This is a genomic window from Photobacterium sp. GB-50 (genome assembly GCF_003026755.1).
Taxonomy (GTDB): domain Bacteria; phylum Pseudomonadota; class Gammaproteobacteria; order Enterobacterales; family Vibrionaceae; genus Photobacterium.
Window position 1 is genome coordinate 1 of the sequence record NZ_PYNX01000010.1, and the last position, 57,671, is coordinate 57,671.

Sequence of the window (57,671 nt, forward strand, 5' to 3'; positions counted from 1 at the left end):
GGAATCGATAACCGCTGAAAGCATCTAAGCGGGAAGCGAGCCTCAAGATGAGTCATCCCTAGACCTTTAAGGTCTCTAAAGGGTTGTTGAAGACTACAACGTTGATAGGTCGGGTGTGTAAGTGCTGCGAGGCATTGAGCTAACCGATACTAATTGCCCGTGAGGCTTAACCATACAACACCCAAGGGGTTTTACTTCTCATCAGAGAAGCATCGGACTCTACAAATACTTGAATGAGTATTGAGAACAACTAGTTAACTTTTCCCAGATTGCTATTTATTGTCGATGACAATAAATAAACCAAATTTGCTTGGCGACCATAGCGTTATGGACCCACCTGATCCCATGCCGAACTCAGTAGTGAAACGTAATAGCGCCGATGGTAGTGTGGGGTCTCCCCATGTGAGAGTAGGACATCGCCAGGCTTCCAATTCGTTTTCACTTTTACAAAAAGTGAAGACAAAAAGTTAAGATATTCGTTTTGAACTACGGATATCGCATGCGGTGTTATCGCTCTTAGCCATCCATGGCTTCGCGATATTAGAACATCCATGTTCGTCGGAGCGGTAGTTCAGTTGGTTAGAATACCGGCCTGTCACGCCGGGGGTCGCGGGTTCGAGTCCCGTCCGCTCCGCCACTTATATTAAGCCCTAGTCGAAAGACTGGGGCTTTTTTACATTTGGAATAAATGAGTTAAATGTATTTGAGTGAGTTGGCAGTTCAGTTGGTTAGCCTCTTTATTGGAGAGCTTAGCGGCCTGTCACGTTGGGGGAACGCGGGTTCGAGTCCCGCTTGAGCGCAAGCCCGTCCGCTCCGCCACTTATATTAAGCCCTAGTCGAAAGACTAGGGCTTTTTTACATTTGGAATAAATGAGTTAAATGTATTTGAGTGAGTTGGTAGTTCAGTTGGTTAGGCTCTTTATTGGAGGGCTTAGCGGCCTGTCACGCCGGGGGGCGCGGGTTCGAGTCCCGTCCGCTCCGCCACTTATACTAAGCCCTAGTCGAAAGACTAGGGCTTTTTTACATTTGGAATAAATGAGTTAAATGTATTTGAGTGAGTTGGTAGTTCAGTTGGTTAGCCTCTTTATTGGAGAGCTTAGCGGCCTGTCACGCCGGGGGGCGCGGGTTCGAGTCCCGTCCGCCCCGCCACTTATATTAAGCCCTAGTCGAAAGACTAGGGCTTTTTTACATTTGGAATAAATGAGTTAAATGTATTTGAGTGAGTTGGCAGTTCAGTTGGTTAGCCTCTTTATTGGAGAGCTTAGCGGCCTGTCACGCCGGGGCGCGCGGGTTCGAGTCCCGCTTGAGCGCAAGCCCGAACTAGGCGTCCCCACCGTTCCGCCACTTATTAAGAAGCCTCGCTAGTAATAGCGAGGCTTTTTTTCATCTGTAGAAAGTGGAAATGATAGTGTGTAGTTAAGCTTTTATTGCGAAGCTTAGGCAAGTCTTGCACTCTCGGCCACTTATTTAAGATCTCAGTAGAGCTTTTTTGTATGGCTGATTATTGATAAGCATCATATAGTTACCAGCTTAGACTTGTGTTTTATGCTGTATTGGAAACGAAGGTAAAGCGTTAATGCAAGAATAAAAGTGCTTAATTCTGCGATAGGTAAAGCAAAAAGAAACGGGATGCTTGGAATAAAATTGGTGAAGAGTAGAAGCAGTGATACAGGTAAAACTAACCCTCTTGATAAAGCGATAATAGATGATTGAAGAGGACAATGCATCGCTGTGAAATAACAAGATAGTAAGACATTTATTCCGCTAAAGATAAAACAGGGCCATATAACGCCAATGTAACTTAATGCCAATTGATAGGCGTCAGACTCTGTATTATCAATGAAAAGCTTCGTTATTGAATCTGATCCTGACAGTACGCTTACTATTAATAGTGTACTAATACTTATCACGGTAACGGTAGCTAAAATCATGAATTGGTTGATGCGTGTGAAATTTTTTGCTCCATAGTTTTGGCTTACCAGTATATGAAGAGCATCGATAATGCCGTAAAACAGCATCATGCTAATAAATAACATATAGTTTGCGACAGCGAAGCCTGAGATAGCAGTATTGCCCTGCTCTTTCATCAATAGCCAATGAATAGTGAAAATAACAATACCTACAGAAATTTCATTGATATATTCTGAAATCCCATTAAGTAGCCCTCTGAAGTAAGGTTTCACGCTTGAATAACAGAGCTTAAATTTAATTAATCTTTGTTTCTTAGTGAAAAAAGTACAGAGCACTAATAACTGTATTATCTGTGCTATACCTGTTGCCCAAGCGGCCGATTGAATTCCCCACTGAAAATAGCCAAGAAAAAGGACATCAAGCATGATGTTAACGACAGAGCCCAAGACTAAAGCTGATGTTGCTAGCGTTGGAAAGCCATCTGCGCGTACAAAATAATATAAAACCATCGTGGTTAGTTGAATGATGAGTACGACTGATATTACTTGGAAGTAAGCTTGAGTAAGGGGGGTTAATTGTTCATCAACACCAAGAAATAAAAATAAAGTCTCATTGAAAAATAAACTAATAATCGCCATCAAGGTAGCGAATAAAAAAATAGAGATTAACGATAAGGTAAAAATACCATTAGCCTCTTTATAGTTTCCTTCTCCGATAAATTTTCCTGCAGTTACTGTCCCACCAATAGCCACCATTAGACCCAATGCAAACATGAATGTGATGTAAGGAATAAGAATATTGATAGCTGCTAAAGCTTCATAACCTAGATATTTTCCTACAAAGATCCCATCGACCAAACTTGCAGTGGTGATAGCAAGTAATGCAATGAGTGCAGGAAAAGCAAACAGGAAAAAAGTACTAATGATAGGGCCCTGAGTGACCTTGTTATACGTCATGAATTTATGTTTTATGAATGAGCTTAATGTCCATTTTGAAGCGTTTCAATCATAAGTACGAGCGTTGAAGTGCCAGGTTTTGCTGCTGCATACATTTTTGTGTAACAAATGTAATCATTATTGAAATGAGAATTAATATCATTAAGAATCTTTAATTAATTTCTTATTTATCAATAAATAGTCGGTTCAACATGATGTTAACAGCAAAAAAAATAGCTGAAGTCGCTTCATTTCAGGCCCTCTTTAATTGTTACTTAAAAGAATGTAAGCAAGATTCATGGTACCGAGTTGATGCGTGGATGGAGAAAAATGAATTATGTTGTTCACCATCGTGTCAGTGGATTATTGAAATAAACTTACCTATAGAACATGTAGTTATAGCCGTTGAAGTGACTTATAAAACCATTGTTGGTCGCCATACTTTTGGTGATATCTGGTTAAAAAATAATGATGAAAATTGGTATACCATCTCTGAAAAAGAAGCTGCAATTACGCTTTTAGATTCATTTTTTGAGCAAAAGACAATGTCACTGAAAAAACAGGAACTATTGATTCGCCTGTTAGAAAGTATGTCGCTCATGGAGTATTTTTTGGCGGAAAATATGACAAAAAATGCACCGCCTTCTCGCTGTTTTATTGATGCTGAACAGAGTTTAGTTTTTGGACATTGGCAACATCCGACGCCTAAAAGTCGTCAAGGGATGCTTGATTTTCATCATCAATATTATGCGCCTGAATTAAAAGGGGAGTTTGCACTTCACTACTTTAATGTTGCCCGCTCTTTGATTTGCCAGCGCTCAGCATTATCAATTTCAGCTGAAGAGATCATTGCTTCTTCTCTCGAAACCGCAGACTTACAAATTTCAGATGAGTTTATAGTCTTGCCTATGCATCCGCTGCAAGCGCAAAAATTATTACATGATCCTGCTATTCTGGATTTAATGACTCAGGGGCTAATTATTGATAGCGGACAGCATGGTTGTAAGTTCACCGCAACGTCCTCTGTGAGATCGCTATACAGTGCGCATTTATCTTGGATGTATAAGTTTTCGATACCTGTAAAAATTACGAATTCTCTTAGAGTAAATAAACGTCATGAACTTGATGCTGGCGTAGTTATGGCTGGGTTATATCGTAAGACGGGATTTAGTGGTGATTATCCTAGCTTTAATGTTGTGACAGATCCTGCATACGTCACCGTATTATTACCAGAGCGAGAAGAAAGTGGTTTTGAAACGATTATTCGAGAAAATCCATTTCAGGCGGATCAAGATCAGGATGTTCTTACTATTGCTGCATTGACACAAGATCCGCTGCCAAATCAAGCATCGTTATTAGCCTCTATTATTGTTGAGTTGGCAACGAAAGAGCATTGCTCTGAATCTCATGTAGCGATGCGATGGTTTGCCCGCTATTGGGATTGTGCGATAGATCCTATGATCCGTTTGTATGATGAGCATGGCATTGCGTTAGAAGCACACCAACAAAATAGCGTTATTCAATTAGAGACTGGTTATCCATCGAATTATTATTTCCGAGATAACCAAGGTTTCTATTTATCAAAAAGCTACCGCAGTTATTTAGAAGGTATGGAGCCTGAATCTAGCCGTGTTCATGACTTGTATTTTGATGATGAAATGATCTGTGAGCGATTCACTTATTATTTAATGATCAACCATCTCTTTTCGATTATTGGTCGACTAGGCGCTGATCATATTATTGATGAAGCTTTATTACTGAATTTTGTTAAGCAACGGCTCACCGCATTACATAAATCATTACTGGGTGGCGGTAAATTATTTGTCGAGCAATTACTGACAAATAAGCAATGGGCAATGAAAGCGAATTTACTGACACGTGTCCACGATGTCGATGAATTAATGGTTGAGAACGAACAGGCGATTTATTGCTACATCGATAATCCATTTATAACAGCTGATACCACAAATCAGAAAAAGGAGGTATCAGATGCCATTGCCTAATTGTCTTACGCTAGAACCTGAACAGAGAATCATTAAGCAACTTTTTGAAGCCATCATGTTTGAACAATTGGTTGAAATTGATGTTGGCTCTGAGAATGGTCACAACACGTTTACTTGGAGCATGGCGGAAAAGCATTATCACGTTCGTGGTCATATTGGCGCTTTTGGGCGTTATCGTTTAGATATTTCAACCTTAACGATTGATGGTCAGCCTCAGCTTATCTCGCAATCTTGGGAAGATATTGTTCGAGACTTGCCCGCCCTTGAGCAAGTTAAGTTATCTATTATCGAAGAGTTTAAACAAACCTCAAATTTGTGTCGCTGGAATCAAGATAATATTCCAGCTCGTGATTCACGTCGGCAGGCAAGTTTTATTGAGTTGGAAGCACAGCTTGATGAAGGGCATCCTTATCACCCCTCTTTTAAAGCGCGAACAGGGTTTAACTTTCTTGATCATCAATGTTATGGACCTGAAGCTGGGGAATCATTTTGTTTGCACTGGATCGCGATAAAAAGAACACATTTTCGTTCACATTTACCTGATGAGCATGATCGTTTTTGGTCTAGTGAATTAGATCAAGATCACTGGCAAACATTGAGTTTTATTTTATCTCAGCAGCAAGGTAACTGGCAGGAGTATGCTTTATTGCCTGTTCATCCTTGGCAGTGGCGTCAATTACACAAAGAAGATTTTCCATCTTTACTTGAGCAGAAAATTATTATCGATTTGGGAGAGTTAGGAGACCAATATGTTGCTTCGCAATCGGTCAGAACTTTACTCAATGTGACGAATAAAGCAAAAGCCAATATCAAATTGCCATTGAATATGGTGAACACCTCTTCTAAGCGGACCTTAGCTGGTTATTCCGTTTGCTTGGCACCAGAGATATCAACATGGCTTGAAACCATTGTTAGTCAAGATCCTGAGTTGTCAGGATTAGACATCTTAGCCGAATACGCGGGCGGGATTTATGTACCGCTTGGGAAAACGGTGGAGTGTGATCCTTTAAGTGACCAACTGGCGGTTATTTTTAGAGAAAGCTTAGAGAACAAATTATCACCTGAGCAAACGGCGGTACCATTTAATGCGTTGATGATGGTCGAGCAAGATGGTCAGCCATTCATTGATCATTGGATTGATAAATATGGCTTAGTACCGTGGCTCTCGCAACTTATCGAGGTGGCAGTGATCCCAATTTGGCACTTATTGGTCAAGTATGGGGTGGGAACGGAGCCGCACGGACAAAACATGGTATTGGTTCACCGCAATGGTTGGCCTGAAAAGATTATTATTCGTGATTTTCATGAAAGTGTTGAATACCACTCTGCGTTCCTTAGTACTGATTTTCCAGCACCTGATTTAGCATTATTAGAACCAACCTTAGCCAAGGCACCTCTAGATATATTTTATGCCATGAGTTCGGTAGAGCTGCTGCGCGAATTAGTGATGGATACCTTATTCATTTATAACCTTGCAGAGGTTTCTCACCTTATTGAATGGCATTACGGTGGAACGGAAAGGCAGTTCTGGCAACTGGTTGAGAATAAGCTCGAACAATACAGTGCAGCGCATCCAGAGCTTGCTGATCGGATAGCTCAACTCGATTACCAATCTACTTCAATTGCAACAGAATCATTATTAGCTCGAAAATTTCAGGCTAAGAAACAAGAGTGTCACCATATCGTGTCGAATGCGCTTTCGTGCGCTTTTAAATAATAGGGATATTATGATTTACGTTAACGATGATTATATCGATAGTGCTTTTTTCTCACAGTGCTTCCAAATATTTTCAGCGCACCCTCAGTTAAAAGACTGTGCAGGAAAACGCGTTGCCGTGTGCCTACAAAATCCTGCTCAGTTGCTAGCACTTTGTTTATATTTAAAAAGAAATGGCGGGTCATTTTATCCTATTTTAGCCACGACTCCGCGTTTAGCGGCAAAGCGTTTAGCAGACAAAGCAAACTGTCATATCGTTATCTTTGATATTGAGCAGATGGGACTGACGCTAAAAAGAGAAGATAAAGATCAACAAGCGGTTTTAGTACAAACTAGCTCTGGGACAACAGGTGAGCCGAAAGTGATCACTCGCTCTTGGTCGTCTATTGATGAAGAAATTGAGAGTTATGTGACAACCTTTACTGCACCTCAGTCCATGACCCCTTTAATTGCATGTCCAATTACCCACTCTTATGGATTAATTTGTGGCGTACTTGTCGCGCTTAAGCGTGATTTAGTGCCTGTGATCATTACCAATATTAACCCTAAATACCTATTAAGAAAATGCTTGGAGAATAGTGAGCACTTACTGTATTCATCGCCAAGTTTACTGCATTCTCTTGTACAACTATATCCAAAACAAGAACAGCTGCATGCTGTAATGACGTCAGGAACGGTGCTACCGCAAGCTTGGTTTGAAGCGATAAAGGTACGAAGTCAGTATTTATTCCAGCAATACGGCTGTTCTGAAGCAGGTTGTATTGCCGTCTGTGAAAATCCTGATTATGCCAATCAAATGGGCTTTCCACTTCCACATTTAAGAGTATCAGCAGGGAGTGATGTAACTTCCCCGCAAGAGATCATCGTATCCAAAAATAAGCTTGATATTAATACTAAAGATCTTGGTTTTTTTGATGTGCAAGGGCAGTTATGTTTCGTTTCCCGTAGCGATGACATGATCAATGTTTCTGGGCTGAATGTGTATCCACAAGATGTGGAAAACGTTGTGATGGAATTGGCTGCAATTACAGATGCGGTGGTGTTTAAGCGTGCCGATGAGTTATCTGGTGAGCGTGTATGTTTGCAGTTTGTGGCAGACACAATGATTGAACCAAGCCGTATTCGTCAATGGTGTGGAACGCGTTTAGCGAATCACCAGTTACCCGTTGATATAGAGCAGCGCGAGATTATCGAAAAAGCGGCAAACGGAAAAATAAATCGAAAAGCGCTTTCACAAAGTAGTGTTTCAATTGCAGCGATTGGTTAAGGAAGAAAAATGCAGCGCGAAGAAATGATCCAAGCTATCAAAAAAGTGCTTGAAGAAAATATGCAAAATAGCCATATGGCGCTTTTTAGTCCATCAGCAAAGTTGAATGAAGAGTTGTATTTAGATTCAGTGTTAATACTCCAGCTCATTTTACATTTAGAGCTTGATTTAGGATTGACCGTACCAGAGCAACATATTACAGCTGCAGATTATGCGACAGTTGCGAGCTTAGCCGACTTTCTATGCCAAGTTAACAATGAGTCAGAGCTCGCACCGAAAGAGCCTGAGGTTGAATTTGAAGATGTAAAAGTACATTGCTTTGTTAGTTGTGTGTGTGAAGCGTTAAAGAGTAAAGGCATTGATCATCGACCATTTTATTTTGCGGTATGGGATGCGACGTTTGATGTAAGTGAGCGCTACCAACTGCAATACCATAGTGACGACATTAATCACCAATTATTTATTGATTGGTACCAACGTTTGTTTGGTGGCGAGCTTATCGCTTGGTATGACAGTGAGAAAACCAAGCTCGCGAATTTAGCCACCATGAGAGCGTTACTTGGTAATAAATCGAACTCAGAGCACTTGATGGTGATGCTCGATCTTTATCACCTTCCTGAGCGTGAAAATAAATTTAATCAGAACCCATTTCCCCATTACGTTATGTTGACGGAAACAGAGACGCCAGAGCACTGGATGATGTGGGATCCTGACTTTCGTTGGCAAGGTGAAATTTCACAAGATCGCATTGAAAATGCGATCTCTCAGCCGACCGTTGAGGGAGGGTATATTTTTAATGAAAATGCTCTGCACGATGCGCCGTTACATGTGGTGCAAGATTATTTCAAGCTTTGCTTTATTGAAGATAAAAACCCGCTAACAAATGCCGTTCGTGAAATTATCCAAGCTCACCTTGATGAAACGCAGGGGATTAGTTTGTCAGATCTCCCACTTGCTTTACGTGAATTAAAAGTTATCGCGGTGCGTAAATATGCTTACGAACATGGCTTTGCTTATTTTGGCAGAGCGTTAGGTCAAAGTGATGATGATTTTGAATATTGGTGTGATGTGATTGAAGAATTAATCCAGACCTATACCAGTATTCAGTATCAAGTAATGAAAATGGCAGAAACCAAAGATCTTAATTTATATACAGGTATTCAATACTTGTTGGATAAGCAAGACAGAACAGAAAAACGTATTAAGAAAGGGTTATTTGATATGTATTCCGATTGGTGTGAGTTAAACGACTTACCGTGTGATTCTGTTATGGAGGTTTGCTGATATGCAATTATCTATTTGTACTATTTCGTTTCGTCATCAATTAATGTCATTAGAACACTTAGCGCAATGGGCAAGAAGCCATGACTTTCAAGGTATCGAGCTTTGGGGGGTACATGCCATAAGTCTGGAGTCACAACCTCAATATGATGCGCAATGGTTAAAGGAAATGGGACTCTCGATTTCGATGCTAAGTGATTACTTACCCTTAGTGGGGGATCTAACCGTTACTCAACAAAAGTGTGCGCATATTTGTAAGTTAGCGAACTATTGGAACACAAATAAAATACGTACTTTTGCGGGGCATCAAGCCAGCGATAAGGTTAATAAAAATGACCGAGAAAAGCTGGTTACAAGACTACGTCATATTTGTGAATACGCGCATCACCAAGGGTTAAATGTACTTGTTGAAACCCATCCCAATACTTTAGCGGATACGACAGAATCGATTCTGCAGCTTTTAGATGAGGTTTACCATCCGGCTTTAAAAATTAATTTTGACAGCTTACATGTTTGGGAATCTGGTGCTGACATTAATTATTTTCACAATCAAATTAGTGATTATGTCGATCATTACCACTTAAAAAATATCGCTTCCCGAGAATATTTAAACGTGTTTTCACCTGATAACGTTTATTCGCCAGCAGGTAGCCGTGAAGGAATGACACCTTTATTTGAGGGGGTATTAGATTATCAACATTTTATTGATGGATTATCTCGAAATAAAAATACAACCGCATCACTTGAGTGGTTCGGTAATAATGTAAAGCAAATCTTAATAAATGACAAAAAAGCATTGGATAGGTTTGGTGAGAATATAAAACAGGCTGAATTACTGTTTTAGTTTTAATTTTTATTTAACTGATTTCGATAAATAGGCATTGATTATAAAAAAACGCTCGTATACTATCAGTCACCTAACTGATAGTGATAACTATTATCAATAAAGTGACAGATACTTAGCTAGGGATTGGCATGAATATAGATAAGGTCCATCATTCAAGAACAATCTTAATTGTGGAACCTGAGCATAATTATGGTCAGCAGTTAATTGAACTGTTTTGGCGTGAAGGTTTTGTGATCAAACGTTGCCAATCTGCACTTGAAGCTGAAAACGTTTATAAAAATGCGACAGTAGATCTTATGCTGGTCTCTAATCAATTACCTGAAATGAAAGGGTTTACGTTTTTAAAACAGTGCCGGCAAGTTTCTCACATTCCTATTGTCTTATTAGCGGATAACTATAGCGATACTGAATGCGTAAACAGTTTTTTCCATGGTGTAGATGATTACATTCCACGTAAACAGCCGATTAAGGAAGTCTTGTGTCGTGTTATTGCGATTTTAAGGCGTATTCAGCAGCGGCAATTACCGTCAAATAAAACCAAGTTATTAATTGTTGATGATTTGAAAATGGATAAGCAAAGTTTAGCGGTAAGTTATAAAGAAACCACATTATCAATGACACCAATTCAATTTAATTTACTTTGGACATTAGCTTTTCAACAAAATCAAGTATTGAGTAAAGACTATTTATACCGACAGGTATTGTCACGTGAGTTTAGCTTATATGACCGCAGTTTAGATATGCACTTAAGCCGAGTTCGACGAAAATTAGTATCGGCAGGTATGCCAGTTGAGCGGCTGAAAACGGCTCATGGCGTTGGTTACAGTTTTAGTTAATAAGGAAAAAGCTCTTATCGAAAGGTAAGGGCTTTTTTCATAGTAATTAATTAGTTGTGTGGTTGTAACAATTGTAAAAAGCATTTACATCTTAGTGCGTAGAAGCAAAATAATGATAATTATTATCATTAACAATGGAAAATTAAGATGTTGAAAGGATGCAAATTCAAGCTGCTACCGACAACGGTTGCTGTCTCAAGTGCGTTGTTTACACAAATTGCGGTTGCCGACTCAGAAGGTGAACATGAAAAAATGGTTGTAATGGGTAACCCATTACAAGCGACAGAAGTGTTTATTGATTCTGAGCAGCTTGAACGACAACAAGCCAACGATATCAATGATATTTTCCGCACAGATCCCGAAGTCAGCATCGGTGGCGGTACTGGTGTTGCTCAAAAGATTTATGTTCGTGGTTTAGAAGATAGCCAGCTAAACGTGACTATTGATGGTGCTGTTCAATCAGGCAATATTTTTCACCACCAAGGGCGTTTATCAATAGAACCAGAATTATTGAAACAAGTTGAAGTTGCGGCGGGTGCTGGACGTGCGACAGATGGTGCGGGGGCACTGGGTGGTGCGATTCGTTTTAAAACCAAAGATGCTGAAGATATGTTGCAAGGTGACGAACGTTTTGGTGGCTTAGTGAAGGCGGGCTACTATGATAATACGAAAGGATATAAAACGAGCGTCAGCGGCTATGGTTACCTTACTGACAACGTAAGCGTTGTTGCTACTATGGTGTATAGCGATTTAGGTAACTACACAGATGGCGATGGTAACGAGCAGCCGTTTACTGAAGCACGAAACAAAGTTGGCTTTATTAAACTTGTTGGTGATATTACTGACGCGCAGAAAATCACTTTAAGTTATGATCACCGCGGTGATGAAGCGTATCGTAACTTCCGACCTCACTGGGCTGAAAGTAGAAAGAATTTCCCGCTTGACCAAGAGATGAACCGAGATACTTTCACGCTGAATTACGGTTTAAATCCTGCTGATAACCCATACCTTGATCTTGATGTTACCGCATATAACACCGAAACTGAGCTAAAGCATAAGAGTCGTCCAGACGTACCTCGTGAAACAAATAATATCGCGAAAACACACAGCTATGGTGGTGATATTCGCAACACGAGTAGCTTTAACTTGTTTGCTGTTACGTATGGTGTTGATTACCGTAAAGATATAACAGATGGCACATTCTTAGCTTATAGCCCAGATACTTATGAGTTTAAAGGCACTGTTGCAGGCGTCTATGTACAGAGTGATTTCCGTATTGTTGAGCCGCTACTATTAAGTGTTGGTGGTCGTTACGATACATATAAATTAAAAGATTCTTACGGTACAGAAGTCGATCATTCAGGCTTTAGCCCTAATGTTAGCCTGAACTACAGCGTTATACCGGGTTTGAATGTTTATGCCGGTTACGCAGAAGCTTTCCGTGGCGCCCAGATCCCAGATTCATTCATGACTGATATTGAGTTAGATCCAAACCGTAAAGCAGAGCGAGCACATAATACCGAAGTGGGGGCTAGCTGGGTAAACGGCGGTCTAAATCTATCAGCAACGGCGTACATTAATAAAATTGACGATGTGGTCGGTAAAAGTGCGAAAAATCAAGGCGACTTAGAAACCAAAGGTTTCACTGCGCGTGCTGGCTACACCTTCAATGATTTAAGTATGTCATTAAGCTTCAATCACTCTCTCTCGGATCTTGATGGTCAACGTTTAATTGATGAGAACTTTGGTATTGGTACCTCGACAGGTGATACATGGGTTGCGGATATTAATTACTATGTATTTGATAACTTGTTAATTGGTTATACAGGTCGCTATGTTGCTCGTCTTGATGATGCAGTAGAAGTGGTTGAAATCTATAAAGGTGAAGAGTACGTCACTAACTACAGTGAAAAGCCAGGTTATGCCGTTCATGATATTTACAGCCAGTGGCAACCATTATCGGGTGAAGAGTTAACACTCTCTCTGGCAGTTAAAAATCTCTTTGATAAAGATTATCGTGATCATGCTAGCTACGGTGATGTAAACGCTATTGCGAGTGCACCACGCGAGCCGGGTCGTGATATCCGCTTTAATGTTGCGTATGCCTTTTAAATAAATGAACAAGGAGGGACGTCTGTCTCTCCTTTTTTCGTTTAAGGCTAGGTGAATGTGATCAAAGGGAAAGTTATGCCGCAATTTCTATCAATAAAAAATCGTCTTATTGCTCTGCTCAGTGTTTGCTTGGTGTTATGTAGTACTCACAGTGTAGCGAAAAGCATTACTGTAACGGATTTAGCTGGGCGAGAAGTCGTAATATCCCAACCAGCGGAAAGATTACTGTTAAGTGAAAGTCGCTATATTCCCGCGTTAGCGATTTTAGAAGGCGATCAAGTGTTATCTCGTATTGTCGGTATGATGGGAGACATGAAGTTAGTCGATCCTGATTCTTATCAACAATATCAAACCGCATTTCCTGACATCGATAATATCCCTCTGTTTGGTAAAGGCGCAACGGAGAGTTTTAGTTTAGAAACCGCATTAGCGCTTAAAGCGGATGTGGCTTTTTTAGGTGTCGAAGGTCATGGGCCTAATGCGCGAAATAGCGAAATTATTGAAATTTTAGAGCGTGCGGGCGTAACGGTCGTCTTTATCGATTTTCGCAAAGATCCGGTGAAAAATACCTTACGTAGTTTAGAGGTCATGGGCAAAGTACTGGGTCGAGAAGCGCAAGCGAAAAGCTATATTCAATTTTATAACCAAGAATTAGATAAGGTGAAGCAAGGTCTTGCAACGGTAAAACCTGAAGATGTTCCGACAGTCTTTCTTCATAGTCGTGTAGGTGTTAACGGTGAATGTTGTGAGACCATGGCTCGGGGTATGGTTGCTCAAATGCTTGACTTTATTGGGGTGAAGAATATGGCACAGCCACTACTTCCGGGATCTGTGGGCGTATTAAATCAAGAGTATTTATTAACGCATCAGCCTGACATTTATATTGGTACTGCTGTTGGCTCAACCCAGACTCAAAAAGAAGCACCGCAATATATTGTTCTTGGTACCAGTATTAGTGCCAAAGTAGCACACCAGTCTTTGGCTGCCATTACTCAACGACCGCCACTTAATCAATTAACCGCAGTGAAAAATAAACGGGCTTATTCTATCTGGCACCATTTTTATAATACGCCACTCAATATTGTTGCTATTCAGACGTTTGCTAAATGGGCCTACCCCAAAACGTTTGCTGAGCTATCACCACAAAAAACATTAGAAACACTATATCGTGATTATCAGCCAGTGCCTCTTAATGGTACCTATTGGATGGCGTTATAAATTAAATATTAGTGTTGTTTTAATTAATTCAATGAGCCGGATGACGTCACTGTTATCCGGTTTTTGGCTTTGTAAGATAAAGGAAATATCATGAAATCAGCCACATTAAGTGTTGATGAAAACCATCAAACAGCCAGTTTGTCACAGCGTTATCGGCGCTTTGTGATTAAACGAATTCTCTTGTTAAGTATGATGGCGATAGCACTTGTCATTGCATGGGTTATTGATACTGCAACCGGGCCGTCTCAAATTGGCTTAAACCATATTTTTTCTGCGCTCTTTCAGCCAGAAGTACTCGATCCCGTCCAACAAGTGATTATTTTTGATGTCAGGATCCCTTACGCTTTAATGGCCATTGTTGTTGGTGCGGCATTAGGGTTAGCGGGGGCTGAAATGCAAACCTCTTTAAATAATCCGTTAGCGAGTCCGTTTACCTTAGGCATTGGTGCGGCTGCAACATTAGGCGCGGCGGTTGCTATCTTATTTGATTGGTCGTGGTTACCGTTTCGCTTTGACTACATTCTGCCTTTGTTTGCTTTTGCTTTTGCGCTTTTAGCATCACTTTTGGTGGTGGTGTTATCACGAAGCCAAGGCGCATCGGTTAATACCGTGATCTTGTTTGGTATTTCACTCTTTTTTGCCCTTAACGCCTTAGTCAGTTTATTAATGTTTGTCGCAGACAGTAATGCTTTACAACAGATAGTGTTTTGGACCATGGGCAGTTTGGTGCGAGCAAATAACGAAAAAGTGTTGATTGTCGCACTTGTCTTTGCGGTGTGTTTCCCACTTTCTATGCGTCAAGCATGGGCGATGACAGCGATTCGCTCGGGAGAAGATCAAGCAAGAAGTATCGGTATTCGCGTAGAGCGCATGCGCTTAATGGTGTTGTTGAGAGTGAGCTTATTAACGGCTGTCGCTGTGGCGTTTGTGGGGGAAATTGGCTTTGTTGGGTTAGTCGGTCCTCATATAACAAGAATGTTATTAGGCGAAGATCATCGCTTTTTTCTTCCGGGGAGTGCCATTGCCGGTGCATTGTTGTTATCGCTGGCTTCCATCGCGAGTAAAAGCTTGATCCCTGGAGTGATTTTACCAATTGGAATCGTAACATCATTAATTGGTATCCCATTCTTCATGAGCCTTATTTTATCGAGTAAAGGGAAGTTGTAATGTCATTAAATATTAATAGCCTCACAACGGGGTATGGTCAGCAAAAGATCATTGAGCAACTTTCTGTTGAGCCGATCCAAAATGGTGAGTTGGTGGCGGTACTCGGCCCTAATGGAGTAGGTAAATCGACATTGCTCAAAGCGATAGCGCGATTACAAAAATATCAAGGTGATGTGTCTCTTGATGGCGAAATATTAAGTCAGTTAGCCCTTAGCGAAAGTGCCAGAAGAATCGGTTACTTGCCACAAACACTGCCTCAGGCAACTAGCCTTGTTGCTTATGAAATTGTATTTAGTGCTTGTCGCGCGGTAAAACCCGAACTGAGTAAAAGTTATATTGAGCAAATCATTGAAAAAACATTTTCCCAATTAGGAATAACCCATTTAGCACTTAAACAGCTAGCACAAATGTCAGGTGGGCAGCGACAGATGATCGGATTAGCGCAAGTGCTGATTCGAGAGCCTCGATTATTATTACTTGATGAGCCAACCAGTGCGTTAGATCTGCATTGGCAAATTAGTGTGCTTCAGGCTGTAAAACAAAATTTGGCGCACACTGGTGGCATGGGTCTTGTCGCGATCCATGACATAAATTTAGCCTTACGTTTTTGCGATAAAGTGTTGGTCCTCAGTCCTGATGGGGTAGTCGTTATGGGCAAAGGAGAGCAAGTGTTAACAGCAGAGGTATTACGTAACGCTTATGGTGTCAAAGGGCGAGTAGAGCAGTGTTCGCAAGGTTATCCGATAGTACTGGTGGATGAAGCGATGAGTGCGTAATGAATTGTGTGCAGCCTTTTTAGCTTTTGGTACATTTAAGGTAAAAAGCTGTACGTGATATTAAGTGTTTATATATCAGCCTGTTATATGTGGCGTTGGGAGTTGGCCTATAGGTGGTAAAAAACACGTTCACTTTTGTGCTGTTTTTATGAGTGAAAGCTGTACACGTCTAAATGTGAGAGTTTAGTCAGTATTGCTTTGTTCTGCTCAGTGATAGAATAAACCGATAATATAAATAAATCGGTTATCCACACAAAGGGCACAAAAATGAGCATAAGCAGTACTGACAGTAACCATGTAGACAGTGATTTACTTACCGAGATCGCTATTGCTTATTATCAGGATGGTGCTACTCAAGAAGAGATCTCTCAGCGCTTTGGTATGTCTCGCGCTAAAGTCGGTCGTTTACTTCGTCGCGCGCGTGATGAAGGGGTAGTGGAAATTACCGTTAAATATCACCCTGTTTTTAGTGAAAAGTTAGAACAGCAATTGATTGAGCGTTTTAATTTAAAACGCGCATTGGTTGCACTCGATCAGCCTGATGACGAAACCCAACGTCAGCAAGTGGCAAGTCTGGTTTCGAGCTACCTAACGACGACATTAACTGATGATATGGTGGTTGCGGTTGGGCAAGGGCGTAATATCGCGTCTATTGCAAATCATGTTGGTGTTGTGCCGCACCGTAAATGTCGATTTGTTTCTGGTATTGGTGGTACGCACCGTTCAGGCAATGCGATTAATGCTGATCACATTTGTCGCCAATTGGCGAAAAAATATGATGGTATTAGTGAAACCTTGTATGCCCCCGCTTATGTTGACGACATCATAGTGAAAGAAGCATTTATGAAAAATGGCACGGTAAAAGAAACCTTAGATCGTGCTCGTCGTGCTGATTTAGCGTTGGTTGGCGTAGGCGATATGAATGAAAATAGCCATATGGTGAAGTTAGGTTGGTTCACACCACAAGAAATTGTTGAAGCGCGAATTCGTAAAGGTGTGGTCGGTGATATTGCGGGCTATGACTTTTTTGATAGCCATGGAAAACAAGCCGATACCATGATGAGCGATCGTGTTATTGGTTTAACCATGGAAGAATTACGAAATATTCCAACTGTTGTGGTAACGGCAGCAGAGAATAGTAAAGCCTTAGCACTCTTAGGCGCACTGCGTTCTGGGGTTGTTGATGTATTAGCAACCAGTGTAAGTAACGCGCTCACTATTTTAAATTTAGATCAGCAAATGAAGTAGCTTGATATTTAATCAGTTGTTCTTAAAAAACAACTGCTATCCCTGAAATATGGTGATAGCAGTTGATAACTATACCTTTAATGCATAAAATACATCACACAAATGAGGAAGAACGGCGTATCCGGTGATGCGTCCGGATTTCAAATCCGGGTAGGGCTGCCAGCAGTCCTGGGTAGGTTCGACTCCTATGTTCTTCCGCCACTTCATTTGTTTATCCTTTTAGTAAACCTTCATCTCGCAGTTCGCGATAGTTAAATTTCCTTTTTGTAAAACCAATCTTATCGAAATACTCCAAGATCTGAATGGCGACTTTTCGTCCTAGTAGACTAATCGTTCTAAACTCTGCTGTTTCCAGTTTTTGATGGTGTTCAATATGTTCACGGACACGATTAGCAATCGAGATCAAATAGTCGTGGCTTACATAGCGATCTTTAACAATCGCAGAGATATAGCCCAGTTGTGCCAATTTATAGCTCAGAGCACGCAATTCGTCTTCATCAAGATCACATTCATTGGCGAGATCGCGCACCCACCAAGGGGTTGAACTTTGCTGCATGATTTGGGCAATGCGCTGCCAGCTTTTTTGTTCAAGCTCTGTGAGTTGTAGCTGGTGGTTGGCAAGGTGTAACCAACCACGAGTATTGATAATGGTTTGCTGGGCTAATAGCTGAGCCAACAGCTCATTAAAAATAGCAGCAGGTTGGTTGAGTGCTGCAATGCGATAAAGACGATCTTTACCTAAGCCGATGTGGTCATTTTCTTGTTGATGGTATAACGCGAGTTTTTCAATGATGTTGTGTTGTAGTTGTACTTGATAGGCAGAAGTACAAAGGAAATCACCGTACAGGGTAATATCATTTTCAACATGACTACCTGCGACTTGTTCTATGTGCTGACTTTGATGCTGCCACGTTAACTCACTGATAGATTGTGGTTTATTGGCAAGTTTAAAGGCAATAATATCTTTAAGGGAATCAAGTTCTGCACGTTGGGTTAAATAAGCTAAACGCTCTGGCTTTCGCTTGCCACGATTAGGTGGTAGCAAATCAATGACGACGCCACTACCAAGGTTCGTTTTTAAAGCGGGATCGCGCAGTAATAGGCGATCTTGCTCTGCTAAACATAATGGACTATCGAAGGTAATCTCAGCCAGTACATGCTCGCCTGCCTTCGCCTTATCTGTTTCAAGTAGCGCAATACGACCCGTGGTATGGGCTGCGGCATGGAAAACTTGTACTGCTTGCCAGTGTTTAATATCGGTATTGGTAGCCAGTGTAATCGTTACGCGATTGCTCACGGCATCGGGCACAATATTGACTAACCAGTCGCCACGGCTAAGCTCGTTCTTATCAATGTCACCAACGATATTCATCGCTACACGCTGGTTTGCTGTTGCCGTTTGCGCTGTATTTCCTTGGGCGTGTAAACCTTTTATACGGACAGTTTTTGCCTGTGTTTGACCTTGCTTAAGTTTGTTATGGCTAACAAAATGCAGGCTATCACCGACCTTTATGCTGCCACTTAATGCCGTCCCAGTAACAACCAATCCTGCCCCTTTTACGTGAAAAGCACGATCAATGGCAAGACGAAAGCCTAAATCATTTTGTTGCTGTTTTTCATTGTCAGTTAAAGCGATTAAGTGAGCTTTAAGTACATCAATACCATCACCAGTAAACGCGGAGCAATGAAATATTGTTGGCTCGGTAAAACCTTGCTGAAATAAGAGTTGAGTGAGTTGTGCTTCTAACTGCTGTTGTTGCTCTAAGGTAGTGAGATCTGATTTGGTGATCACCACTGTTAGGCTATCCATCGCCAATAAACGCAAAATGGCTAAATGCTCATAGCTTTGCGCCATCATGCCTTCATCACCTGCGACAATCAGCATCGCATGATGGGCTGTACCGACACCGGCGAGCATGTTGGAAAGAAACTTCTCGTGACCCGGTACATCAATAAATCCGAGGGTTTCTTGTTGTTGCGTTTGCTGTGAGTGATAGGGCATAAACGCATACCCTAAATCAATGGTTAGCCCACGTTTTTGCTCTTCTGGTAAGCGATCAGCATTGGTGCCTGTTAGGGCTTGAAGTAAATGGGTTTTACCATGATCAACATGGCCAGCGGTGGCAATTATCATAAAGTGGCGTTATTAGTTCTTTGTTATTCGTGATTAGCATTAGAAAGTGAAAGTTGAGCAAGCTGAGTCATGAAATCTTGTTCATGGCTGATCCCACGTAAACATAACCACAGTTTGTCATGGTGAATACGACCGATAATTGGGATCTCACCGCTTGCTAAAAGATCGGCAAGATCATTAAGCGTGTAGGATGTTTGATTATTGTTAACACTGAAACATAACGCGACAGATTCAAGTTGTTCGGTGGGTAGCGCACCACTGCCTATTTGCCCCATTGAAGGCATCACCGTTACTGTAAAGTACTGACCAACCAATTGCTGACAGTAAGGCACTAGACGTTCCCCCAAATCTGTCAGCGTATCAAGGCTGCGAGTTAGCATCGACAGCGTAGGGAGATCGCAAGGTAAACGCTCTGGATGACGGTATAAATTCAATGTTGCTTCAAGGGCAGCTAAGGTCATCTTGTCACAGCGAAGTGCACGTTTAAGTGGGTGATGTTGCAGCTGTTCAATGAGTTCAGATTTCCCAGCAATGATCCCAGCTTGTGGTCCACCGAGTAATTTATCGCCAGAAAAGCTCACTAAATCAATGCCATCTTGCAGCATCTTTTGTGGCATCGGCTCGCTTGGTAGTCCGTATTGGGCTAAATCGATTAATGACCCACTGCCTAAATCGCTGATCACTGGTACTTGCATTGCGCGTCCCAACGCACAGAGTTCAGCTTCAGATACCGCGCTGGTAAAGCCTTGGATCATGTAGTTACTGGTGTGTACTTTCATCAGTAACGCGGTATTTTCATTAATCGCTTGTTGATAGTCTTTCAAGTGAGTGCGATTCGTGGCACCGACTTCAACGAGCTGACACCCTGCTTGTCGCATGACATCTGGAATGCGAAATGAGCCACCAATTTCAACTAACTCACCACGCGATACAATGACTTCTTTTCCACTGGCAAGGCTGGCTAGCATTAACAGTACCGCAGCGGCATTGTTATTTACTAAGCACGCATCTTCACAACCAATGAGCTGTTGCAGTTGTTCACTGATGGCTTGATCGCGGTGGCCTCGTTTACCTTGCTGGAGAGAATACTCTAAAGTCGAAGGGAAACGCATCACCTCTGTCACCGCTTTTATTGCAGCTTCTGCTTGCAGCGAACGACCTAAATTGGTGTGTAAGATAGTACCGGTTAAGTTAAAAACACGACGTTGCCCTTGATGTTGTAAAGGCAGGGTCGATTGCGCGAGATGATGAGAAAACAGATTTATACGTGCAAGTTTCTGTTGCGATAGTGCCAGCCCGTCGCACTCATTAAGTGTCAGCCACTGAGGTAATTGTTGTTGATCTCGAATTGTCTCGCGGGCTTGATCTAATAATTGACGAACAAGCGTAGTGATGTGCTCTTTACCAAATTGATGGATCAAAGGCTGTTGTAATTCGTGATTTAAAATCAGATCAACACTGGGTAAGTGGGCATAGAGTGCTTGGGCTGTCATATCGCTCTCAGTATTACTGTATTAGTGGTAAAAAGAATGGGTTAAATCCATTACGGTATAATTCGTTTTGGTTTAGCTTATGATCTAACACTAATGTCGCAAGATCGTCTGCGATAGGATCAAGGTTTGGTTGCTTTTCTAAAAATAAAATCTTGAGGTAGCTATTACAGTGACCGCAAGTTTCAGCACGTACTGCATCTTCTAGGGTTTCACTTTGTAGATGGATATTTTCACCATCCGCACATTGGGTACATTCAGCACGAAGACGATGCCACTCTGTTTCACATTGGCTGCAATGTAGGTAACGGTGACCACTGCCTTTAATCAAACTTGCCACTGGCGCACCACCACAAAGAGGGCAGAAATGCTGTTTTACATTTGGCTCGGGTTGCCACTCTAGTGCCGTGGTTTTTACAAGTAGGCTGGTGAATGTATTAATACAAGCCCATAGCAAAATAGCGAGATCAGCAGGTACACGTTCAGGCTGGTTATGCTGAAGTGCTGTGAAGTAATGGTGTAGGGTGTCGCTATCAAGATCTTGAAGTGAATCGATCACTTTTACAATGTCGCCAGATGCAACTAAACGTAATGAGGTGGTTAATTGCGCTAGCATGGCTTCTAAGATTGGAAACCAAGCTTGATCTAAAGATAGCGGCCAAGTTAAAGCATTTTCTGATGCAAAGTTAGCAACAGGTTGGGCAAAGTCTTCGGCCAATAGCGCTTGCTGTTGAACAATTTGTCCGGCTAATAGTAGGTAATCAGCCATGAAAGAGTCTTTAGCCAGTGCACGTAAACGCTCGGCACGAGCTGAAAAAATGGTTGCAGGATCACCAATAATTAACGGAGTAAAGCCATCACTTTTTTGTTTTATAATGGTATTTTTATCTAGAATTTTAACGCTCATGCTGTTTTCCAATGACAAGAATACCAACCAAAGTAAACCTTGGTTGGTATAAAAAGGTAAAGCGGTAAGTGCAGGCTTACCGCTTTTAATCATGTTGTTAGTGTTGGTTTTTGCCGCTAGTTAGCGAACGTAGCCAACGAGGGTGGTGTTTTTTCGCCCAAGCAGGAGAAACCTTCCCTTCTAACATGCCATCGATAGAGCCTTCTACCCAGTACGCCATGTAAGCATGGATAATCAGGCTAAGAGCAAAAACAATGGCTGTGATTGAGTGAACAATCAGTGCAATGCGAACGACATCAATGCTGAAGTACGCCGCAAAGTAGGCACGCCATGCAATCAAACCGGTAACAAGAAGGATCAGACCACAAGCAATAAATTGACGTAGGATCATTTTTTGACCTGCGTTGTATTGTCCAGCTTCTGGTACGTTTTCTTCGTTCTCGGTTAAGACGTCTTTAACTTTTAGCATCCACTGGAGATCACCTTTTTCAAAGTGGTTATGGCTCCAGTAGCGTGCAACTAAAAACGCAAGTCCGATTGTCATCACAATTGCGCCGAATGGGTGCAAAATACGTGCAAGTTGCGGTGAACCGTAGACATAGCTAAGGAAGTGCAATGGTGCGAACATAAAAGATAAACCAGACAATAGAGTCCAGATACCCGTTAGTGCTACCGTCCAGTGCACAACGCGATCTAAAGGCTTATGACGTAAAATTGTTTTATTCAAACTCATTTTTCATCTCCTTCTTCTTCCGCAACACGGCTGCGACCAACAGTCACACGGTGAATCGCTGCCAACGCAAGCGTACCCACTAAACCTGCTGCTGCAAGTGGCTTCACATCGTCTTTCCACAATTTCACTGTTTCGCTGATCTTTGGATCTTTTGGCAGATCGTAACGTTCAGGATCAGTAATATCGTGCAACACATAAATCACGTGTGTGCCGCCCACACCAGCTGGGTTGTAAATACCCGCGTTCTTGTGACCTTTGGCTTGCAGTGCAGCCACTCGTTGGTTAGCGTATTCAAGAATTTCTTCTCGCTCACCAAAACGTAGTGCACCTGTAGGACAGGTTTTTGCACATGAAGGCACTTGACCTGCCTGTAGGCGATCAAGACACAAAGTACACTTGTAAACACGGTTATCGACTGGGTTCATACGTGGAATATCAAACGGACAACCAGCAATACAGTAGCCACAACCAACACATTTTTCAGAGTTAAAATCGACAACACCGTTTTCGTATTGCACGATAGCATCAGGCTCTGGACAGGCTTTTAAACAGCCAGGATCTGAACAGTGCATACAGCTGTGTTTGCTGAATAACCATTTGAACTTGTTATCTTCTTCAATTTCTTTGAAGTGGATAGTGGTCCATGTTTCAGCGGTTGTATTTGGCGGATTTTGGTAGGTACCTTCAAAGGTACCGACTTTGCCGCGCAAGTTGTTCCATTCGCTACACGCATCCATACAGCCTTTACAGCCAGTACAGCACGTTACATCGATAAGCTTTGTTACCTGAATTTGGCGTTTACGCGCATCAGGTGAAGGCGTTAGCGATGATGTCGCAGAACTACGAATAATATTCTGTGATTCCATACCCATGGCTTACTTCACCTTTTCCACGTTAACCAAGAATGCCTTGTACTCTGGCGTTTGTGAGTTAGCATCACCCACACATGGCGATAGCGCATTTGCTAAGTAGCCAGGTTTGGTGTCGCCTTCATAACCCCAGTGAATAGGTATACCCACAGTGTGAACGGCTTGGCCATTAACATGCAGTGGTGTAATACGCTTAGACACATACGCTTTTGCTTCAATGAAGCCACGCTTAGAGGTTACGCGAACCATGTCAGCATTCTTAATGCCACGCTCTTTTGCCAAGCCTTCGCCAATCTCAACAAATTGTTCTGGTTGTAGAACAGCGTTGAAGTGAGAGTGACTTGTCCACGTATGGAAGTGCTCCGTTAAGCGGTAAGTCGTACCCACAAATGGGAACTGCTCTTTTTGACCAAGCTGTGCAAGATCGTCTTTGAAAATACGTGCCGCTGGGTTTGATACCACATTCTTATGTAATGGGTTGGTACCAATGGGTGTTTCAAACGGTTCGTAGTGTTCAGGGAACGGACCTTCAGCCATTTTATCTAACGCAAATAGACGACCAACGCCTTCTGGTTGCATGATAAATGGACCCGCATTGCTTGATGGTGGAAGCTTAGCGTTAAAGTCAGGCACATCAGGGCCAACCCATTTGCTACCATTCCATTCAACTAAAGTACGTGACTTATCCCAAGGTGTGCCGTCAGGACGTGTTGATGCACGGTTGTAAAGAACACGACGGTTAGCCGGCCAAGACCATGCCCAGTTTGGTGCTAAACCTAAACCAGATGGATCGCTGTTATCACGACGTGCAGTTTGGTTACCCGCAGGAGTCCAACTACCGGTGTACAGCCAACAACCTGCTGTAGTAGAACCATCAGCTTTTAGTTGAGCAAAGCTAGATAGCTGGTTGCCGTTAGCATCTTTACCGTTAAGTTCTTGTGCTAATTCTTTAGTGTTTGGCGCATCAGGAATGGCGTAGTTCCAATCTAGAGAAAGGATTGGATCTGGGTATGTACCACCATGTTGTTGGTACATATTACGCATCTTCATGAAGATACCCGCTAAGATCTCAGCATCACCTTTCGCTTCTCCCGGCATATCTGCTGCTTTCCAGTGCCACTGTAACCAGCGCGCTGAACTTACGATGGTGCCATCTTCTTCAGCAAAACATGCACAAGGTAAACGGAATACTTCAGTTTGGATATTCTTGGTATCCACTTCGTTTACGTTTGGTTTGTTCTGCCAGAATGTTGATGTTTCTGTCGCTAGTGGATCGATAACCACTAAGTATTTCAACTTAGATAGCGCATCTAATGTTTTTTGCTTGTTGGACATAGAGCCAACAGGGTTAAAACCTTGACAGATGTAACCGTTCATTTCGCCTTTCTTCATCATGTCGAAGACGCGAAGCATGTCGTAACCCTGATCCCACTTCGGCATCATGTCGTAACCAAAGTTATTTTCTGCGGTTGCATTTTTACCGTAGAACGACTTCAGTAATGATACGAAGAAAGACGGGTAGTGTTGCCAGTAGTTAGTTTGATCTGCTTCAAGTGCCACTGGTGTGTGGTGCTTAAGGTGAGTGGCAAGATCGACATCTTTATCAGATGGCAGTTTCAAGTAACCCGGCAGATTTTGTGCTAACAAACCAAGGTCAGTAATACCTTGGATATTTGAGTGACCACGTAGGGCGTTAACACCGCCGCCAGCCATACCCATGTTACCTAGAAGTAACTGGATCATTGCCATACAACGGATGTTTTCAGCGCCTTTTGAGTGCTGAGTCCAACCAGTTGCGTACAAAATAGTGGCAACACGGTTATCGGCAGCAGTGCTACCTAGCGCCTTACATACGTGTTCAAACATATCAACAGGCGTACCTGTAATGTTTGAAACTACATCAGGTGTGTAGCGAGATACGTGCTCTTTCAGTAAGTTCCATACACAGCGAGGATGTTGTAGGGATTCATCCTTCATTGCGTAGCCGTTATCGTCTAGCTTGTAGAACCAGCTACTACGATCGTACTGACGTTTCTCTGCGTCATAACCTGAGAACAGACCATCATGGAATGCGTAATCATCACGTACGATAAAGCTAGCGTTAGTGTAGGCTTTTACATATTCGTGATTTACTTGGCTGCTTGCGATCAGGTAACGAATAGCACCTAATAGGAAGGCAATATCAGCACCAGAACGGATTGGTGCATAGTGATCAGCCACTGCTGCAGTACGCGTGAAACGTGGATCAACCACAATGATTTCAGCGTTATTGGTTTTTTGAGCTTCAATTGCCCAGCGGAAGCCTACAGGGTGTGCTTCTGCTGCGTTGCCGCCCATTACAAGGATTACGTTGGCATTTTTAATGTCAACCCAGTTGTTGGTCATCGCACCGCGGCCAAATGTTGGAGCAAGACTTGCTACCGTTGGGCCGTGTCAAATACGCGCTTGAGTGTCAACTGGAACCATGCCCAAACCACGGGCAAATTTTTGTGTTAACCAACCATTTTCGTTGCTTTCTGCCGAAGCACATAGCATACCTGTGGTTAGCCAGCGGTTAACTGTGGTGCCTTGCTCATTTGTTTTAACAAGGTTTTCATCACGGTCTTGCTTCATTAACTTGGCAATACGAGTGAATGCTTCATCCCATGAAATACGTTGCCATTTGTCTGAACCAGGTGCGCGATATTCGGGGAATTTCAAACGTTGTTCGCTGTTAACAAAACCAGCTAGACCCGCACCTTTTGGACATAATGCACCACGACTTACTGGATGATCGGGATCACCTTCAACGTGGAATACCTTTTGTTTGATATTACCGTTTGCTGCACCAGTACTGTAAAGTAAAGTTCCGCAACCAACAGAACAGTAAGAACACGTATTACGCGTTTCTTTTGCTGCTGTTAATTTAAATTCTCGAGCTTGCGCCCAAGCTTTTTGCGGTATTGTGGCAAGGGAGGCAATAGATGTCGTAGCGACAGCTCCCGCGCACAATTTAAATAATTGACGTCTACTTATATTCAAAGTCAACTCACCTAATTATTATAAAAAGAATTGTATTACATAAGAGGTCGGATATTATAGGCGCGAATATAATATCGTCAAATCTTTGTGTGAAATAATAAATGTCTAGTTGTTTAATTACTGATGAATATATAGAGCATCAGGAATATTCTGTTTATGAAATAATTAAATATAAGAACGGGATAAAAATAGAATGTGAAGACTTTATTGCAGAAGAAGTTCCCATTGCGCTTATTTATAATGGAATATCTCATGCAGTAATGATGGCAACCCCATCAAATCTAGAAAACTTCGCAATTGGTTTTTCATTATCTGAAAGAATTATTAACAATATTAAAGAAATAAAAAACATTGATATAAAAAGTAGTAAAGAGGGGATAGAAGTTTATATAGAATTACAAAATCGTGCTTTTATGATGCTAAAAGAACAGCGTCGACAACTGGTAGGAAGAACCGGTTGTGGGTTGTGTGGTATTGAACATTTAAAGCAAGCAATGAAGCCTGTAAATACGGTTCCTGATACGCAAAGAATGCCTCTTTCTGTTATTAATCAATCTATTAAGTTTCTACATGAGAATCAGGAACTCGCTAACCGTACAGGTTGTACCCATGCTGCCGTATGGTTAAATGAACACGGTGAATTAGCGGCGATTTATGAAGATGTTGGTCGTCATGTGGCGCTAGATAAGTTAATAGGCGCTCGTGCAAAATATTCGCAACTTACCAAAGGTGCAATCTTAATTACCAGTCGTGCTAGTTATGAAATAGTGCAAAAGGCAACATCTGTCGGTGTGGAGATATTATTTGCAGTATCAGCACCTACAGCATTAGCGATTAATTTAGCTGAAGAATCTGGATTGACATTAATAGGGTTTTGTCGAGAAGGTAGGGCTACTATTTATACAAAAAAACATAGAATAATAAATTAAGCATATTTCATAAAATTAAAACCTAGATTATTTATAAAATAATATAAGAGGTTTATGACGTTAATACTTCCTTTGTTTATATTTCCATTAATCAGTAATAATCATGTTAAATAAGTAAAAGTAACAAAGACTGACTTAAACAAACCAATAATTCCCTTTAATTTTAGTTGTATAAGATAACCAGACTTTTAATTATAGGTGATATATAAATATTTTTATAACTGTGAATTATAAATGATTAACAGTATGATTTTATTGGAGTCATTAAAATGCATAAGTTATGATTTGTTTTTTATCATAATTAGGAATCAGTTGTGTTAGGGAAAATATTAACAGGATTGTTACTTGTAGCTTCAAGTACGAGCGTGATAGCAACACCTTGGGAAAAAGTAAAAACACCAACATCTGGTGAGTCAATGTCTATTGGCTCATACTCGAATGGGTGTTTAGCAGGCGCGGAAGCACTGCCACTGGAAGGTGATGGTTATCAAGTTATCCGCGCTGAACGCGGCCGTTACTATGGTAACCCTGAAACAATCACTTTCTTAAAAGAGTTAATGAAAACTGCACAGCAACTGAAAATTGGTAATGTGCTGGTGGGAGATATCGCGATGCCTCGTGGTGGACGCTTTTCATCAGGTCACGCCAGCCATCAAACAGGCTTGGATGCGGATATTTGGTTACGTATTCCAGAAAAACCGTTATCACAGAACGATCTAAAAACAGTTTCAGCACTACCTATGGTTGATGTGAAAAATCACAAAATCATCGAAAAGAACTGGAGCAGTAAACAAGCGCATTTGATCCAGCTTGCGGCAAGTGATGATCGTGTCGCCCGTATATTCGTTCATCCTGTGATCAAAGAGCAGCTTTGTAAAACGGAGTGGAAAGATCGTGATTGGTTACGTAAAGTTCGTCCTTGGTTTGGTCATTACTACCATTTCCATGTCCGGTTAAATTGTCCTGAAGGCAGCACCTACTGTGAGCCACAAACCCCACCACCAGCAGGTGATGGCTGTGGTAAAGAGTTAGCCTCATGGTCACCAGATTTTAAAAAGCCTGAGTCAAATAAACCGGCGGTTAAACCAAAACCTAAACCGAAGCCAGTGTTACCTGCTCAGTGTAAGGTGCTTATTAATAGTTAATTTTACTAAATTAACTGTGTATAGGTATAAAAAAAGCGCCGCAAGGCGCTTTTTTTATTGTTTGATGGTTGGATCGAATAAGAACTAAGCAAGACCTTGTAAGGTAACAAACTTTTCTAGCAGTTCATCGTCAGATTCAACGTGATCAGGATCGGTAATAATGCAGTTGGTGATTGGACAAACCGACTGACAGGTCGGCTTGTCGTAATGCCCTTTACATTCAGTACAGCGATCTGGGTTTATTTCATAGATGCTATCACCCATGGTGATCGCCTCGTTAGGGCATTCAGGATCACACATGTCGCAGTTAATGCATTTGCTTGTAATGAGCAGTGCCATAGTGCTTATTTACCGTCTTTAGGAGCGTGAGGGTTACGTGTATCTTCGCCATTACCCAAGTTACGCATTAACAGACCAAAATCAAGATCCATATCAGCTGGTACAGGGATAAATACGAAGTGTCCATTGCCTTTCGCGTCATCAATCACTTCAGACTTACGGTTTTCCATCGTCTCAAGATTGAAGATAACGTTACCTTTTGGTGTCATTACTTCAAGGCTATCACCAACAACGAACTTGTTCTTCACTTCAACTTCAGCAAGATCACCACGGCGTTTACCTGTGAACTCACCAACAAATTGTTGAGAATCAGAAATTGAGTAACCGTAGTCATAGTTTTGGTACGTGTCATGGGTGTGACGACGTAGGAAACCTTCAGTGTAACCACGGTGCGCTAAGCTTTCTAATGTGCCTAGTAATGATTCATCAAATGGTTTACCTGCAACAGCATCATCAATCGCTTTACGGTAAACTTGCGCAGTACGAGCACAGTAGTAGAACGACTTAGTACGGCCTTCAATCTTCAGTGAGTGAACACCCATTTTAGTTAGACGCTCAACGTGTTGAACAGCACGAAGATCTTTTGAGTTCATGATGTAAGTACCATGCTCATCTTCAAACGCCGCCATTTTTTCTTCAGGACGGTGAGATTCGCTTAGTAGCACAACATCATCAATTGGTTTTCCTAGACCTAGTGTATTATCAGGACGCTCTTCAACGTCTTGTGTTTGCACTGCGTCTTGAATTTCAACGATTTGACCCGCATCGTTTTCAGTCGCTTTTTCTGTTTTATATTCCCAACGGCAAGCATTTGTACAAGTGCCTTGGTTTGGATCGCGCTTGTTGATGTAACCAGAAAGTAGGCAGCGACCAGAGTAAGCCATGCAAAGAGCACCGTGAACGAAGATTTCTAGTTCAGTGTCAGGGCAATGCTCACGAATTTCTTCGATTTCTTCTAGTGATAACTCACGAGATAGAATGACACGCTCAACACCTTGGCTAGCCCAGAATTTCACTGTTGCCCAGTTAACTGCGTTGGCTTGAACTGACAGGTGAATAACAACCTCAGGGAATGCTTCACGAACCATCATAATAAGACCTGGATCTGACATGATAAGTGCGTCAGGGCCCATTTCTACGATTGGTTTAAGATCGCGAATGAAGGTTTTTAGCTTTGAGTTATGCGGTTGAATATTACATACCACATATAGCTTTTTACCTTGAGCATGTGCTTCATCAATACCAATCTTTAGGTTTTCGTGGTTGAACTCGTTATTACGAACGCGAAGACTGTAGCGAGGTTGACCTGCATAAACGGCATCAGCGCCGTAGGCAAATGCGTAACGCATGTTTTTAAGGCTGCCTGCAGGTGAAAGTAATTCTGGTTTAAACATTGCTCTATATTCTCTTATTCTGATTCCAGATCAGTTCGTATCACCTAGTGATACAAAGTTAAGGCGGGATTTTACGTTTTTCGTGACCTAAGTGCCACTTTTCTCATTGAGTTTTTTCTTTGTTGCAATAATTACATTCGGTAAAATCGCTTTTAAGGCGGGGCGTAAACAATCTAATCGTGATGAAATTACAGATAAATAGTTGCTGCTATTAGATTTACCTCATAATCTACGTCTATTGCATTTTATTTTCTTCATTTCATCGTCAGGACAGACTAATGACAACCAAACCGAAACACCGTCCCACATTAAATGATGTTGCAAAACAGGTGGGAGTAACAAAAATGACGGTGAGTCGTTATTTGCGTGATCCTAGCTCTGTGGCTGAAAGTACACGAGAAAAAATCGCGGTAGTGGTGGAAGAGCTAGGTTATGTCGCCAGTCGCGCGCCTGATATTTTATCGAACCGTAACAGTAAGGCGATTGGGATCTTACTGCCATCGTTATCTAACCAAGTGTTTGCTTCTTTGTTACAAGGGATTGAATCGGTAACCAAAAAAGAAGGTTATCAAACCCTGATCACCCACTATGGCTACAGTGCGGAAGAGGAAGAAGAGAAGATTGCTTCGTTATTGTCTTACCATGTTGATGGTTTGATTTTGACTGAAAGTATTCACAGCGAACGCAGTTATAAGATGATCAATGCTGCGGCTATTCCAGTGGTAGAAACGATTGATTTGCCTGAACACCCAATTGATATGGCGGTAGGTTTGGATCACCAACAGGCGGCATTTGATTTAGTCTCTAAAATGATTGAATACGGACGCTGCAATATTGTTTATTTCGCTGCGCGATTAGATCGCCGTACCCAATTGCGTTGTGACGGCTATATTCAAGCGATGGAAGCAAAAGGACTAACGCCACGTATTGTCTCGACAGAAGAGCACTCGAGCTTTACCCAAGGGCGAGAATTAATGCGTCAAGCTCTCTCGCAACACCCAGAGTTAGATGCTGTGTTTTGTACCAATGATGACTTAGCAATTGGCGCTATGATGCATTGCCAAGAGCACAATGTTGCCATTCCAAGTCAGGTAGCCATTGCAGGTTATAACGCCTTAGATATTGGTAAAGCGATTTCACCGACGCTTGCGAGTGTGAATACACCACGTGAAGAAATTGGTGCTGCAGCTGCGACATTATTATTGAAGAAATTAGCAGGAAAGAAAGTGGCTAATCCTATTCAAGATATTGGTTATAGCTTGTACTTAGGCGAGAGCTTAGGAAAGCCTGAAGTAGAAAGTAAGTAATAAAAAAACAGCGCACGAGAGTCACGTGCGCTGCCTACATTTATTTATCAATCTTTATTTATTAATCACTGATTGATTTAGCATTACGCTAATAGCGCTACCGCCTCTTGAGAAAGTTTGGTGATTTCTTCCCACTGACCATTATCAATCAGATCTTTAGGTAGCATCCAAGAACCACCAACTGTGGCAACACATTTCACCGCTTTGTACTGATCAACGTTTGCTGGGCTAATGCCGCCAGTTGGGCAGAACTGTACTTGTGGTAATGGCGCTGCAATAGCGGCGAGAGCTTTAGCACCACCATTCGCTTCTGCAGGGAAGAATTTTAATTGCTGGTAGCCAAGCTCTAATGCTTGCATGATTTCTGATGGTGTACTCACACCTGGAATTAAAGGTGCAGTGCCAGATTTTGCATAGCTAAGTAGCTTAGGTGTCATTCCTGGAGAAATCACAAATTTTGCGCCAGCTTCAACTGCAGCGTCATACTGCTCGCAGGTAAGTACCGTTCCAGCGCCCACCATCGCATCAGGCATCGCTTCCGCAATCGCACGAATTGCATCAAGAGCAACAGGCGTACGAAGGGTAATTTCAAATACCGTGATACCACCATTTTTTAGTGCTTGTGCCATAGGAACAGCGTCTTCTACGCGTTCAATGATCATTACAGGTACAACTGGCGATGCGGCAAACACATCTTGTGGATTAACTTGCCAAGTATTCATGTTTTTCTTCCTATCCAATAACTTAAAAAATAGTGGCGCCAGTATCGGCACTTGACACTTGCTTGCGTAAATTGGCGAATAAGTTACGACCAAAGGTAAATGCAGGTATATCGTTTTCAATCGGTGCGCGACGAGCTGTAAGATCAGCGTTAACCGTTAGCTCACCTGTGATCGCATTTAATTCCACCATATCGCCATCTTGAATTAAACCAATTGCACCACCACGTAGTGCTTCTGGCGTAATATGGATTGCAGCAGGAATTTTGCCTGATGCACCTGATAAGCGACCATCGGTAACCAATGCGACTTGATACCCTTTCTTTTGGATATTACCTAAAATTGGCATTAATTTGTGAAGTTCAGGCATACCATTTGCTGCAGGTCCGTTATGGGTCACAACAATCATCGCATCTTGATCTAACAAACCTTGTTTATAGGCTTTTTCAACCTCGTTTTGGCAACGGAATACTTTCGCTGGTGCTGTAATATGTTGATGCTGTTTTGCAACCGCAGACACTTTAATCACCGATGTACCAATATTTCCCTTTAATACTTTTAAGCCACCTGTCGGGTTAAAAGTGATCTCAGGTGTACAAATTACATCACTATCTGTTGAGTCTGCACAAGGCGACCATACCAGTTTGCCATCTTGTAAGCTTGGGGTGGTCATTTGATCAGTAAATTCACCAAACGCCGTTTTCACATTGGTATTGAGTAGCCCACGTTGGTGCAATGTTTTCATTAAGGTTGGTACGCCACCTGCTTGCTGGAAAGCATTAATATCAGCAGGCCCATTCGGATACATACGCACCAATAAAGGAACCACATCAGATAAATCACTGATGTCATCCCACGTTAAAATAATGCCCGCACTACGAGCAATCGCCACCATATGTAAGCTATGGTTAGTACTGCCACCTGAGGCTAACCATGCCACTAAACCATTCACCAAACTTTCTGCCGTCATGACTTGATAAAGAGGGCGGTATTGGCTTGATTGCTGATTGGCTGCCGCAGCAATACGACAAGCGGTTTCTTCAGTTAATACTTTTCGTAGTTCGCTTGTCGGTGGCACAAACGCCGAGCCCGGTAGCATTAAGCCCATGGCTTCTAAAATAAGTTGGTTAGTATTCGCCGTGCCATAAAACGTACAAGTCCCTGGTGAGTGGTATGCCTGACATTCCATGGTTAATAGCGCAGCGGAATCGACTTCACCAGCGGCATATTGTTGACGAACACTAACCTTTTCATCATTGCTTATGCCTGTACCCATCGGCCCAACTGGCACGAATGCTGTTGGAAGGTGTGCAAAAGATAATGCACCGATCAATTGTCCCGGGGCGATTTTGTCGCAGATGCTTAACAATAATGTTGCATCAAAAGCGTTATGACTTAAGGTAATTGCCGTTGCTTGAGCGACAATATCACGAGAAAACAGCGACATTTCCATGCCTGGTTGACCTTGAGTAATACCGTCACACATTGCAGGAACACAACCAGCGACTTGGCTCGTATGACCGTATTCCGCTAGCGCTTTTGCAATAATATCTGGGTAATATTTATAAGGCTGGTGGGCACTTAGCATGTCATTGTAGCCACTGACGATAGCAATGTTGGCATGCAGAAAATCTAAAATTGCTGATTTTTCTTGGGCGCAATTAGCGGCAACAACGTGAGCAAGATTACCGCAAGAAAGTTGGCTACGGCCTTTACCCGCTTGTTCCATTTCTTTGGTCATGGCTAACCATTGCGGATAACTTTCAGCACTTCTTGCTTTAATGCGCTCGGTAACGGCTGAAATAATCGGATTCATAGATTTGCCTCACGTAATTGCTGAACAGCATCTTCAATAATTTCGTTAATAGAACCATCGATAGAGACAGTGAACACATCCATCTCATCAACAGGACGCTCAAGAGTTTCAAGTTGGCTAGTTAACATGGTGTCACGCATAAAATGACCTTTACGGGTACGCATTCGGTCAAGGATCAATTCACGATCACCATCTAAAAAGATGAACGATACATTTTGATTACCTTCACGGATTTGATCGCGATATTTCTTCTTTAAAGCTGAGCAAACAATGATCCCAACTTCATTTTTATTCTCGAGGCTATAAGCCGCATCACGAATACGTTCTAACCAAGGTTCACGATCGGTATCGTTCAATGGATTTCCACTGGCCATTTTTTGGATGTTGGCTCTTGGGTGTAAATCATCACCATCGATGAACTTTGCATTTAAGCTGTGGGCGATACCTTCACCAATCGTAGATTTCCCGCAACCACATACCCCCATTACAATTATGCTTTGACCTGCCATTTTTTAACCTCTATCTCACTTTTGAACATCAGTTGTTCTATTTTCTTGTAAGTTACCATGTTACGGGTAACATGTTACCCGTAACATTTAGCGTTGTGAAGATACTCACAATAAAAATATTCACAACGGAATAAAACATTCTTTTTTGCTGGAGAGATCCTGTATGACGTTAGACCCAACCTACTTATTGTTCATCGCAGTATGTTCTATCTTGTTGTTATTATTACTAATAATGAAATTTAAGTTACATGCTTTCCTAGCTTTAACTTTAGTGAGTTTTATTACAGCAGTAGTAACAGGTGTAAATGCTGATCAAGTTGTACCTACCATGATGTCAGGTTTTGGAGGCACATTAGCCTCTGTTGCTCTGCTTGTCGGTCTAGGTACCATGATAGGGCGAATTCTTGAAGTAACAGGGGGCGCTAAAGTACTAGCGGATACCTTAATTGGTAGGTTTGGCCCTGAAAGAGCACCTTTTGCATTAGGTGTTGCGTCGCTGTTGTTTGGTTTTCCAATCTTCTTCGATGCTGGGTTAATGGTTATGATGCCTATTTTGTTTAGTGTTGCTAAACAATTTGGTGGCTCAACAATTAAGTACGCGCTACCTGTTGCTGGTGCTTTTGCTGTAATGCACGCATTCTTGCCGCCACACCCAGGTCCTGTTGCTGCAAGTGAGTTATTAGGTGCAAATATTGGTTTATTGACCATTGTTGGTTTGTTGATTGCACTACCAACTTGGTACCTAGGTGCTTACCTTTACGGTCTATGGGCGGGTGAACGCTTTAAACTGCCATTGCCACAAGCTTTCTTGGCAACCCAAGAAGTAATTGACGAAAACAACTTACCTAAGTTTTCAACAGTTCTTGCTATTTTGTTAATGCCTTTAGTGCTTATCTTTATGGACACGGGTCTACACACGCTAACAGTAATGGGTGTGGTAAATGGTGATGACGCTTGGGTTAATGCCTTACGTATGTTGGGTAAAACTCCTATCGCATTGATGATCACCTTGTTGTTCTGTTTAGCGCTATTTTCTAAGAATTACGGCATGGCAAAACTTGAAAAGCTATGTGGTGATTCACTTGCGCCAATCTGTGCCGTTATTCTTGTAACGGGTGCGGGCGGTATGTTCGGTGGCGTACTACGTGCAAGTGGTATTGGTGACGCGTTAGCTAACTTAATGTCTGATACTGGTATGCCAGTGATTGTGGCGGCATTCTTAGTTTCAACAGCGTTACGTGTCGCGCAAGGTTCAGCAACGGTTGCTCTAACTACAACAGCAGCGCTGATTGCACCTATGGTTGCCGCAACAACAGGTCTAAGTGCTTTAGATTTATGTTTCATCGTAATTGCAATTGCATCGGGCGCAACCGTGTTATCTCACTTCAACGATTCAGGATTCTGGCTAGTAGGTAAACTGCTAGATATGGATGAGAAAACAACCCTAAAAACGTGGACGGTAATGGAAACTCTTCTAGGTACAATTGCCTTCACAATTGCTGCAACATTAAGTATTTTCTTATAAATTAAAATAACGTGTAGAAGCCAATACGGGAGTAGTGATACTCCCGTATTTTTTTATAAGGACTGTATTATGACAACCCAGAGTAAGCCAACAACATGTTGTGACTGGGCAACGACCGATCCACTGCTACAGCATTATCACGATACCGAATGGGGCAAAAAAACGTGTGATGATAACGCCCTTGCTGAATGCTTTATTTTAGAGAGTATGCAAAGTGGCTTGAGTTGGTTAACCGTTCTGCGTAAACGTCCGGCTTATCGAGCAGCTTTTCTTGATTTTGATTTAGCTAAAATTGAAGCAGAATTATTGCCACAGCCACGAGAAGGATTAGTTGAGCATATTTGCCAGCAGTTCGATGTTATCAAGCATAAAGGTAAAATCGCGGCAGCATTGAATAATTTAGAGCTTTTGGTTGCAGTGCGAAAACACACCCCATTAGTCGATTTCTTTTGGCAGTTTGTTGATAACAAAGCCATTATAAATCAATGGCAAACCATTGCTGAAATACCAGCACAAACTGAGCAATCAGCAAATATGAGTAAGGTGCTAAAAAAGCAAGGTTTTAAATTTATAGGTGCGGTGACTTGTTATTCCTTTATGCAAGCAGTAGGCATGGTGAACGATCATCTAACAACCTGTCACGGTTATTCAAAAAATAGCTAGTTATTGATATTGTTAAACTTTTATTTAGGCACATTTGCAAAGTTAGTTTGAGTGATAAAGCAATGCAACGCTTTAGATAAGCGTACTATGCTTAACGACATCTCTCTTATAAATAACAACAAAGGTCTCTTCATGGAAAGTGGGGATAGCAATATCATCTTTCATGTCATTTCTGTGTTTTTTAACATGTCATGGCAAATCTTTTGGCCATTAGCCTTTGGCTTAATACTCTCTTCTTTTATTCGTAACTTATTACCCGTTGATACCGTGGTGCAACACTTGGGTAAAACCGATGTGAAAAGCCTTAGCTTTACCACGCTATTAGGCATGATGTCATCATCGTGTTCTTATGCTGCGGCGTCACTGTCTCACACCCTATTAGCCAAAAAGGCAACAGTCGCTAACGCAATGGCATTTTTAGTATCAAGCACTAATTTGATAGTGGAAATGTTTATTGTGCTGGTAGCACTCATGGGCTGGACATTTTTATGGGGTGAAGTTATTGGTGGCTTGATCTTAATTGCAACTGTTGGCTTTTTGTTTAGCCGTTTTTATCCCAAAGATGTTGAACAAGAATTACGTCAGCACATAGCCAATGCTGCGCCGCAACAAAAAGCCAGTTGTGGCATGGATATGTCTGAAATGAAGCATGAGAGCAGTGATTGCGGTATGGACATGTCTAACATGAAACATGAGAGCAGTGATTGCGGCATGGACATGTCTAACATGAAGCATGAGGGAAGTGATTGCGGCATGGACATGTCTAACATGAAACATGAGAGCAGTGATTGCGGCATGGACATGTCTAACATGAAACATGAGAGCAGTGATTGCGGCATGGACATGTCTAACATGAAACATGAGAGCAGTGATTGCGGCATGGATATGTCTAACATGAAACATGAGAGCAGTGATTGCGGCATGGATATGTCTAACATGGCTATGCCAGCAAAAAATGACACTGGCACAATGGCAAAAATCACTAAATCTGCCAGCTTCTTCCAAATGGATTTGGCAATGATAGGCAAAGAGATCTTAATTGGTGTTGTTGTATCATCAATCTTAATTGCTTTAGTACCACAAGAAGGTTGGCGCGCCTTATTTATCAGTAATGATGCCGGATTACCTGCTTGGTTACACTCGTTGCTTGATGTCATTATCGGTGTTTTTGTTGCTATGATTGCCTATGTATGTTCAGTGGGTAACTTAATTTTAGCGGCAGCACTGTGGCATGGTGGCATTTCATTTGGTGGGGTGATTGGCTTTATTCTTTCCGACGTATTAACCATTCCAATGATGCGTGTGTACCAAAAATATTATGGTAAACGTCCAACAAAATGGATGGTGGGTTTACTGTTTATTGCGATTATATTTACAGGTATGTGCGTTGATGCCATTTTCAACGGTTTTGGTTGGGTCACAACCGATCAAACCTTACGTACTTTAAACCAATCCGGTTTTGGTATGAACATGACCACAGTGATGAACTTGATCTTCATTCCGCTTTCTATTTGGTATTACCGTTTAGGTAAAAAAGCCAATGCAGGCATGGGAATGAGCATGTAATCAATCCGCGAGTCAATAACAAGGCCGTGGTGCTTAGGTTGTAAAAACAACAGAGCACCACGGCTTTTATTTCGCATATTCGATGTCGATTAAATAAAGGGATTAGCCTTTATTTTCTAAACCGCCAACCACTTCAAATAGGTTTGGTAAGAATGCTGAGAACTCACCGCCCATCAGTGATAAATCCGCATCAATACGTTGCGCCATATCTTCACGGTCGATATCTTCGTTTTGATCTTTTATTTCATCAGAGAACTTCAAACGCTTCACGGTTAAATCATCAGCAAGGACAAAGTCGACACGGTCTTGCCAGTTTAAAGCCAGTTTCGTTACCACCTTGTTTGCTTCAATGTGTGCAAGAATTTCGTCGCAGTTTAAATCCTGTTGTTTACAACGGATCACACCGCCATCTTCTTCAATCGCTTTAAACTCTGCTTCTTCACCGATAGTGAAACCATGAGGCGCTTGATTGCTACGCACCCATTCTGTCATCGTTAGGGCTAACGGTTTTTCAGGAACGACAGGTACAACAGGTAGGCTACCGATAGATTTACGTAGTAGCGCTAGCATATCTTCTGCTTTTTTAAAGCTGCCTGCATCAACCACAATATAGCCAAGCTTTGGCATGATAAGGGCAAAAGTTTGCGATTGACGACTGAAAGCGCGAGGCAGTAAATCCATCACGATTTCATCTTTAAGCGTATCTTTCTCAGTCTTTTTCAGCTTACGACCAAGATCTTTTTCCTGTATCTCAATTTTGTTATTCAGTGATTCTTTGATCACAGAAGCTGGCAGCATTTTTTCTTCTTTACGCGCACAAATTAAAATATTGTCGCCAGAAACATGGGTGAACATATCACCATGTTTGCCTAATGCGTGTGCCCAGCCAAATTTTTGGATATCTTGGCTGCCACAAGGCGTGAAGCGGAACTCTTCCAGCTGTTTTTCCAGTTGGTCTGCATTTAAATCAATTTCACGCGTAAAGCGGTAGGTTAGTAAATTCTTAAACCACATCATGGCAGTCACACTTCCTAGGGTTAAACAGTTGGGTCGCACATATTAACCTAACCACTAAAAATTACTAAGAGGCGTTTGTGATTGAAGCTTAAGATTGTGTAATAACTTACTGAACTGTGAGTAAAATTAAATTTATGCTCTCACAATAAAGCCGTTATATTTTAGGTTTGAAAATCGCTTTCATACGTTTAGCAACCATTAACCGAGAAACCGTAAACATGTTACTGATGGTTCTTTGGTGTAAACGGAAAATTGTATCGTAGATGCGGCGAATAAGTAGCCCATGTAATACAAATTGGCTTTCCATTTTAGAGCCAGGAGCAAAAGAGCCAACCGCAAAGTAATGCCCAACCGCAACCACCATTCCGCCATCTTTAAAGATAAAGTCAGTGAGTGGTTTCCCATGTAAAAAACCACCCAGACTTTTGGCTAAATGTTCTGCCGCTCGATTCGCCGCCTGTGCTTTTGGTGGAACAAAACTGCCATCGGGTTGCGGAATAGCCGCGCAATCACCGAGCGCGAAAATACAGTCATCGACGGTTGTGGTTAAATCCATATTGACTTCAATTTGATTGATACGGTTATAAGCCAATCCGCCAATACCATTTAGCCAATCAGGGGCCTTAATCCCAGCCGCCCAAAATTGAACATCAGCATCAAGCGTACGATCATCGCTTGTGATCATACTTTTCTCAGTCACTTCGCTAATGCGAGTTTGAAGTAAAACATTAATGTTATTTTTCTCAAGCTCTTGTTGCACCTTACGCGACATTTTTTCAGGACTATTTGGTAATACGCGATCTGCCGCTTCTATTAAATTAATCGTTAACGGTGTGCCGTTATAACGTTGTAGCTTTCTACTCACACGTTCAAGCTCTGCTGCCAGTTCAACCCCTGTTGCACCAGCGCCGACAATATTAACTGTACGGGGCTCTCCTGCACGTAAAATGTAGCTCATTCGGTGCCATGCTTGGCGTGCTTGGTTGGCTGAGTCTAAAAAGATGCAATGGTCTTTAGCGCCAGGGGTATTAAAGTCATTGCTTACCGCGCCAATAGCGATAATTAAATAATCGTAATCCAGCTCATAGTTAATGTTATCGGCAGCACTACAGACAGAAATTGTTTTTTCTTCGCGATGGATATCTGTCATTGAGGCTTGATAATGCTGATAGCCATGTCGCGCGCCATGAGTGAAATAACAAACCGTATCAAGATCGCTATCAAATGTCCCCGCTGCGATTTCATGCAAACGCGGTTTCCAGAAGTGATGCGTTTCTGGTTCAACTAAGATGACATCATCTTCTTTTCTTATTGTTTTCTTTAATAGGGTTGATAGTTCAATGCCAGCAGCACCCCCACCGACAATAATAATTCGTGACATAGTCAGTCCTCATATAATGATTATGAGTTCGTTCATAATGGGATAATTATCACTGTCGCCGCATCGACAAAATAAAAAAGACCGTTAAGGTCGAGAGTTAGAAAGGCGAAATGATAGGGTTCAAAATTACTATAGAGTCTAGATGGGATTTTCTGATTGTGTGGACATTTGTTATTAAAGAATTCTGCCATTATCGGATGCGTTAATGAAATAAAGTAAGGAGGGGGGGGATTTACAAACAGAAAAAAGCCTTGAGCAAAACTCAAGGCTTTAGAGGATTCATTTGGCAATGAAATTATTTAGCAGGCGCGAAATCTTCTGCAGCTTGGCGGTGCGCGGTGTAGATAGCTTCACCGTCACTTTCTGCATCGAAGATAACAGTAACATCAGGTGAGAACAGGATAACGTCGCCCACTTCAGCAACGTATTTATTGCCGTCTGTATCACGCATGACGATCTTACCTTTAGTAACCACTTTGTACTCTACTGAATCGTAAAAGTATTCAAACTCTACGCCTGGAGACATAGTGAAATGACCAATCGTCAATGGCGCGCTGTTATTGGTAACAGCAACTTCAGCCATATCACTTTTTAAGCCTTCAACTTCTAACAGTTTGCTTAAATCATTTAGCTTAAAAGTACCTGATTTAATCAGAGTGATGCCTGGCTTTTCGGTTAATGTTGTCATTGGATTGACCTTATTTTTTATAATAAGGCTGAAATAGCGGATTCAGCCTTTTGTAGGGCGTAACAAAAAGTACAATAATTACCTTTTAAGTTAGTAATTAATGGTAAATAGAAAGAACAATAGTTAAACAGTAATAATAAAAGAAAGAGTAGTGTTCTTTTATGGGTAATACTTACTTATCTGCTGCTGAAAGTAGTTTTTCAGAAAAGTTTAATGCAGCTTTGTGCTGTGAAAATACTAAGCCAGAGTGAGAGCGTTCAGCAGTGCCTTGTTTTTGGTAGTGGCCAATATTAACTGCATTAGTTTTTGATTGCTTAACGTTAATGTTGCCAGTGAAGTTACCGTCTTTTGCTGCAGCAGTAAAAGATGTTGCGATAATAGCGGCTGCGATTGTTGCTTTAATAACTGTTTTCATGAGTAATAAAACCTTTTGTTTTGAATTTTTGTGAACGTCTTGTGCGTTTCGATGTGGCTATATTAATTCTTTCAAAAAACAAAACAATTGCAGTATTTGGTAATTGATTATTACTCATGTGTAATAAATGTATTGGTGGTATGAATTAGGCTCGGAATGGGGTATAGGTGGTTGAATTTATGGGAAATGAAGCGAGATTCAATTTTTGAGTGATGCAAAACAGAGCTGATATAAAAGAGGAATTATGCTAGTGGTTCACATTCTTTACTTAATAGTAACGTGGGCAACTAGAAGTAAATAGGTCGTTTTTGAGAGTAAAAGGATGGTTTGTAATGTGAATTAGGATTATGTAATACATGAAAGACTCCATATGTTAAATGCATCCAATTTTAATTTAATAGTTTAAACATACCCGTCCTTAAGTGTTATCTAATAAATCAAGATCAATTGTGGCATTGTTCGCTCATGATTATTTAGTATCAAGAGCTTTATTACTTTAGGGATGGAGTAAAAATGAATAAGATTTCGAGAAGAAGGTTATTAAAAGGTGTTGGAATCGGAGGATTAGTTGGTGTAATCGGAGCTTGGGCTCTTACTAAAAAGCAAACACCAGAAAAAGCGTTAGAAGATTTACTGGAAAATGCAATAACTGATCTACCAGCAGCCAGCATCAGTGCTGCTCTAATTAAAAATGGTGAGTTAGTCTGGGAAAAGAGTTCTGGTTATCAAAATCTAGAAAGTAAAAAACCGGCAACGTTTGAAAGCATATGGCCGACTTTAGGCTCTGTCAGTAAGTTGGTCACTTGGACTGCCGTGATGCAATTAGTGGAAAAAGGTAAAATAAAGCTAGATGGTGATGTTAGCTATTATTTGGGATTCACCATGCGAAATCCCCACTTTCCTGAGACCCCGATCACGCCATATCAATTGTTAACTCACACATCATCCTTGTCTTCGCGAAGAATGACATCAGACCCGGACAGCATGGCAGATTTTTTCTGTAAAGATTACCCTGATGATCTGAATGCATGGATTACATCTAATATTTCTCCGGATGGTGCTCATTACAGCTCAGATTTGGTTTTTGACCTTTACCAGCCTGGTGATTTCACGCAAGTTACACCAGATCCTATTGGTGTGATCTCAGGTTATTCAAATTTGAATGCTTTAGTTGCTGCTTATCTAATTGAAAAAGTAACTAATTTATCCTTTGAAGAATATACATATAAATATATATTTTCTCCCCTAGGAATCAAAGATATCGGTTGGCAGAAAGCCGATTTAGATCAACAAAAACTCATTACTCCTTACGAAGCGAAAAACAGTCCTCGAGCTCCAATTATGGGCGTATATACCAAAAGCATGAAAGATCGCGGTTACTTAAGTCAAAGGGTCATCCCTTCTGATGGCAATAAAAACTATTATCCTATTGATGATTGTAGTTATTTTTCACCTTTCAATGCAGCCGGATTACTAGGATCTTCCACTTTGGCATTAACCACTTTTATGCAATCCTTCCTTTCACAGAATAAAGCTAAAACGGCATTACTCAAAAAAGAAACCATCGATAGTATTTTTCATGTTCAGCGTAATGATCTTACAACAGGTAGCAATCTTGGACTTGGATGGTTCCAATTTAAAACGGCACGATACGGTACATTTTGGGGACATGATGGTGGTGGGCCTGGCATTCTGTCACGCGTTATGATCGATCCAGATACTGGAAATGGTGTTGTACTACTCATTAATAACTATTTTGTGGATTTCAGGGAAAGAGCCTTACTGCTTAATAAATTATGTGAAGTATTAAAAACAGCCTAACGCAGGATGAATAATCATCTTTTGACGATTTTTTGTACGTATAAATAGAGCCACTGTTAAATATACATTTAAAAGATCGCTTCATAGCGGTCTTTTTCATTTTAACTCACCTAAAAACATACCTTATTTCCCCAAACTAACTCCCTGACTTATTTATCAAAAATAAAATTCCGTGATAGCTGTGTAAGGCAGTGAAATAGCAGATGTGGTTTGGCAGATCTCACGGTGCAATCAGCAGATTATTTCTGGCTAGGTTGCGCATTATATTATGAAAATTATCCATACCTCTGACTGGCACTTAGGGCATCAACTTCACGGTTATAACCGCGACTATGAACATCAAGCGTTCTTAGATTGGTTAGCCGATGAACTTGAAGCTCAGCAAGCGGATGTATTAAGTCATTACTTATCGCATCAATGGCGATAATTAAATAATTGTATTCCAGTTCATAGTTAATGTTATCGGCAGCACTACAGACAGAAATCGTTTTTTCTTCGCGATGGATATCTGTCATTGAGGCATTGATAATGCTGTTAACTATGTTGCGTGGGCTGTTGAAACGAGAAACGGTGATTTTTGCTTGGAGAAGGACGGTTTTAACTCATTTTCTATGTGAAAGTTTATTTGAATAAAAAGGTAAACTTCTTGCGTTTAGAGAAGAGGCTGAAGAACTAAAGCAGGACCTGATTGAAAATACGAAGGTGACAGAAACAATAAAGCACACATTACAAAGAAAAGTTGACTTTAGAGCTCAAGATATAAATGAGCCCTTTTCATCATAGGCAGAAATAGAATCAACTACTACTGGTTTCCTTAATGTACACACTATACTTAACGGTAACGTCCAGTATAACAATGGCCGCCGAAGCGACCTTTTAGAGTCATTAAAATGTGCCAAAGTTAGTAATATTTAATAAATTTTTATTCAACATATCTAAAGTTGATCAATACCATTATCACAGCGTATTTTTTTATTTTTAATTGTATCTAATAACAGTTCATGGTTTACGCCTAAATTATCTTGGGAGTTACCTTCATGCCAAAGATGGTAGCCAATACACCCACAACGAATATGCTGTATTTTTATTCCGTTATTAACTAGGCGTTGCGCAAAATCACTATCTTCTCTTCCCCATCCAATAAAATCGTTATCAAAACCATTGATAGCTATATAGTCTTGTTTCCAAAAAGCAAAATTACAGCTTCTTATATTTTTAATATCATTTCTTATAGATATAAGGGCCTTAGTTAAGAACGATGAGTTGATAGCATTTTTTCTATACCTTAACCCTTTAATCCCCCAAGATAATAAGTTTGGAAATTCATATCCATTCATAACACGAAGACTTAATTCTTTTCTCATCTTAACTCTAGGGCCTTGAGTTAAAGTACCTTTTTTAGCGTTATTAATATGTGATTGAATAAAGTTTTGAGTTAAGAACATATCTCCATCGATCATTACAATAAAATCGCCGGAGGCCGCTTTTACGGCTAAATTCCTGGCTCTAGAAGCTCGAAAACCTTCATCTTCTTGATAAGCATGAATTAATGGAACAGGAAAAGTATCTTTTAAACTGCTCAACATTTCGGCTGTACCGTCTGATGAACCATCATCAGCAATAACTACCTCATCTGGTAAAATATTTTGCATGCAGACGCTATTAAGAACAGCCTTTAAATATAATTTAGAGTTATAAGTTGTTATTACTAAAGATGTTTTCATTAAGGTGTCCGAATTGTTGAATAATATATAAAGTATTTAGATGTATTTATCTAAATCAAGGCGTTACAAGCAGAGCTCTAGAAAGTGCTCGTAGTAATAAAAGCACGATAAACATTAAAGAAATAAATTATAATTAGTTTCAACTAAAACAACACTAAAAGTTTTTTAATTTTTTTTAATTTTTAACACTTTAAACTACATCATTCTCCAAAACTAACTCCCTGACTTATTTATCAAAAATTAAATTCCGTGATAGCTGTGTAAGGCAGTGAAATAGCAGATGTGGTTTGGCAGATCTCACGGTACAATCAGCAGATTATTTCTGGCTAGGTTGCGCATTATATTATGAAAATCATCCATACCTCTGACTGGCACTTAGGGCATCAACTCCACGGTTATAACCGCGACTATGAACATCAAGCGTTCTTAGATTGGTTAGCCGATGAACTTGAAGCTCAGCAAGCGGATGCCTTATTAGTTGCTGGTGATATTTTCGATACTGCCAATCCGCCAGCCAGCGCATGGCGCATGTTGTATCGCTTTCTGGCAAAAGTGTCGAAAACCCTACCGAATTTAGATGTAGTGATGATTGGCGGTAACCATGATTCACCAAGCAAGCTTGATGCGCCTCATGAACTATTAAAAGCCTTTGATTTGCATATGGTTGGCGGTATCCATCGCTTAGAAGATGGCACCTTAGATGTTAAGCGTATGCTGGTGCCTATCACTAATAAAGATAAACAAACTGCCGCGTATGTATTAGCTGTGCCGTTTTTGCGCAGTGCCGATTTACGTACCGATAACCTTGATGAAAACGAAGACCGCTTAATTAAAGGGGTAGAAGTGCTATATAGCGATATGACCCAAGCCGCCCGTGAATTACTTGCGCCAGAACAAGCGATGATCGGCATGGGACACGCGTATATGGCATCAGGGCAATTATCTGAAATGTCAGAACGCCGTGTACTTGGCGGTAATCAACATGCGCTACCAGCCTCAATTTTTGCTGATGACATGGGTTATGTCGCGCTTGGACATTTGCATTTAGCCCAAAAAGTGGCGAAGAAAGAGCATGTACGTTATAGCGGATCGCCGATTCCACTATCGATGTCAGAGCGTAATTATAACCACCAAATTTTAGCAGTAGAGTTTGATGGTAGTGACGTTAAAGTGATTGAAGAGATCAGTATTCCTCGCTGTGTCGATATGCTTAAAGTGCCAACAAAACCCGCGCCGTTAGATGAAGTGTTAGCCGCATTAAAAGCCTTACCTGACGATGAATTGCCACGTGAGCAACAACCCTTTTTAGAAGTGCATGTGTTGCTTGATAAACCACAAGCCCTCTTGCGTGAAAAAGTGCTGCAAGCATTAGAAGGCAAATCTGTTCGCCTTGCCAAAATTACGCCTCATTACAGCCAACGCGAGCAACAAGATAGCTTGCAACACCGTCGATTATCAGAGGTGTCGCCACAACAAGTGTTCGCATTAAGTTGGAATAAGAAATTCGATGGTGAGCCAACCGAAGCAATGGCTGAAGCGTTTGAAACCCTATTAACCCAAGTTGAAGAACAAGAATAAGAGAGATAATAACAATGAAAATCCTTGCGCTTCGTGGTGAAAATTTAGCGAGTTTACAAACCAAATTTGAGATTGATTTTGCGGGTGGCAGATTAGGCGATGCTGGCTTGTTTGCGATCACAGGTAAAACAGGGGCAGGTAAATCAACCTTGCTCGATGCGATTTGTTTGGCGTTGTTTGATCGTATTCCGCGTTTGCAATCAAACAAAAAGAACGATGCTGAAATCGGTCGTGATGATGAAGATAACCGCATCAAAGCCAATGATGTGCGTAGTATTTTATCGCGCGGTAAAGGTGAAGGTTTTGCCGAAGTCGATTTTATTGCCAATGATGGTTCACATTGGCGTTCGCATTGGCATGTTCGTCGTGCGCGTGGTCGTGCAGAAGGCAAAATTCAAGCCGCTGAACAATGGTTAGAAAACATTGAAACAGGGCAGCGTTTCGCGGGTAAAAAACAAGAACTACAAGCAGAAATTGAAAAGCTGATTGGCTTGAGCTTCGATCAGTTTCGTCGTGCTGTGATGTTGCCACAAGGCGAATTCGCGGCATTTCTAAAAGCAGGGGCTGATGAACGTGCAGCACTGTTAGAGCGTATGACGGGCGGTGAAATTTACGGTCGATTATCCATTGCGGCTCATGAACGTGCCAAAGATGAAAAGCTCAAACTGACGCAACTTCAAGGTAAGTTAGGTGATATCGCACTGTTAACTGACGAAGAGCGCGAAGCATTAAATACTCAATTGGTCAGTGCTCGTGAACAAGTAAATAGCCAGCAACAAAAGTTAGAGCAACTAAAACAGCATCAAGATGTGTTGGTGAATGCTGAAAAACTGACGCAGCGTATTGGTGAAAGTGAGCAGCAGTTAGTACAAGCCAAGCAAGACCAACAATTAGCCGCGCCGCGTTATCTGCAACTGACCAAATATGAGCAAGCACTGCCTGCTCGCGGTGATTTCACGCTATTAACCCAAGCACAGCAACAAGTGAGCAAGTGGCAGCAATCATTGCAATTAGCCACCGCTGAATTAACGGCTAAGCAGCAGCAACAAGGGCAATTACAAACGCATGTAGAGCAAAGCCAGCAGCAATTAGCGCAAAAACAACAGCTGTTAACCGATCTTGAGCCAAAACTAAAACAAGCGGCAAGTATTGAGCAAAAGCGTGATGCTTTACAGCAACAAAGCGCAGAATTACAGCAGCAATTAGCTGGCTTAAATAAAGACCTCACGACCCAGCGTGAGCAACTTGCGAGTAAGCAACAACAGCAACACGCCGCCCAGTTACAACAACAACAAGTGACTGCGGCATTGTCTCAAACGCAAGGGGTAAAAGCCTTAGCGGAGCAGCAAAATGCGATTAAAGATAACATCAGCCAGTATCAACAAGCGCAAAGCCAAATTGCACAGCTTCAAACTGACATAAAACAGCGTGAAACAACGTTAGCGAGCGTGGCGCAGCAGCAGATCCAATTTGATAAACAGCTTTCTGCATTGGATCAGCAAAAGCTACAATTAACGCAGCAAACCGCAGCGCACGATCTCACTGCATTAGAGCAATTACAAGATCAAGAACGCCAACATTATGCTGCGTATCAGCAATTCAGTAGCAAACTAAAAGAGAGTTTATTTGGCCTAGATAAATGGCATGGTTTGCTTCAACAGCGCGATAAATCTCAGCTTCAGCAGCAAGGTTTAGTGACGAATATTGCTAGCAGTGAGCAACGTTTAGCAGCATTAAGCCCTGAGTTATTACAATTAGATGCGCAACATAAAGAAGTAGAGCTTCAGCTAAACCAAAGCCGTGCTGTCATGAGCTTAACTGACTATCGCGAGCAACTTGTTGAAGGTGAAGCTTGCCCACTGTGTGGTTCCGAAAATCATCCTTATCAGCAGCACAATCCGCAAGTTGAAAGCATTATTAGCCAACAACAACAGCGATTACAGCAATTAGCCCAGCAATTACAAGATGCTAATGCCGAGCAGCGCCAGCTAACTCAATCTGTCTTGCAAGATAAGCAACGTCACACTGATATTGAGCAAGAAATTGCAGGTTTTAATAATACGATTCAGACGTTAGTTAACCAGCAGCAATGCCATTGGACCGATCTTATGGCAACGGATCTAAATGCCATTACTTTGACTGAAATTACCTTATCGACTGATAGCGATGTAGCTCAGCTTTCTCATTATCAAGCACATTGGTCACAAGCAGTCGATGATGCTAAATCGCAAATGCAGCAGATTAAAGTTCAGGGTGAGCAGCGCAAAGTGCTGATTGAAGAAGTCAAGCAACAGCTGCTTCAATTACAGCAATTAACTAAGCAAGAAGCGGATCTGAAAGAGCAAGGCTATCTGCTAACTCAGCAGCAAACTCAAGCTCAAGAACAATGTAATGCGTTTACAGCACAAGCTAATAATGTGCAAAACGTGATAGCTGAAAGACAGCAGGCGTTAATGACAATCTATGGTAATGACGCATGGATAAATGCATTAGCTCAGCAAGGTAAAGCGGATTTTATTGCCGATTTAGAGTACCAAGTTCAGCAATATCAAACCAATGTTGAGCAACAATTACTGCTTGAAAAACAACTGACAGAGCTTGCGCCAGTGCTCGCAACATTAACCAATAGCGTTCAGCATGGTGAGCAACAAGCCGATGAGTTAACGGCCAAATTAGCCCGTCTTGCGAAAGAGCAACAGGTTTGTTGGCAACAACGGTTGGAACTGATTGGCGATCAGCCACTCGATACGATTGAACGCTCAGCCAAAGCTGATGTTGACGCACAGCAGCAACAATGCCAACAGCGACAAACACAATTAAACCAATTGGCAGAAGTGATTGCCGCAGAGTTAACCAAACAGCAGAACGCGACCCAACAATTAGCAGAATCTGAAACAGCACAACAGAATCTACAACAAGTGTGGCAAGCATGGTTGGAAAAGCTTGCGTTAACAGAAGCTGAATTAACGGCGTTATTAAGTCACGATGAGGCATGGTTACAGCAAGAGCGCAGTGAGCTAAAACAGCTAGAGCAAGCGGTGTCGCAAGGCGAAACTATTGTTAAAGAAAGACAGCAAGCACAGGTTGATTATCAGCCGACGGTTGAATTAGCCAAGCAGTGGTTTAGTGAACATGACATTGGTGATGACGCCTCAACTCAACAGCAATTGTTTAACCAATGGCAGACGGAAAAATCGCAACTTGATGATCAAGTCTTCCAATTACGTCAGCGTTTAGATTTAGGCGAACAAGCGGAAAAACAAGCTGGCGATCTTCGCTCAGCATTAGCGACCCAGCAAACGCAAACCGAGCTATGGATAGAAATGAGCGATTTAATCGGATCGGCTACGGGTAATAAATTCCGTACCTTGGCTCAAGGATTAACACTGCAACAGTTAGTGATTAATGCCAACCATCACTTGCAAGATCTTGCGCCACGTTATGCGTTACAACCAGTACCGGGCAGCCCATTGGCGTTGCAGGTTATCGATCATGATATGGGTGATGAAGTACGTAGTGTGGAATCGCTTTCGGGGGGAGAGAGTTTCTTAGTGTCGTTGTCTTTGGCTTTAGCCTTAGCCTCACTGGCGGCAGATACGCGCCAACTCGGCTCTCTGTTTATTGATGAAGGATTTGGCACCCTAGATCCTGATAGTTTAGAAATGGCATTAGCCTGCCTTGATGCACTTCAAGCGGATGGTCGACAAATTGGTGTTATCTCTCATGTAGGTACTTTAGTTGAACGTATCGGGGTGCAAGTGGCGGTTGAAGCACAAGGGGGGGGGCGTAGTCATATTGCCATAAAAGGTTAATATAAATACGCATTAACCCATTGTAATTATTTAATATTTATCTCATTATTTTATAAATTATGAGAGTGTTTAAATGACACATATTCAACTTGGTTTATACTTTTATTACAACAAGTCACAAAAGTGTAATATTAAGAACACATAATGGCGCATGTCAGATGAAGCAAACGACTAGGTATATTTGATTATGGTAAGACGGATTCTTGTGGTAGAAGATGAAGCTCCAATTCGTGAAATGCTATGTTTCGTGTTGGAGCAAAAGGGCTATCAAGCGATCGAAGCTGAGGACTATGACACAGCACTAGAAAAAATGTGCGAACCTTATCCTGAGCTTATTCTCATGGACTGGATGTTACCCGGTGGTTCAGGTATTAACCTGATCAAACACCTTAAGCGCGATGAACTTACACGCCAAATCCCTGTTGTAATGTTAACAGCACGTGGTGAGGAAGAAGATAAAGTTCGTGGTCTTGAAGTAGGTGCGGATGATTACATCACTAAACCATTCTCTCCAAAAGAGTTAATGGCACGCTTAAAAGCGGTTATGCGTCGTGTGTCACCAACAGCATTAGATGATGTAATTGATGTGCAAGGGCTGAAATTAGATCCTGTATCGCACCGTGTAACATCGGATGATGAACCATTAGAGATGGGCCCAACAGAGTTTAAAATGCTGCACTTCTTTATGACGCACCAAGAGCGCGTTTATAGTCGTGAACAGCTACTTAATAATGTTTGGGGCACTAACGTTTATGTTGAAGATCGTACTGTTGATGTTCACATTCGTCGTTTACGTAAAGCGTTAGAATCAGGCGGACACGATAAGATGGTGCAAACGGTACGTGGAGCAGGTTATCGCTTCTCAACTCGCCCATAGTAGTGATTCACAACCCACATGCGGGTTAGCTATATAAAGAAAAATACGAGCCTTCACCCATTATCGCAGTTCGATAAGGTTGGAGGTTGTGTTGTTTGTACGAGTAAAGAAATTTAATGTAACGGATCCATACCATAACTCCGTTACAAGGAGTAAAGCATGGTCGAAAGATTGTCATGGAAAAAATTGGTATGGGAGTTAATTCTGTTTTATCTACCGTGGATCATCCTTGGTATGATTTTCGGTTATTTACCGTGGTTTTTACTCGTCGCAACTTGGATTCAACTGATTTGGCATTTCCACAATCAATTGAAAATGTCAGATTGGTTATGGAAAGATCGTAGCCTTACTCCTCCTTCTGGCTCTGGTAGTTGGGAGCCGCTATTTAATGGCATGTATCGTTTACAACAACGTAATCGTCGTCGCCGTAAAGAACTCACTACCTTAATTCGTCGTTTCCGTAATGGTGCTGAATCATTGCCCGATGCGGTTGTTGTATTCCGTAGTGAAGGCAATATCGTTTGGTGTAATAAATTAGCGCAGCAATTATTGGGCTTGCGTTGGCCTGATGATGCGGGTCAACCTATCAGTAACTTATTAAGAAGCCCTGATTTTGTCCGTTATCTGGCAAGACAATCTTTTGATACGCCATTAGAAATCACTTCACCTATGAACTATGACCGCACCTTAGAGCTGCGGATCATGCGTTATACCGAAGGTGAGTATTTGATGGCGGTACGTGATGTATCTCAGCTTAAGCAGCTTGAAGGCATGCGTCGTAATTTCTTTGCAAACGTTTCTCACGAATTGCGCACGCCAATGACGGTGCTGCAAGGTTATCTCGAAATGTCGTCAGATCCTGATATGTTATCAGGACCAATGTGGGATCGTGCACATGGTGTGATGACGGAGCAATTAGCACGAATGAATGCGCTAGTTGAGCAGCTATTAACCTTGTCAAAAATTGAAGCCGCTCCAACCATTGAGTTAGAGGAAGTGGTGGATGTTCCAGCGATGTTAGATATTTTAGAAAAAGAAGCGATCTCACTCAGTGGGGATAAAAATCAGCACTTTAATTTTGAGATTGATCAGAGCTTAAGTGTCTTAGGTGATGATGATCAGCTACGTAGTGCAATTTCTAATTTGGTTTATAACGCGGTTAAACATACTCCAAGTGATGCTGATATTACGGTTCGTTGGTATCGCTCGCCTAACGGCGCAAGATTAGAAGTAACAGATAGCGGTGAGGGCATTGAAGCTCAGCATATTCATCGCTTAACAGAGCGTTTCTATCGTGTGGATAAAGCCCGCTCTCGTGAAACGGGCGGTAGTGGTTTAGGACTGGCGATTGTTAAACATGCTTTGAGCCACCATGATTCCCATTTAGAAATTGAAAGTGAGCTTGGAAAAGGCAGTACTTTTGCATTTACATTACCGTCTCGATTAATTGCAGATAACACTCCAGCGGCTGAATTAGCCGATGATATTTAGAAGTGATTAAAGAGATGAAATATATAGATAAGCGATTGAAATCTTTTGTTGGGGTATTGTTGTTATTACTGGCAGGTAGCGCTCAGGCTGAAACTGAAACATCCAGTATAGAAACATCAAGCGTTAAAGCAGTAGAGCCAAGCTTATTGCCTTATCAGAAAGTGAGCGGCATTTCGGGTAACTTGTCGTCAGTTGGTTCAGATACCTTGGCGAACTTAATGACTTATTGGGCGGAAGAATTTAAACGTCGCTATCCAAATATTAATATTCAAATTCAAACCGCAGGCTCATCAACAGCACCAACTGCATTAATTGAAGCGACAGCGCAACTTGGCCCGATGAGCCGAGCAATGAAAAACAAAGAAATTGAAGCATTTGAGCAAGAGTATGGTTATAAACCGACTGCGATTAAAGTTGCCGTTGATGCGCTTGCGGTGTTTGTGCATGAAGATAATCCATTAAAGGGGATTAACTTTGAGCAGTTAGATGCGATTTATTCACAAACCTTACGTTGTGGTGCATTAAAACCTATTACCAAATGGGGACAGCTAGGCTTGCCGGGTAGCTGGAAAGATCGTGGTATTCAGATCTATGGACGAAATTCAGTTTCAGGGACCTATGGCTATTTTAAAAAACATGCGCTATGTCGAGGGGATTTTCGTAACAATGTTAATGAGCAACCGGGATCGGCATCGGTTGTACAATCGGTATCAACTTCATTAAATGCGATTGGTTATTCCGGGATAGGCTATAAAACGACAGGGATTAAAGCGATACCTGTGGCGCGTGAAGGAGATGATTATGTTGAAGCGACGATTGAGAATTCAGTCAGTGGTCATTACCCATTATCCCGCTTTTTATATATTTATGTTAATAAACACCCGAACAAGCCGTTAGCACCGATGGAAGGGGAATTTTTGCGGTTTATTCTATCGAGTGACGGCCAGAAAATTGTTCAAAAAGACGGTTATATTCCGTTACCCGTAAAGGTTGTTGAACAAAATATGGCTGCGCTTGGGCTGTAACTGTAGATGATGTTTACTGCCTAATAAGCTAAGTAGAAATGGTTAATTGACAACGCCAGCATTTCGCTGGCGTTGTTGTTTTAGCTGTTAGGTATAACTATGAGTCACTCAATTCATTAACTTCTAGCATCCATCCCGCTTTATGCCAATATTCTTGTTCCGTTCGCATATCTGCTGCGAGTAATTTATTTTGTGTTGTCCAACCCTTAGGTAAGGTTAATTGCCAGTGCTCTTTATCGGCATTCACTTTTATATGTGGTAATGGTTCATCACTGCGCTGCCCATTTAACACCACGGCAATACGCAAGGTACGAATTAACGGGTAAAGATGTTTACGTTTATAGATGGTCAACTCGGGCATTTCTGTCAGTTTTAATGTTTTACGTTGATAGCGTACTAAGGTTGAAAGTACCGTTTGTTGTTCGATATTGAATCCTGGCATAGTGCTATATCGAAGTAAGTAAGCACTATGGCGATGAAATCCGGGATAGCTTATATTTAGCCCAACTTCATGAAGTAACGCACCCCATGATAGCAAGGTCGATAATTCATTTTTGTTCATGCCCGGTTGAGTATCTATTTGGTCGTAAATATTAATCGCAGTTGTTTGAACACGTTTCGCTTGTGTGGTGTCGATATTGTATTGTTTTGCCATTGCATCAGCAGTACGAATACGGATATCACTGTGACGGAATCGTTGTTCCATTTCATACAGTAACCCCTCGCGTAATGCGCCACTGGAAAAATGCATATCATCAATATCAAGTGCTTCAAACACAGCACTTAAGATCGCTACTCCAGCGGCAAAAACAGGCTTTCTCTCATCGGTTAAGCCCGGAAGTTCGAGATCATCTTGATGTTTAAAGGTGCTAATTTGATCAAGTAATCGGTTTAAACGAGATGATGTGATCACGCCATCGCTATGACCTTGAGCGATTAATACTTCACGGATAGCTTTAATGGTGCCAGATGAGCCCAAGGTTTTATCCCATCCAATATCGGTATATTTACTGGCGATACTTTCAAGCTTCTGGCGTGCTGCAAGTTGGGCCGCCGCAATATTTTTACGGCTGAGTTTTCCATTAGAAAAAAAGAGTTTGTTGTAGCTTACACACCCCATATGCTTGCTATATAAAATATGGGTATCAAATTCTTCACCAATGACTAATTCAGTGCTACCGCCACCGATATCGATCACCAGTTTTTTACCTTTATCGGGTTGGGTATGTGCAACGCCAAGATAAATTAAGCGGGCTTCTTCTGTTCCGGGAATGATCTCGATGGGGAAGGGTAAAATACGCTCAGCTCGTTGGAGAAAAATATGGGCATTTTGCGCCTGACGTAATGTGTACGTTGCCGCGATACGGACATTTTCAGGTTTAAAGCCTTGCAGTCTTTCGGCAAACATTGCAAGGCAGCTTAAGCCGCGATTCATGGCGGCTTGATCAAGGTTTAAATGTTTATCAAGCCCAGATGCAAGGTGGACTCTTTGTTTATGACGGCTGACAATTTGAAGGCTTTGACCAACAATGCGAGCCACAACCATATGAAAGCTATTTGAACCGATATCGATAGCTGCTATTTCGCGAGGTTGTGGCGAAGAATTAGTTTTTGTCATTTTATTTCTCTGTTTTTTCAGCGTGCTTTTTCAGTTTTTTCTCGCTGTGTTTCAGATAATCATAAATGGCCGTTTGTGAGCGAATTTTTCGTCTATTACCACGCGGTACATAATGGTTATGCATGCCTTCATCGATAATACGTGCTTTGACAGTATCGCAAAGTTGGATATTAAGAATATCGATAATACGTTGTTTTAACACCGGTGAATTAATAGGGCACCCGACTTCAATACGATTATCAATATTCCGGCTCATCCAATCAGCTGATGAAATATAAACCTCAGTATCACCATTATTTTCAAATACCGCGACGCGAGGATGCTCTAGAAATCTGTCGATAATACTGATCGCGGTAATGTTGTCGCTGATCCCCTTAATCCCGGGAATTAATGAACACATACCTCGAACAATTAATTTGATTTTCACGCCGCTATTACTGGCTTGATATAGCATATTAATCAAACCTCTATCGACGAGGTTATTGACCTTAAGTGTAATACCTGATGGTAACTTTTGCTTAGCATGAGCTATTTCTCTATCAATGAGTTCATACAATCGAGAGCGAGAGTTACGCGGGGATACGATTAAATGGTTAAATTTAACGGGGCGATATGGGTTTGCGATATAAGCAAAGACTTGTTTTACTTCATCGGTAATGGCTTTTTCACAGGTTAGGAGTGAAAAGTCGGTATAAATTCGAGCGGTTTTTTCATTAAAGTTACCCGTACCGATATGCGCATATCGAACCAGCTCGCCTGATTCTTTACGGGTGATTAGGCAAAGTTTGGAGTGGATTTTTAACCCTGGCACACCAAAAATAACGTTTACTCCAGCCTCAGTGAGACGCCTTGCCCATTCAATATTGGCTTCTTCATCAAAGCGTGCTTGCAGTTCGACAACGACAGTTACACTCTTACCGTTGTTGGCAGCATCAATCATTGATTCAATAATGCGTGAGTTTTTAGCAACACGATAAATATTGATTTTAATGCTACGGACTTTGGGATCGTAAGAGGCTTGTCGTACCAACTCAGTTATATGACTAAAGGTGTGGTATGGGTAATACAATAAAATATCTTGCGCTTTGATGGCATCAAAGGCATTACGAGCCGATGTAAATTGATAGCTTTTAATTGGCGGAAGATCTTTGTTCTCTAAATAGCTTCTACCGACATTAGGGAAACCAATAAAGTCTTTAAAATTGTGATAACGGCCACCGGGGATCACACTGTCATAGCTTGATACTTGGAGTTTATCGCATAACACATTGATCATATCACCCGGCATATCACGTTGATATACAAAACGTACAGGCATCGCAGTTAGGCGTTGATTTAACCCTTCTGACATTTGTTCTAGCAAGCTGTGTTCAACTTCTTGGCTGAGATCGTATTCTGCATCGCGGGTCATTTTCATCGCAAATACGGCAAGTTCGTCATATTCAAAAAAGCCGTTGAATAAATCATCGATACAAAGTCGAATAATATTATCAAGCAAGATAAGGGTTTTATGACGTTTCCCTTTGGTTTTGGGTAATTGAACAAAACGGGGCAGTTGATCAGTTGGGATCTCTATTAACGCATAATGGGTTTCATGGTTTTTGGTCATAGCGACAGCAAGATAGGAGTATTCATCCTTGAGGACTTGCAGTATGTCGACATCGTCAGTAAGTAAAATCGGGGTAACATGGGGCAAAATGGTGTGTTGGAAATAATGTTTCAACCATGCTTTCTGGCTGTCTTCTAACTGTAATTCATTGACTAAAAAGATATGACGACGCGCCATTTCTAACAATATTTCATTGTATAGCGTATCAAAATCTTGATTTAGCTTTAGTAC

Annotated in this window: 43 protein-coding genes, 2 tRNA genes and 2 rRNA genes (1 of these 47 running past the window's edge); 28 read left to right on the forward strand and 19 right to left on the reverse strand. The window is 41.5% G+C overall.

The genetic code is table 11. The annotated features are described in order from the left end of the window. The 3 genes from C9J41_RS13500 to C9J41_RS13510 all read left to right on the forward strand — a co-directional run. Positions 1 to 174, forward strand: a 23S ribosomal RNA gene (locus C9J41_RS13500); the annotation flags it as partial. A gap of 135 nt (positions 175 to 309) precedes the next feature. After that, positions 310 to 425, forward strand: a 5S ribosomal RNA gene (rrf, locus tag C9J41_RS13505). Positions 426 to 560: 135 nt separating this feature from the next. Next, positions 561 to 637: transfer RNA gene (locus C9J41_RS13510), tRNA-Asp, on the forward strand. An 877-nt stretch (positions 638 to 1,514) separates the two neighbouring features. Here the strand turns inward: C9J41_RS13510 and C9J41_RS13515 are convergent. Beyond that, positions 1,515 to 2,867 (reverse strand): MATE family efflux transporter, encoded by a 1,353-nt coding sequence (locus tag C9J41_RS13515; protein WP_107294690.1) that lies wholly within the window; start codon positions 2,865 to 2,867, stop codon positions 1,515 to 1,517. A gap of 191 nt (positions 2,868 to 3,058) precedes the next feature. Between C9J41_RS13515 and C9J41_RS13520 the strand changes: the two genes are divergently transcribed. The 12 genes from C9J41_RS13520 (at position 3,059) to C9J41_RS13575 (ending at position 17,519) form a co-directional block, all read left to right on the forward strand. Further along, positions 3,059 to 4,849, forward strand: a complete 1,791-nt coding sequence (locus C9J41_RS13520; protein ID WP_107294691.1) for an IucA/IucC family siderophore biosynthesis protein — start codon at positions 3,059 to 3,061, stop codon at positions 4,847 to 4,849. Then, positions 4,836 to 6,566, forward strand: coding sequence for an IucA/IucC family siderophore biosynthesis protein (locus C9J41_RS13525; RefSeq protein WP_107294692.1), 1,731 nt, complete (start codon positions 4,836 to 4,838; stop codon positions 6,564 to 6,566). Before C9J41_RS13520 ends, C9J41_RS13525 begins: the two co-directional genes overlap by 14 nt. Before the next feature lie 10 nt (positions 6,567 to 6,576). Next, positions 6,577 to 7,833, forward strand: a complete 1,257-nt coding sequence (locus C9J41_RS13530; RefSeq protein ID WP_107294711.1) for an AMP-binding protein — start codon at positions 6,577 to 6,579, stop codon at positions 7,831 to 7,833. Between the two features lie 9 nt (positions 7,834 to 7,842). Next, on the forward strand, positions 7,843 to 9,117 hold the full coding sequence (locus tag C9J41_RS13535; protein ID WP_107205937.1) for a DUF6005 family protein: 1,275 nt from the start codon (positions 7,843 to 7,845) through the stop codon (positions 9,115 to 9,117). Between the two features lies 1 nt (position 9,118). Then, positions 9,119 to 9,958, forward strand: a complete 840-nt coding sequence (locus tag C9J41_RS13540; protein ID WP_107205938.1) for a sugar phosphate isomerase/epimerase — start codon at positions 9,119 to 9,121, stop codon at positions 9,956 to 9,958. A 131-nt stretch (positions 9,959 to 10,089) separates the two neighbouring features. After that, a complete protein-coding gene (locus C9J41_RS13545; RefSeq protein ID WP_107205939.1) occupies positions 10,090 to 10,797 on the forward strand; it encodes a response regulator transcription factor in 708 nt (235 codons plus the stop codon). Between the two features lie 147 nt (positions 10,798 to 10,944). Beyond that, the gene (locus tag C9J41_RS13550; protein ID WP_107205940.1) at positions 10,945 to 12,909 is read left to right on the forward strand and encodes a TonB-dependent receptor domain-containing protein; all 1,965 of its coding nucleotides are present in this window, start codon (positions 10,945 to 10,947) and stop codon (positions 12,907 to 12,909) included. Positions 12,910 to 12,984: 75 nt separating this feature from the next. Next, a complete protein-coding gene (locus tag C9J41_RS13555) occupies positions 12,985 to 14,127 on the forward strand; it encodes an ABC transporter substrate-binding protein (RefSeq protein WP_233217655.1) in 1,143 nt (380 codons plus the stop codon). A gap of 90 nt (positions 14,128 to 14,217) precedes the next feature. Next, on the forward strand, positions 14,218 to 15,294 hold the full coding sequence (locus C9J41_RS13560) for an iron ABC transporter permease (protein ID WP_107294693.1): 1,077 nt from the start codon (positions 14,218 to 14,220) through the stop codon (positions 15,292 to 15,294). Further along, positions 15,294 to 16,070 (forward strand): ABC transporter ATP-binding protein, encoded by a 777-nt coding sequence (locus C9J41_RS13565; RefSeq protein ID WP_107247352.1) that lies wholly within the window; start codon positions 15,294 to 15,296, stop codon positions 16,068 to 16,070. The genes C9J41_RS13560 and C9J41_RS13565 overlap by 1 nt, the downstream gene beginning before the upstream one ends. A 267-nt stretch (positions 16,071 to 16,337) precedes the next feature. After that, a complete protein-coding gene (locus tag C9J41_RS13570) occupies positions 16,338 to 17,318 on the forward strand; it encodes a sugar-binding transcriptional regulator (protein WP_005369422.1) in 981 nt (326 codons plus the stop codon). A gap of 106 nt (positions 17,319 to 17,424) precedes the next feature. Beyond that, positions 17,425 to 17,519, forward strand: a tRNA-Sec gene (locus tag C9J41_RS13575). 10 nt (positions 17,520 to 17,529) lie between these two features. Here the strand turns inward: C9J41_RS13575 and selB are convergent. From selB to fdnG, 6 genes are all read right to left on the reverse strand, one after another. Then, complete coding sequence (selB, locus tag C9J41_RS13580) at positions 17,530 to 19,452, reverse strand: selenocysteine-specific translation elongation factor (RefSeq protein WP_107294694.1); 1,923 nt, start codon at positions 19,450 to 19,452, stop codon at positions 17,530 to 17,532. Positions 19,453 to 19,475: 23 nt separating this feature from the next. Beyond that, positions 19,476 to 20,945: an L-seryl-tRNA(Sec) selenium transferase gene (gene selA / locus C9J41_RS13585; RefSeq protein ID WP_107290910.1), complete on the reverse strand. Its 1,470-nt coding sequence runs from the start codon at positions 20,943 to 20,945 to the stop codon at positions 19,476 to 19,478. A gap of 13 nt (positions 20,946 to 20,958) precedes the next feature. After that, the gene (gene fdhE / locus C9J41_RS13590) at positions 20,959 to 21,849 is read right to left on the reverse strand and encodes a formate dehydrogenase accessory protein FdhE (RefSeq protein WP_107294712.1); all 891 of its coding nucleotides are present in this window, start codon (positions 21,847 to 21,849) and stop codon (positions 20,959 to 20,961) included. Positions 21,850 to 21,946: 97 nt separating this feature from the next. Further along, entirely contained in the window at positions 21,947 to 22,582 is a 636-nt protein-coding gene (locus tag C9J41_RS13595) for a formate dehydrogenase subunit gamma (protein WP_005369417.1), read from the reverse strand. Continuing rightward, positions 22,579 to 23,454 (reverse strand): formate dehydrogenase subunit beta, encoded by an 876-nt coding sequence (gene fdxH / locus C9J41_RS13600; RefSeq protein WP_005369414.1) that lies wholly within the window; start codon positions 23,452 to 23,454, stop codon positions 22,579 to 22,581. The genes C9J41_RS13595 and fdxH overlap by 4 nt, the downstream gene beginning before the upstream one ends. A 3-nt stretch (positions 23,455 to 23,457) precedes the next feature. Continuing rightward, the gene (gene fdnG, locus C9J41_RS13605; protein ID WP_146144351.1) at positions 23,458 to 26,472 is read right to left on the reverse strand and encodes a formate dehydrogenase-N subunit alpha; all 3,015 of its coding nucleotides are present in this window, start codon (positions 26,470 to 26,472) and stop codon (positions 23,458 to 23,460) included. 101 nt (positions 26,473 to 26,573) lie between these two features. Here fdnG and fdhD point away from each other — a divergent pair, with 101 nt between their 5' ends. Next, positions 26,574 to 27,401, forward strand: coding sequence for a formate dehydrogenase accessory sulfurtransferase FdhD (gene fdhD, locus C9J41_RS13615; RefSeq protein ID WP_107292367.1), 828 nt, complete (start codon positions 26,574 to 26,576; stop codon positions 27,399 to 27,401). Positions 27,402 to 27,715: 314 nt separating this feature from the next. Then, the gene (gene mepA, locus C9J41_RS13620; protein WP_107205948.1) at positions 27,716 to 28,546 is read left to right on the forward strand and encodes a penicillin-insensitive murein endopeptidase; all 831 of its coding nucleotides are present in this window, start codon (positions 27,716 to 27,718) and stop codon (positions 28,544 to 28,546) included. Positions 28,547 to 28,630: 84 nt separating this feature from the next. Here the strand turns inward: mepA and C9J41_RS13625 are convergent, their stop codons facing one another. Beyond that, complete coding sequence (locus C9J41_RS13625) at positions 28,631 to 28,885, reverse strand: YfhL family 4Fe-4S dicluster ferredoxin (protein WP_005369403.1); 255 nt, start codon at positions 28,883 to 28,885, stop codon at positions 28,631 to 28,633. A gap of 5 nt (positions 28,886 to 28,890) precedes the next feature. Beyond that, complete coding sequence (gene yegQ / locus C9J41_RS13630) at positions 28,891 to 30,279, reverse strand: tRNA 5-hydroxyuridine modification protein YegQ (protein ID WP_045084309.1); 1,389 nt, start codon at positions 30,277 to 30,279, stop codon at positions 28,891 to 28,893. Positions 30,280 to 30,557: 278 nt separating this feature from the next. On the opposite strand from yegQ, the gene C9J41_RS13635 reads away from it, so the two are divergent. Continuing rightward, entirely contained in the window at positions 30,558 to 31,586 is a 1,029-nt protein-coding gene (locus C9J41_RS13635) for a substrate-binding domain-containing protein (protein ID WP_107205949.1), read from the forward strand. Positions 31,587 to 31,669: 83 nt separating this feature from the next. Here the strand turns inward: C9J41_RS13635 and C9J41_RS13640 are convergent, their stop codons facing one another. The 3 genes from C9J41_RS13640 to C9J41_RS13650 are packed head-to-tail and all read right to left on the reverse strand — an operon-like array spanning position 31,670 to position 34,630. Next, the gene (locus C9J41_RS13640; RefSeq protein WP_045127690.1) at positions 31,670 to 32,308 is read right to left on the reverse strand and encodes a bifunctional 4-hydroxy-2-oxoglutarate aldolase/2-dehydro-3-deoxy-phosphogluconate aldolase; all 639 of its coding nucleotides are present in this window, start codon (positions 32,306 to 32,308) and stop codon (positions 31,670 to 31,672) included. 22 nt (positions 32,309 to 32,330) lie between these two features. Further along, entirely contained in the window at positions 32,331 to 34,121 is a 1,791-nt protein-coding gene (gene edd / locus C9J41_RS13645; RefSeq protein ID WP_107294695.1) for a phosphogluconate dehydratase, read from the reverse strand. Then, entirely contained in the window at positions 34,118 to 34,630 is a 513-nt protein-coding gene (locus C9J41_RS13650; protein WP_107205951.1) for a gluconokinase, read from the reverse strand. Before C9J41_RS13650 ends, edd begins: the two co-directional genes overlap by 4 nt. 163 nt (positions 34,631 to 34,793) lie before the next feature. On the opposite strand from C9J41_RS13650, the gene C9J41_RS13655 reads away from it, so the two are divergent. The 3 genes from C9J41_RS13655 to C9J41_RS13665 all read left to right on the forward strand — a co-directional run bounded on the left by C9J41_RS13655 (position 34,794) and on the right by C9J41_RS13665 (position 38,384). Continuing rightward, complete coding sequence (locus C9J41_RS13655) at positions 34,794 to 36,155, forward strand: GntP family permease (protein WP_107205952.1); 1,362 nt, start codon at positions 34,794 to 34,796, stop codon at positions 36,153 to 36,155. 69 nt (positions 36,156 to 36,224) lie between these two features. Next, positions 36,225 to 36,818 (forward strand): DNA-3-methyladenine glycosylase I, encoded by a 594-nt coding sequence (locus C9J41_RS13660; protein ID WP_107205953.1) that lies wholly within the window; start codon positions 36,225 to 36,227, stop codon positions 36,816 to 36,818. 132 nt (positions 36,819 to 36,950) lie between these two features. Continuing rightward, positions 36,951 to 38,384 (forward strand): permease, encoded by a 1,434-nt coding sequence (locus C9J41_RS13665; RefSeq protein ID WP_107294696.1) that lies wholly within the window; start codon positions 36,951 to 36,953, stop codon positions 38,382 to 38,384. 102 nt (positions 38,385 to 38,486) lie between these two features. Here C9J41_RS13665 and rdgC read toward each other — a convergent pair whose 3' ends face one another. From rdgC to C9J41_RS13685, 4 genes are all read right to left on the reverse strand, one after another. After that, a complete protein-coding gene (gene rdgC, locus C9J41_RS13670; protein ID WP_199187096.1) occupies positions 38,487 to 39,398 on the reverse strand; it encodes a recombination-associated protein RdgC in 912 nt (303 codons plus the stop codon). A gap of 157 nt (positions 39,399 to 39,555) precedes the next feature. Continuing rightward, positions 39,556 to 40,782 carry an NAD(P)/FAD-dependent oxidoreductase gene (locus tag C9J41_RS13675; protein ID WP_107287723.1) on the reverse strand — a complete coding sequence of 409 codons (1,227 nt, stop codon included), beginning with the start codon at positions 40,780 to 40,782 and terminating at the stop codon, positions 39,556 to 39,558. A gap of 295 nt (positions 40,783 to 41,077) precedes the next feature. Then, positions 41,078 to 41,470: a hypothetical protein gene (locus C9J41_RS13680; RefSeq protein WP_005369367.1), complete on the reverse strand. Its 393-nt coding sequence runs from the start codon at positions 41,468 to 41,470 to the stop codon at positions 41,078 to 41,080. 172 nt (positions 41,471 to 41,642) lie between these two features. Further along, on the reverse strand, positions 41,643 to 41,885 hold the full coding sequence (locus C9J41_RS13685; RefSeq protein WP_107205957.1) for a hypothetical protein: 243 nt from the start codon (positions 41,883 to 41,885) through the stop codon (positions 41,643 to 41,645). A 513-nt stretch (positions 41,886 to 42,398) separates the two neighbouring features. Here C9J41_RS13685 and C9J41_RS13690 point away from each other — a divergent pair. Next, positions 42,399 to 43,706 (forward strand): serine hydrolase, encoded by a 1,308-nt coding sequence (locus C9J41_RS13690; RefSeq protein WP_107294713.1) that lies wholly within the window; start codon positions 42,399 to 42,401, stop codon positions 43,704 to 43,706. A 268-nt stretch (positions 43,707 to 43,974) separates the two neighbouring features. Beyond that, positions 43,975 to 44,133, forward strand: coding sequence for a hypothetical protein (locus C9J41_RS13695; RefSeq protein ID WP_369917555.1), 159 nt, complete (start codon positions 43,975 to 43,977; stop codon positions 44,131 to 44,133). 508 nt (positions 44,134 to 44,641) lie between these two features. On the opposite strand, the gene C9J41_RS13700 is transcribed toward C9J41_RS13695, so the two are convergent. Then, positions 44,642 to 45,430 (reverse strand): glycosyltransferase family 2 protein, encoded by a 789-nt coding sequence (locus C9J41_RS13700; protein ID WP_107294697.1) that lies wholly within the window; start codon positions 45,428 to 45,430, stop codon positions 44,642 to 44,644. Between the two features lie 345 nt (positions 45,431 to 45,775). Here C9J41_RS13700 and C9J41_RS13705 point away from each other — a divergent pair, with 345 nt between their 5' ends. From C9J41_RS13705 to C9J41_RS13725, 5 genes are all read left to right on the forward strand, one after another. Beyond that, positions 45,776 to 47,008, forward strand: coding sequence for an exonuclease SbcCD subunit D C-terminal domain-containing protein (locus C9J41_RS13705; RefSeq protein WP_107294698.1), 1,233 nt, complete (start codon positions 45,776 to 45,778; stop codon positions 47,006 to 47,008). 14 nt (positions 47,009 to 47,022) lie between these two features. Beyond that, the gene (locus C9J41_RS13710) at positions 47,023 to 50,820 is read left to right on the forward strand and encodes an AAA family ATPase (protein ID WP_107294699.1); all 3,798 of its coding nucleotides are present in this window, start codon (positions 47,023 to 47,025) and stop codon (positions 50,818 to 50,820) included. A gap of 187 nt (positions 50,821 to 51,007) precedes the next feature. Then, on the forward strand, positions 51,008 to 51,697 hold the full coding sequence (phoB, locus tag C9J41_RS13715; protein WP_005369349.1) for a phosphate regulon transcriptional regulator PhoB: 690 nt from the start codon (positions 51,008 to 51,010) through the stop codon (positions 51,695 to 51,697). A 159-nt stretch (positions 51,698 to 51,856) separates the two neighbouring features. Then, entirely contained in the window at positions 51,857 to 53,188 is a 1,332-nt protein-coding gene (gene phoR, locus C9J41_RS13720; RefSeq protein ID WP_107294700.1) for a phosphate regulon sensor histidine kinase PhoR, read from the forward strand. 14 nt (positions 53,189 to 53,202) lie between these two features. Continuing rightward, on the forward strand, positions 53,203 to 54,213 hold the full coding sequence (locus C9J41_RS13725; RefSeq protein ID WP_107294714.1) for a PstS family phosphate ABC transporter substrate-binding protein: 1,011 nt from the start codon (positions 53,203 to 53,205) through the stop codon (positions 54,211 to 54,213). A gap of 97 nt (positions 54,214 to 54,310) precedes the next feature. On the opposite strand, the gene ppx is transcribed toward C9J41_RS13725, so the two are convergent. Together ppx and ppk1 are read right to left on the reverse strand one after the other, a co-directional pair. Beyond that, positions 54,311 to 55,831 carry an exopolyphosphatase gene (gene ppx / locus C9J41_RS13730; protein WP_107294701.1) on the reverse strand — a complete coding sequence of 507 codons (1,521 nt, stop codon included), beginning with the start codon at positions 55,829 to 55,831 and terminating at the stop codon, positions 54,311 to 54,313. A 1-nt stretch (position 55,832) separates the two neighbouring features. Further along, on the reverse strand, positions 55,833 to 57,671 hold the 3' portion of the coding sequence (gene ppk1, locus C9J41_RS13735; RefSeq protein ID WP_107205966.1) for a polyphosphate kinase 1. Its footprint extends 249 nt past the window's final position; the window shows 1,839 of its 2,088 coding nt (coding positions 250-2,088); its start codon lies beyond the right edge, outside the window; the stop codon is at positions 55,833 to 55,835.

What these genes read in the sequence shown, in the direction of transcription:
- selB (WP_107294694.1), bottom strand. Translation starts at nt 19,452, where the DNA reads ATGATAATTGCCACCGCTGGCCATGTTGATCATGGTAAAACCCATTTA.
- C9J41_RS13655 (WP_107205952.1), top strand. Translation starts at nt 34,794, where the DNA reads ATGACGTTAGACCCAACCTACTTATTGTTCATCGCAGTATGTTCTATC.
- C9J41_RS13545 (WP_107205939.1), top strand. Translation starts at nt 10,090, where the DNA reads ATGAATATAGATAAGGTCCATCATTCAAGAACAATCTTAATTGTGGAA.
- C9J41_RS13515 (WP_107294690.1), bottom strand. Translation starts at nt 2,867, where the DNA reads ATGACGTATAACAAGGTCACTCAGGGCCCTATCATTAGTACTTTTTTC.
- C9J41_RS13595 (WP_005369417.1), bottom strand. Translation starts at nt 22,582, where the DNA reads ATGAGTTTGAATAAAACAATTTTACGTCATAAGCCTTTAGATCGCGTT.
- phoB (WP_005369349.1), top strand. Translation starts at nt 51,008, where the DNA reads ATGGTAAGACGGATTCTTGTGGTAGAAGATGAAGCTCCAATTCGTGAA.
- C9J41_RS13660 (WP_107205953.1), top strand. Translation starts at nt 36,225, where the DNA reads ATGACAACCCAGAGTAAGCCAACAACATGTTGTGACTGGGCAACGACC.
- yegQ (WP_045084309.1), bottom strand. Translation starts at nt 30,279, where the DNA reads ATGTTTAAACCAGAATTACTTTCACCTGCAGGCAGCCTTAAAAACATG.
- ppx (WP_107294701.1), bottom strand. Translation starts at nt 55,831, where the DNA reads ATGACAAAAACTAATTCTTCGCCACAACCTCGCGAAATAGCAGCTATC.
- C9J41_RS13635 (WP_107205949.1), top strand. Translation starts at nt 30,558, where the DNA reads ATGACAACCAAACCGAAACACCGTCCCACATTAAATGATGTTGCAAAA.
- C9J41_RS13685 (WP_107205957.1), bottom strand. Translation starts at nt 41,885, where the DNA reads ATGAAAACAGTTATTAAAGCAACAATCGCAGCCGCTATTATCGCAACA.
- edd (WP_107294695.1), bottom strand. Translation starts at nt 34,121, where the DNA reads ATGAATCCGATTATTTCAGCCGTTACCGAGCGCATTAAAGCAAGAAGT.
- C9J41_RS13640 (WP_045127690.1), bottom strand. Translation starts at nt 32,308, where the DNA reads ATGAATACTTGGCAAGTTAATCCACAAGATGTGTTTGCCGCATCGCCA.
- C9J41_RS13525 (WP_107294692.1), top strand. Translation starts at nt 4,836, where the DNA reads ATGCCATTGCCTAATTGTCTTACGCTAGAACCTGAACAGAGAATCATT.
- C9J41_RS13650 (WP_107205951.1), bottom strand. Translation starts at nt 34,630, where the DNA reads ATGGCAGGTCAAAGCATAATTGTAATGGGGGTATGTGGTTGCGGGAAA.
- C9J41_RS13705 (WP_107294698.1), top strand. Translation starts at nt 45,776, where the DNA reads ATGAAAATCATCCATACCTCTGACTGGCACTTAGGGCATCAACTCCAC.
- C9J41_RS13520 (WP_107294691.1), top strand. Translation starts at nt 3,059, where the DNA reads ATGATGTTAACAGCAAAAAAAATAGCTGAAGTCGCTTCATTTCAGGCC.
- C9J41_RS13530 (WP_107294711.1), top strand. Translation starts at nt 6,577, where the DNA reads ATGATTTACGTTAACGATGATTATATCGATAGTGCTTTTTTCTCACAG.
- C9J41_RS13710 (WP_107294699.1), top strand. Translation starts at nt 47,023, where the DNA reads ATGAAAATCCTTGCGCTTCGTGGTGAAAATTTAGCGAGTTTACAAACC.
- fdxH (WP_005369414.1), bottom strand. Translation starts at nt 23,454, where the DNA reads ATGGGTATGGAATCACAGAATATTATTCGTAGTTCTGCGACATCATCG.
- C9J41_RS13560 (WP_107294693.1), top strand. Translation starts at nt 14,218, where the DNA reads ATGAAATCAGCCACATTAAGTGTTGATGAAAACCATCAAACAGCCAGT.
- C9J41_RS13535 (WP_107205937.1), top strand. Translation starts at nt 7,843, where the DNA reads ATGCAGCGCGAAGAAATGATCCAAGCTATCAAAAAAGTGCTTGAAGAA.
- C9J41_RS13680 (WP_005369367.1), bottom strand. Translation starts at nt 41,470, where the DNA reads ATGACAACATTAACCGAAAAGCCAGGCATCACTCTGATTAAATCAGGT.
- C9J41_RS13540 (WP_107205938.1), top strand. Translation starts at nt 9,119, where the DNA reads ATGCAATTATCTATTTGTACTATTTCGTTTCGTCATCAATTAATGTCA.
- phoR (WP_107294700.1), top strand. Translation starts at nt 51,857, where the DNA reads ATGGTCGAAAGATTGTCATGGAAAAAATTGGTATGGGAGTTAATTCTG.
- C9J41_RS13565 (WP_107247352.1), top strand. Translation starts at nt 15,294, where the DNA reads ATGTCATTAAATATTAATAGCCTCACAACGGGGTATGGTCAGCAAAAG.
- fdhE (WP_107294712.1), bottom strand. Translation starts at nt 21,849, where the DNA reads ATGAGCGTTAAAATTCTAGATAAAAATACCATTATAAAACAAAAAAGT.
- C9J41_RS13570 (WP_005369422.1), top strand. Translation starts at nt 16,338, where the DNA reads ATGAGCATAAGCAGTACTGACAGTAACCATGTAGACAGTGATTTACTT.
- C9J41_RS13625 (WP_005369403.1), bottom strand. Translation starts at nt 28,885, where the DNA reads ATGGCACTGCTCATTACAAGCAAATGCATTAACTGCGACATGTGTGAT.
- C9J41_RS13555 (WP_233217655.1), top strand. Translation starts at nt 12,985, where the DNA reads ATGCCGCAATTTCTATCAATAAAAAATCGTCTTATTGCTCTGCTCAGT.
- selA (WP_107290910.1), bottom strand. Translation starts at nt 20,945, where the DNA reads ATGACAGCCCAAGCACTCTATGCCCACTTACCCAGTGTTGATCTGATT.
- C9J41_RS13675 (WP_107287723.1), bottom strand. Translation starts at nt 40,782, where the DNA reads ATGTCACGAATTATTATTGTCGGTGGGGGTGCTGCTGGCATTGAACTA.
- C9J41_RS13690 (WP_107294713.1), top strand. Translation starts at nt 42,399, where the DNA reads ATGAATAAGATTTCGAGAAGAAGGTTATTAAAAGGTGTTGGAATCGGA.
- rdgC (WP_199187096.1), bottom strand. Translation starts at nt 39,398, where the DNA reads ATGTGGTTTAAGAATTTACTAACCTACCGCTTTACGCGTGAAATTGAT.
- fdhD (WP_107292367.1), top strand. Translation starts at nt 26,574, where the DNA reads ATGTCTAGTTGTTTAATTACTGATGAATATATAGAGCATCAGGAATAT.
- C9J41_RS13550 (WP_107205940.1), top strand. Translation starts at nt 10,945, where the DNA reads ATGTTGAAAGGATGCAAATTCAAGCTGCTACCGACAACGGTTGCTGTC.
- C9J41_RS13665 (WP_107294696.1), top strand. Translation starts at nt 36,951, where the DNA reads ATGGAAAGTGGGGATAGCAATATCATCTTTCATGTCATTTCTGTGTTT.
- C9J41_RS13695 (WP_369917555.1), top strand. Translation starts at nt 43,975, where the DNA reads ATGAAAATTATCCATACCTCTGACTGGCACTTAGGGCATCAACTTCAC.
- C9J41_RS13725 (WP_107294714.1), top strand. Translation starts at nt 53,203, where the DNA reads ATGAAATATATAGATAAGCGATTGAAATCTTTTGTTGGGGTATTGTTG.
- C9J41_RS13700 (WP_107294697.1), bottom strand. Translation starts at nt 45,430, where the DNA reads ATGAAAACATCTTTAGTAATAACAACTTATAACTCTAAATTATATTTA.